Origin of the sequence: Wolbachia endosymbiont (group A) of Hedychridium roseum (assembly GCF_964028325.1) — a bacterium.
Taxonomy (GTDB): Bacteria; Pseudomonadota; Alphaproteobacteria; order Rickettsiales; family Anaplasmataceae; genus Wolbachia.
Genome location: NZ_OZ034755.1, coordinates 461,374 through 519,044, shown reverse-complemented (window position 1 = coordinate 519,044; position 57,671 = coordinate 461,374). Strand labels below are relative to the sequence as shown.

The window sequence follows — 57,671 nt, the reverse complement described above, 5'->3', positions numbered from 1 at the left end:
TATTGTTCCCACATTTACATGCGGCTTTCCAAATGCTTCCACTACTGCTGTCATAATTTAAACTTTTCTACCTAAAATACAAATACATCAATAAATAATATGTTGATTTTATAAAAATACAACAAAAAAAAGAGCGGATAGTGGGAATCGAACCCACGTCACTAGCTTGGAAGGCTAGAGCTCTACCATTGAGCTATACCCGCACAATGGAGGAGGTAGGATTCGAACCTACGTACGCAATGCGGACAGATTTACAGTCTGTTACCTTTAACCACTCGGTCACTCCTCCACAAAAATTTGTTAAGAGAACGCTATTTTAGTACCTTAACTCAAGCTTTTATTGTATTTAATACTAAACGCCTAAAATTAAAAAATCAAGCAATAAAACCTACCCTGATTAAAATCATGCAGATTTCATTTTATACAACACAATATTGCCAATAAAACGTCTAAATAAATAATGCGAATCATGCGTACCTGGCGCTTCTTCTGGATGATATTGCACAGAAAAGACTAAGTAATCCTTCATCATTATCCCCTCTACACTATTATCAAATAGAGAAATGTGAGTAATTTCAACATTACTTGGAAGAGAAGCTGAATCAACAACGAAACCATGGTTTTGGCTAGTGATCTCAACTTTTCCACTAATTACATCATAAACTGGATGGTTACTCCCTCGGTGACCAATATCCATCTTGATGGTCTTTGCTCCCAAAGTAATCGCAAGTAATTGATGACCCATGCATATGCCAAAAATTGGTATTTTAGATTTTATAATAATGTCTATCTCTGAAACTACACTTTCTCCTATTTCTTGCGGATCACCAGGACCATTTGAAAGCACTATACCATCTGGATTCATACTCAACACTTTTTGAGCAAAACCTGTGCTTGGTCTGATTAATTCAACTGTACAACCAAGTTCTATTAAGCGTGAAACTATACTGATTTTTACGCCAAAATCAACGATTACAACCCTATATTTTGCATTAAGGTCACTTTTAAAATTACTATGCAAGCTGACTTTATTGGTTATTTCTATCCCATTTACAGATTTGTATTCCTTCAATTTGTCCAACACATGCGTCTCGCTTGACGGGCATATCATTCCACTTTGAGATCCATGTTTTCTCAAATGTCTCGTTAAAGCTCTAGTATCAATTCCTGATATCCCAACCACGTTATTTTTCTCTAACCAATCATTTAAACTGATATATGAAGAAGGGTGGGACATAGAAGAAAGTTCACGCATAACCACACCACTTGCAAAAATTTTCTCTCCTTCATTATCTTTATGGTTTATTCCAATGTTACCAATATGAGGAAAAGTGAACGTTATAATTTGATCAGCAAAAGAAGGATCAGTTATAGTATGCTGATAACCGGTCATACCAGTGGTAAAACAGACCTCACCTATGCACTTGCCTTTTTTACCTACTGATTTTCCCCAAAAGCACTTGCCATCTTGTAAAATTAAAACTGCGTCCTGCACTTCATTATCTATTTAACTGATTCAAAACAGTATACAAGAATTTCAAATAATACGTAACTCTTTCTAAAATTCCAAATTTAACCACGAGGCGGCGAAGAACAACATGAAAAAAACTTTTAACGCGCCCTTTCATAAAATATGTTGACTATCTCCGTATTTTATATTAGGTATACTCCGGCAGTTATGAAATGGAGGTTTATTATATCAAATGAAATCCAACCTAAAAATAAGTTACTAATTGTAGGAGCTGGCTTACTATTCTTTGCGATGGTGTTCCCATCATTTTTTCTCTTAGCAAAAATAGCCATAGGATTAGCTATGATCGCAATTGCAACAATCGCGGTAAAAATTTTCTCAAAAACAATATCAAACGCTCTTGAAAAAGAAAAAGTAGATCAGAATCAGGCAGCACAACAAACAACACAAAGTAAAATTATAAACCTAGCTATTGGATTAACATTTATATTTGCAGGAGGATTATCAATGCTCATTATAGCAAAAACTGGCTTAATTGCAGCATGTGCAGCTATAACTGCTTTAGCTCTACACGAATATGTTAAAAATGAAAAAATAGGAAAAGAGATAAATGATAAATTCGATAAGGTAGCTGACGATACAATCAATTTTATTGTTAGCAATGTTGAAAAACTTATTCCAACAAAGCCGCCAGGCATAACAGCCTAAACTGTCTCCGTTCAGCAGAGTGGTTTAAGAAACAATAGATAGAAGGTTTTGAAAAGGGTTCAGCCTTCTTTTTATGTCCGCCTTGAGGAACTTCTTGTACAATTAGTTTCTCTTGAGAAAATGAATCTAACATTTTAACACTCCCTTTAACTCTTACATCATATATTGAAAAATAATTAACCTAACTTATAACTTGCACCTTTATCAGCTTGTTAGGTAGAATTATTAAAGAATTAGTTGAATAGGTATTATGATTCAATTCAACTCCATCCACAAGTTCTCCGCTTGTTACTCCAGTTGCAATAAACACTGATTCACCTCTTGTCATATCTTTTATGGTGTAGATTTTTTCTGGGTCATCAATATTTAAATTTTTTGCTCTTTCTCTTAACTGATCTGTGTCAAATATTAATCTTCCCTCCATCTGTCCACCGATTGAACTCAGCGCTGCAGCCGCAAGCACCCCTTCTGGTGCCCCTCCTATTCCGATATACATATCGTGATTGCCATTTACTAGTGAAACTACGGCCGCAACATCACCATCATCTATTAGTTTAACTTTTGCTCCTAACTCCCTGATTTTCACTATTAATTCATCATGCCTTTCACGATTAAGTATAGTTACTGTAAGATCATTTACTTTACATCCTTTTGCCTTGGCTAAATTGTCTAGATTCTTTTCAATGCTATTTTTTAGTGAGACTACACCCTCTGGGAGATTTTTTCCTACTGCTATCTTTTCCATATAAACATCAGGTGCATGTAAAAAATTACCTTTTTTCGTTGCAGCAAGAACGGACATTGCCCCTTGTTTATGGTGAGCGCAGATTGTGGTGCCCTCAAGTGGGTCAACAGCAATGTCGATTTCAGGACCATTTCCAGTGCCAACCTTCTCGCCAATATACAGCATTGGTGCTGAATCTCTCTCACCTTCACCAATTACGATAGTACCATTTATTTCCATTGAATTTAATACTGTACGCATTGCATCAACTGCAACCTGATCAGCCTTTTTTTCATCGCCGAAGCCTGCTAGTTTATATGCAGCAAGTGCTGCAGCTTCGGTCACTTTAACTAATTTATAGGCTAAATCTTCCATCATTTGCTTTAAGAACTATATTCAATATATATCATGCTACTTGAAACTGCAATATGTCTTGACTGGTTGTGGGAAAGTTGCTATAATAAACTAACATATAGTAGTAGGTTTAGTTATGGCATATAGTAATGATGATATTAGAGAGTTGTATCGAAAGATAGCTACAATTGTAAAATATGATGATAAGGGAATTGCTAGTCTTAAAGATTTGCAAAAGGAACCAAAGTGGAAAGAAGTTAATTTTCAAGATAAGTGTGAAGGAGACAATTTATTAGGAGACTTACTTCTAAAACATGCAACCGAACATAACAACCCACGCGTTAAGGATCTTTTTCTTAGAAATGGGTTCAAGATTCCTCAACAAGAACAGATAACTACAGAGGTAAATGAGGAAAGAGAACCTGATGTAGAAGAAAATGGAGCAGGCAGCAATGCAGCAGATTCTAATAACTCCAGAGGTAGTCAATTTGCTACGTCATACAACAAGATAAAGGAAATTGTAACTAATAACCCTAGTATAACTGCTCAGGAATTTGGTGAGAAGCTTAAAAAAGAGAAAATAGATATAAAAATAATAAACCAGGATGGTTGGACTTTGCTTTATTATGCTGTTCGTTCAGAAGGGCCTAGTATTACCGGCGATCGCAGTATATTCCTAAGAGTTGTTGGATTGCTCACAAATTCAGACATTAAAGTCAATGGTATTCAAGATACGGCTTATACTTTATTAGATCATGCCGCAATAAAAAAACAAGCTGACGTTGTAAAGATACTTTTGAATAGTGGCAAATTTAATGAAGAAGAAAAATTTAACGCTCTGCGTCTTGCTATTGTTCAAGGTAATGTCCAAGAAGTTGGGGTATTTTTAGGTTATGTAAATGATGAAAGCAGACGAGCAGCTGTAGAGTTGGCTATAAATAATAGACAAAAAGAAATTACTCAGGTGCTTTTAAACTTTATTGTACCAGAAACACCTAATGTAGAAAAAAACGGAGCAAAACCTTGCAGCAGTAATGGGAACATTGGTAGTAGACCTGTAAATACACCAAATGGCCAGCTAAATCATAATAACGAAAATAAAACGCCTGTATCAACAAGGACTGACCAAACTGCCACACCAAATAATGATAATAAAGCTAACGGCTTCGTAGATGCTCAATTTTCTGTGCCAAATGAAAAAGAAACTAAATATAAAGAAAGCAAGGAAAATTTTTATACCTCATTAACAAAAGATGTTGTTGGAGTTGTTGTTACAGGGTTATTCATTGCTGCTGCTGTGATGGTTCCATCTGTGGCTGGTGCGGTGGTTTGTGGTGTTATAGCTGCTTTGGTTGCAACATATATCGGATTACATGTAAAAAATTCTACATTACCAAGCTATAGAGAAATGGAAAAAAATAAAGTTGAACACGTGAGTTCAGGTATACAAAAGGGGTGATTTAAGAGAAATCTTTGCCAAGCAGGATGTCATCCCAGTGCCCTGACTACTTGGATCCAGAAAACTTAACTTTAAATAAGTGGCTGCATAATAAAGACTAGATTCCAGTGTCAGCTACTTGGATGACACCTCTCTTGGGCTCTTTTAACCATAAACATTTAAGAAATTTACCAAATGAAAAGAAAGGCAAAAGAAACCCCGGTTAATATCTATTTAAAAACATTGGCGTTTTTTTATGTTTTAAACGTCTAATAACCGCGACTCAGCTGCTTTTAAATGCAACTCACCTTAGTTTAAATGTTTAAGAAATTTACTAAGCAGAAAAAAAGGTAAAAGAAATCCCGTGTTAGCTAGTTGTCACTCTCTAATCCTGCAAATTGGCGTTCTATACTGTCTTAAACGCTTTATAAGCGCGTTTCAGCTTATATAGCTAGAAATGTTGTGAAGACATAAGGTGCGCATAGTACAAAAAATTAAAAATAAGACGCCAATTACGTAATACTGGACTCCTGATATAATGTTGAACATTTTTTTTCTGCATTTCCGCCAGGGCAAGTTCTTGAAATCGAAACACTATATGTATATTATCGTGATCAATTTCAACGCGTTTGACTAATGCTCTAATTATATTAAGCTTAGCCTCCCAATCTGCTTGACCAAGTTCTGATTCAACCACAGAGGCAAAACCTTTTATACTACTTATGATAAAATCTATTTCCCTCTGTAGTTCCTTTTCATCAACCACCTCTTCCTTCTGGTTTCTCATTGCTTTTAACTTCTTCTCTATTTCCTCAGCTTTTAGATCATATTCCTCCTGAGTTATGCGTTCTCGAACATAGACATAATTTAGTCTTTTGATACCTTGTTCTAATTTGCTTATTTCTTTTTCAATCTCATCATTTGGTTGCTTATTTTTATGTTCTAAAAGCATAAGTTGATGTGCTTTTGCAACTTTATCCGTGTCTTTCAATACCTTCTTCATTTCTTCCCATATAACTGGTTCTAGTATCTCCATGCGTATTGATTTGTTGCTACATACTCTAGTCCCGCCAAAACGGCTTGCATCTGTACCAGTACAACGATAGTAGCTCCTTCCTCCCTTAGCGTTTTTTGCTGCATAGTAGGCATATTTGCAACACTGACATACCATTAGTCCTTGTAATAGGTGCCTTCTTCCACTTCGTTGTATTCTTGATCTCTTTCTATTTTCATCAAGTTGTTTTTGTACTATATCGAATAATTCCTCTTCAATTATCCTTGGTATTGTTATTTTTATCCAATTCTCCTCATCAGTACGATAAACAGAATAGTTCCTTTTGCGCACTTTCCATCTTGCCCTCACTGCTTTTCTTATTGGCCCTACCTTCGACTTACCAAATGCCGCTTCTCCTTTGTATGCTTGATTTCTTAATATTCTATGGATTGTACATACGTTCCACACTCCCTTGCGGATAATGATCCCTCGTGTTTCAAGTTGCTTTATTGCTGCAGCTTTTTGCTCTTCAGTTATATTTGTTAACTGTAGCCTTTTATCCTCTCTTAGTTCTTTTGATAATATTTGCTGTTCTGTTTTTTGCTCTGCAGCTTGCATAAAACACCTTATCTTGACAATTAATGCCATTTATATTGAACAATTACATAATGTGCAAACATTTTTTTACATAATTTAATTTGTAGAAAGTTTTGCCTCAAATGCCTTTTAATTGACTCTCTTCTACAGGGTAGTCATAATGTATTATTTAATTAAAGAGAGAGGGTGATTATGGAGCCGCTACATGAAATACTGGAAGTATTAAATAATGATCAAGATTTAAACTCGAATAATATAGTTAAAAAGATAAAGAAAAAACTAGAAGAGAAAAGCAAACTAGATAGTGGATTTGAAGGAGCATTAGCAAAGGAAGAATATAATGTATGGAAAGAAAGTAAGTTTTCATTAGACTGCCAATTTACTACTAATATTGCTAGTTGGCAAGGTACATTACTGCATGTAGCTGCTAAACATGGCCATACGAACATAATAAAAATTCTGATAGAAAGTGGTGCAGATGTTGATGGCAAGCATAGCCATACTCCTTTACATGCAGCTGCTGAAAGTAATCAGCTAGAAGCAGCAAGGATTCTAATAAAAAACGGCGCAAATGTTCATACAAAAGATATCTGGGAATGTACTCCTTTACATTATGCTGCAGTTAGTGGTAGTGAATCTATAATACGGCTTCTCATACAAAATGGTGCAGATCCTTGGGTGAAGGATAAAAATAGTGAAACTCCAGTATATAGCTATGTATACGGGCGTGCATGGCTCCTTTCACCTCTTACTATTACCCACAAATATAAATGTTTGTTGCATAGCTCTTAATGGCATAACTTTTGCTTGAAATAACTGTTTATATGGTGCAATTTACAGCTTTTAGTTGCTAAAATTATAACTCTTAGTTTAATAATTTTAATCCAATAAGCTTTCAGGTTAATAAAATTAAATTATTTGAGTAAATACAATACTATGTTTTTATTTGTGGGTAATAGTAAGCTTTCACCTGGGTCTGGTGATGGGTGTTTAGCACAATTTGAAAAAGCACGCAATGGAGGCCTCTTTGTTCGTTATTCAACACTGTTACTAGGCGCTGTAGCAGCAATAACACTTTTCACAACTGGCAATATTACACCAGATGCACCACGTATAATAGGCGCAGCAGCTTTAGTTACAGTAGCAGCACTTGCAGCTGGTCGTATTACATATGAAGCGTTTAAACCCAGTACTAAAATGGCAAAAGTAGAATATGAGCGTTTTGTAGCAGCACAGCAATCACCACAGTAGTCTATTTCTAAATAAAAAAACTGTTACATTATATCTCATATTATGGTAAGCCTAGCATTAGGTGGTTCATATGAGGTAAAAATGAAAAACATTATCATCGCAGGCTCTGGTCCTGTTGGTTCATCTGTCCATCTCAGCCATAATTCTTGCACTTTTTTCCGAAACTCTGCATCTTTAGCTTTTGATTGCGGTTTTATTCCTGTTCCAACGCAATTACTCACTATCGTATCGATTATGTTTGCTGCATAGGAGTTCTTTCTTACCATATCACGAGACCGACTGCGTAAGTGTTCAAGGCTTTGGGAAAGTAAGCTATTTATACTTCCTGACTCTGGTTGAAAGTGCAATAATCTCCTTCCTGAACCTCCATGCTGAACCTTTAGACTTTGGTGGTTTGCGGAATAATTGCTTGAATGATTTTAGTAGCATTACTTTTCCTTATCTGAAACTTTCGATAATTCAGCTTCTAACTCTTCTATTGTTGGCAAAGCTGTTTTGATGTTTTCTGGTAGATTTTCAGTTATTCGATATTCCGCTAATCCTATTGGTTTATTTATGTCTTTGAGTGTATATTTAGCAAGTACATCGTCTTTAGATTTACATAAGATTAACCCTATAGAAGGTTGATCTGTCGAGTGCTTCAGTAAATCGTCAACTGCGGAAAGATAAAAATTCATTTTACCTGCATACTCTGGTTTAAAATCTTTATCTTTTAGTTCAATTACTATGAAGCAACGTAACTTTAAATGATAGAATAATAAATCAATATAAAAGTCTTTATTACCAACATCTAAATGAAATTGTCTACCAACAAATGCAAATCCCTCACCGAGTTCTAACAGAAATTTTTCCATATGCCCTACAAGTCCCTTTTCTACTTCTCTTTCGTGAGCATCCTTACCTATACTTAAAAAATCAAAAATATATGGATCTTTTAATGTGTAATGTGCTAGATCGGATTGTGGAGATGGTAATTTTTCTTCAAAGTTAGTAATAGCTTTCCCTTGACGTTTATGTAGACCAAGCTCTATCTGCATCACCATAATGTTACGTGACCAGCCATGTTCAATAGCTTCTTTTATGTAGAATAGCCTCGCTTCTTTGTCCTGAACTAAGTCCATTAGAAATACATTATGTCCCCACGGCAATTGGGCAACAAGTTGTTGCACAAATTCAATATCTTGATACTCCACTGCAAATTGACGCATATATTTCAAGTTTCTCGTGCTAAAACCTTTCATTTCCGGGAATTCAGCCTTTAAGTCTCTACTTAACTGCTCAATTACTTTAGATCCCCAACTCTGACTCTTTTGTTTTTCTAGAATCCGCGTTCCAATATAATGATAAAGCAGTAGCAGTTCTTTATTTACTGTTCTTGCTGCCTTATAACGACTAATAGCAATATGTTCTTTCAACTGCTCTAAAAATTCTGTATATTCTTTTCCTATAATTTTTGTCATAGTGTTCCTTTCAACGATTTTTATCATTATATGATCCCTTTATTCGTTGCAATAACAATCTTTCTCTTCGGCTTCACACCTGCAACTTTTAACTCTGCTTTGATTCGTTGCCTGAGCTCCAATAAATCCTTTATTTGAACTTCCCCGTACCGAACTACATGGTCACCATATGCAATTGAGACAACCCTTTCCCCGCTTTGCAGCTTCTTTATCGCTTCTTCAACTTGGGCTAAATATTCACTGCTGTACATTCTTCTCACCCAGCCATCTACTCTTTCTTACCTTTTTAGGCTTTTTAGTTTTTTCACCTACTAAACTCTCCCATTTACTCTCTGGCCATCTATCAATCCCCAGGGCAATAGACGCAGCTCTTGCGTAAACTCTGCAATCTAGTACTTCATTTCGGTCTCTTATCTTTTGCCACTCTTGTTTGGTATATCCTTTTACTACCTTGGTAATTAGTTGCTCTGCGGTTAGCTGTTTAAAATACTCAGGTGTATACTCTGGAAAATGACAATACCCCGGCGCCCCTTCTGTTAAAACATTAAGTAGCTGAAAAAGCTCTGACTTTAATATCGATACCCCAACTGGCCACAGCTTCATTCCTCTCTTTAGCTTTTGTCCGCTAACTGTTACATCAACTCTACTTGGGCTGCTAAGTGGCACTAGCGCTTTGTTTGCCCCTTTCACTGCCATTACTCTCCCAGAGCCCTGGTGACCTCTTACCCAGTTGTATACCTCTTGTGTTGCATACCCAGCATCTACCGCCATCATGCTTATCATGTATTCAAGACCATTTTCACCGATAAAATGATGATTTAATAATTCCGAAAGTTTTCCCCATACTTCTTCTCCTCCCGGATCTCCTTCAAATACTTGGTAGTCTATTGACCAACTTTCTCGATTTCTTCCCCATGCTACAATTTCTGCCTCTAAACGATCTTTTTGTACATCAACCCCTGCCGTTAACACTACTTTGCCACACTTGCATTGCCTTTACCGGTGATAAAACGTTTTATCGTCTTGACAGGTACACCTTGATAAGGTATATGATGCTTTTCACACCAAGCAGCTAAAACAGCAAAGAAACCACCATAACAATGCGCAGCATCAGTTCCAAGGTGTCTCCTTACCTCCTCAAAGTACACTGTAGAAATGTCTTTCAAGGAATTAAGCCAATTACTAAAACTTAAAAAGCACATGCCACCTCCGCTGAAACGGCTAGAGTGAAAACTCTCACTGCCACTTTGGATTACTCCATCTGTAAGAATTGCCCAGCCGGTTTGCTTGCCGAGGTCGAGTGTTAGGATTGACATAACTGGAAATTTTCATCTAGAGACAGCAAATATATGCATGTAATATATATACGTAAATTCTCAGAAATTCGTCCAAAAAATGTGAAAAAAAGTTAAAATAATTTTAAGGCAGCTAATTACGTTTTTTACAACAGAAGTCTTCGCTATTTGAGTTGTTTCCATTTTGGAAATAACTGTTTGTCGGGATTTTAAAGAGGTTACATGGGTTTTTGATAAAGGTGCTATTCTCTCTATCCAAATCACTAATAACGCTATAACAATCCTCTAAAACGTTTTAAAGAATTGGGTTGCAGTAGAGACAATTGAAATGGGCTATGTAAAACTGTATCTTTTTGGTTTTAATTTCAAGAACCTCCCTTCAGAAAGCCCTATATCTCTGCTTTTTTTGACTACTACAAAAGAAGCTTTTCTGTTGGAGACATAAATTTTGATCTTTGTCTCTATTTTGAACTATTGAGCGGTAGTTATCTGGTTCTTTACATTAAATAACTCAGATATATTATAGTGCATTTTTTATATTAACTAAATCTCTTAACCGGTCATTGTTAAATTCTGTAATCCAACTCTCGCCACTACTTATAGTTAGGTTTGCCAATTCCTTCTTGCTTTGAATCATCTCATCAATACGCTCTTCAAATGTACCTGTTGAAAGTAGCCTGTACACTATAACATTACGTTCTTGCCCGATACGATAGGCCCGATCTGTTGCTTGTGCTTCCACTGCTAGGTTCCACCATAAGTCATAATGTATTACATGATTTGCTGCTGTTAAATTAAGTCCTGTTCCTCCAGCTTTTAAAGACACTATAAGAATGTTGGACTGGAATAAGTTTTGAAAGTCATTAACCATTTCGTCTCGTGCTTTACGGGACAGTCCTCCATGTAAAAATGGCACTTTTGATTCAAACCTTTCTTCAAGCAATTTAGATATAATTTCACCCATTTCAGTGTATTGAGTAAATATCAATGATTTTTCTGCAACTTCACCAATACTAATCAATATTTCCTCAAGCATCTGCATTTTACCGGATTGTTCAATACTCGCACGCTTTTTCTTGCCAAACTGTGATGGATGGTTACAAATTTGCTTTAAAGCATTGATAAGTTTAAAGATTAGTCCCTTACGTTCAATTCCTTCACTTTTTTCTATTTTTCCCATATTCGCATCAACAACTTCTTGGTAAAGAGCCGCTTGCTCTGGAGTGAGAAAACAATAACAATTACTCTCAATTTTATCTGGTAAATCCTGAATAATGCTTTTATCGCTCTTAAGTTTACGTAACATAAAAGGGCTAGTTATTTTCATGAACCTTTCTAGGCAAGATTTATCTCTCTCTTTCTCAATTGGTATTGCAAAGTTGGTCTTAAACTGGGTAGCACTACCTAGGTAAGATTTATTGGTAAAATCAAAAATACTCCAATACTCTAGCAGTCTATTCTCAACAGGTGTACCACTCATAGCTATTCTACATTTTGCTTTTATAGCTTTAATTGCTCTGGTTTGGTCAGCGTCACGGTTCTTAATATTTTGTGCTTCATCAATTACGAGCAAAAACCATCCAACTTTGTCAAGTTCTCTCTTATCGCTACGTGCAATACCATAAGATGTTAGAGCCACATCATAATCACTTGCTAATTCTCGATTTTGTCCGTGATAGATGAAAAGCTTTAATTCTGGTGCAAAACGTTCCATCTCTCGTTGCCAATTACTTAATATGCTTGTTGGAGCTACTATCAAAACTCTATCCCGATTTAAAAATCCTGCATTTTTACAATATAGAATAGCTGCAATAACTTGTATAGTCTTACCAAGACCCATATCATCAGCAATTATGCTACCAAACCCACTTTCTATGTTCTGTACAAGCCAGCTAAATCCGCGTTCTTGATATGAGCGCAATTGTGCTGTCAGATTGTTTGGCGTAGTTACAGGTGTATAAGTGTTAAGTTTTTTAAACAAGCTTGTAAGCTGCTGGTCAAATGCTACTTTAGTTTCATCCAACTCACCTGTTAAAACAGCTTGCACGAGTTCTGCTCGATTGAGAGAATTAGGTAGCTTATCAAGTTTCTTTAGTAAACCTCCTACTTGTTTGTCATCTAGAAGTACATACTGATCCATAATACGCACAAGTTTACGAGAGTTTTTTAGTAGCCTCTTAAACTCTGAAATACTAAACTTCTTATCACCTATTGATACTCTCCAATCAAACTTTAATATGTCCTCAAACATCATGAAGATTTCGTGATTATCATCATCTTCTTCTTTTATTTCATCTTTAGTAGACAAGTTAAGACTTAATTGCGGTTTGAAGACTTTTTGCAAGGATTCTGGTAAAACAGCTACAATGCCAATCGTTCTTAATATCGGCAAAGTGTCTGTAAACACTGATGAGAAACGATCTAAGTATAGAAATAATGTACGATTACTGTTGATTGATTTTTCTAATTCTGGTATATGCTCAAGCAAAAATGCAAGGTCAGATAAAATACTCAGTCTTAATTCTTTATTTTGATTAGGAAGTGCCTTATCTAATTTCATCGGTGGCTCTGTACCGTCCAGAGATATCTGTACGTCAAGTTCAAATCTGTCGTAATGATCCCGTATAATTAAATGAAATTTGTATGGTTTACCTGCTAAGTAAAGGTGTGACAACCAGACATTAATTATTTGCGATTTTTCTTTGTCGATTAGTCCATGAAACTTTTGATACTTGCCAGTGAAAAACAGTCTAAAGATGTTCACATATTTATATTCATCAAGTGATACAGGAAAATTGTTTGTTATATATCCTAAAAGGATGAGAGAAGTAGCAACATTTACCTGTTCCTCTGGTTCTATAGCACGTCCCTTGTACTGCACCAATAGAGGCGGACAAATAGATGATATCTTGCTATGAATTTCCTTAACTGATTCATTAAACAACGCAGGAATCCATCTCATTATAATTTCTTCTCTTTTGTTTTGTAATACTTGTGGTATTAGCGCTGACTTTTCCATCAGCATATGTGCAAACTGTGAAATCATATGCATGAAGCGAAGTTCAGGATTAAGCCTGTGAAGTAACGAATTAGGAATGTCGTTTAAAAATTGTGCTACATTTTTTGGTAAATTTTTATCGGTTGCAAATAACTTACTTATACCATTGTTTACCTGAATCAGTTGATAACGATCATCAATAAATAGTTGAAATGTTTGCCAATGTTCGATATGCACCCATTTCTCAATAAACAGTTCTTCTTCTGTAAAAGACTGATTTCCTGTGGGATATCTTTGCCAATGCTTATAAGCTGTTTGCAAGGTATGGCAAAAGTTTTTCTCAAAAAAAAGCGGATTATTCGTCAAAATACTGCAAACACAATTAGCAAGGTCAGGAATAGTTGATAAGTCAATGTTATCTAAAATTACTTGATTGGAAGTTGCTTGATCGCATGGTTTAAATACATCATCAAGCGTTAAGATTTTTTGAACATCTCCTAATTTTCCATCCCAAAAATCATCAATGAATGCTAGTAAGTTACAATTACGAATATTAAAAGCCAATAAAGGATTTCTATCAATCTCTTTAGCAATAAGATAAATTACAGCAGCAATATGCTTACAAGGTACAGCCCAATCAGGACAATTGCATCTTGCATTTATTTCTTTCCGCTCTGAAGTAAACAATTTCGTACCAAGATCATTGAGCTTATCAAGCAAATTGATCGTTCTTACTTCTCTCCATTTTAAAGAAAACAATTTAGTGTAAAAATTATTGAGTTTATCAAACAAGCTGATTGTTTTTATTTCTTTCCATTTTGAGGGAAACAACTTAATGCCAGAATCATTGAGTTTATCAAGTAAGCTGCTCGGTAACCGTCTGTTTATTAACCGAGATAATATAGCTGGTGAAGTTTTTATAATTTGATGAATGGCATGCTTCTCTGAAGCATTGAATTCTCTTAGTATAACTTCAACTCTATATGATTGACCCGAACCATAAACTTTAGCTACGATTACATTACTATTAATTTTAATACCAGAGACTCTCCCATCATTGGCATAGGTTCTACCACGTTGTAATCGATTATCGCAGTCAACTCCACCAAGGCATTGAAGCCACTTCTTACTCCACCATGTTCTTCCATAAATAGTCATTTTATAAAATCGTATATTTCAATATAAATAAATTGAATATTAATCTTATAGATAATTTTTCTAAATATATCAAACCCACCTTAAACAACTATAGTGTTTCTTCAGAGCAAGCTACCAATTTTAGAACGGTTTAACATCAATTACTACTATAAAACGCCAACAGAAATAAGTTAAAATAAGCATTTGTTTGTTGCTATAGATCAAATTTACTTATGTTGAGCTGCATAAAAGTGCAACCAAGACTATACAAAAAGACTTAAAACTCTCAAAACCTTATGAATTTATATGTAACCAGTGCTCCTAATTTATTTACAATTCATCACTCTCTGTGACCATACAGAATTGGGGTTAAAAGGTTTGCTTGGCAAAATTAATGTTTAGTGGTATACTTAAGAAGTTATATTAATAGGGGTAATATATTGGTTATTCAAACTAATTCTTTAACATCAAGTACTGCAAGTTTGCCAACTGAAGATTCAAGTTGGGTTAATGTAAATCAAGAGGAAGCTGAAGTTAAGGAGCATCACCATTCTGAAGGTTCAGATATTGAAGTAGAAGATTTATTTGTTGTAGTTCCTGAAAGTTTAACTTTTGCTAAAATAATAAATATTCTAAATAATGCCATAGAGTATAATAATTATAAAGAATTAGATACGATTGTATGAAGCATTGAAGATTATGATGGTCAACCTGTTAAATTAGATAATGAAAATCTCAAAAATTTCTGTTTAAATCAACTTAACTTGGACTTAGAAAAGAGAAGCGATCACCGACATATATATTCAAATATACTGTCACAATATAGTTTTGATCAAGTAAAATGCAATTATAGTTATCCAGTAAAAGAGCTGGTACTTTTAGCAATTGCAGCTAATGACAAACTTGCAGAAAAATACCAGGACATACTTTTTGCTGAAGGAAATTTGAGTCTTTTACCTCTACTTATTGGCAGTCAAAAATATATTGCAGCTTTTATAGAGAGATTTCCTGACCTTTATATTGAATTAAAAGATCAAGTTGTACAACTTAACGAGCTCAACAAGATTGGCTTTTTCTCAATTATAGCGCTAAGAAAAGAGCAGAATTTATTGAACTCAGTTCTTGTAGAAGATGTCTTAGGAGATCTTAAAGCAGTATTGCAAGAAGGTAGCCCTGACTCTTTATATGGTGTACTTGAAACAGCATCTCTCGCTAAAAATAAAGACTTTATGAAGATAGTACTGGATTCACTTGAAAGATATATTGATGATCAGGCTAAAAAAGATCTATTAAAAAAGTGTATTGTTACTTTTTTAGAAACTGTAATAAGCCAGGAGCATGTTTCAATTGTTGAGTACTTGTGCAGAGAACGTATTGAAAAGAAAGGTTCAATAATTCAAGAAATCTATAAAGAAGCATTTGCAGATGAGAAAATTATTGAACAAATTAAAAACCAGGTTCTAAAAAATATTGATAGTGCAGGTAATGGACGTAAGGAAAAAAAACAAAAAATTTATGACCTAGTTTTGCAAGCCGCCTCATGTACTGGCAGTACAGATTTTATAATAAAAGTACTAGATTTAATTAAAAATGATTCCAAATTTTCAGGCGATACAGATAGGCAGACCTTCTTGCAAAATAGTCTAGTTACTATTTTAGATAATGTTATACGTGAAAAACATTCCTCAATTATTCAAAATGTGTACACAAATTTTATATTGAAACTCGCTGAAAATTCAGGAGTGGAGTTTTTAACCATCCAACAAAGATATCAAAACGCTTGTCATACTTTTATAAGTGTAGATAATAATGTTGCCGGTCAGTTTAATGAGGAACTTAATGAAGATGATTCAAATCTAGAACAAGATAAATTTGAAATAACTGATATTCAAGAAGAGCAAAGGCCAGGTATTTTAGGACCAAATAAAACTGAAATTGCAGGATTTAGCCAAGAGAAGTTATTAGAAATCATCAATTTTGTTAAGATAGGCTATTATGTTAGTGATTATAACCTTAATAGTCAAAAGTTTTCTGAGTTAGAGGAAAGATCTTATAAAGTTCCAGCTAAACTTAAGGAAGAAGGATATAAAATTGTTCAGTTTTATAACGTGAATGATGGTAAACAATATCGACATGCTGGTTACGTTTTTATAAAAGATAAGGAAATAACTATAGTTTACCGCGGTAGTCGTAATCTCTTTGACTATATTACAGATATTAGAATACCTTTAATTTGTGCACCTGGGCTTTTACCTGAAGGTGGAAAGATCCACTCAGGTTTTTATTCTTTATTTAAGGATTCTTGGGGCAGTGTTTATGAGATACTAAGAGGGTATGCTAATGATCAAAAGTTAGAAATTAAAGATTTTAAAATTAACCTTACAGGTCATAGTATGGGAGGTGCCATTGCCACCATAGCTGCTCTATGTTTAAGTGTAAGAGAGGGTGCAGAAGATTTGCATGTTGCAACTTTTGCTTCTCCAAGGGTTTTTGACCCTTCTGCTGCTAAGGTTTATGAAGAGCGCCTTGGAAAGAAAACTATTAGAGTAGTTAATCAATCAGATTTCATACCTTCATTACCATCTGGTTCTATGGGTTATAAGCACGTGGGTGAACAATTAAGGGCAACTAGTGATTCTTATGCCCATTCATTAGACATATATCGCAATCTTATTATAAATATTGAACCTGACCAATTTAAGTCTGATAATAGTGTATCTATATACTATTATCCTTCTTACCTTGTTACAGCATTCTATAATGTATTCACTGCACCAAGTTACCTCATTCCAAATACCCATTCAAATGGTGATGAGCAGTATTTTAAACAAGTAAAGAACAAACATAAAGATGCTTCACTTTCTGAAATGATGAAATATTCTGGATCTAGTAATGAACAGAAAGTAGTAATTTATGAGGATTCTGAACCTGGTGAAGACGGGTTTATAACCTTTGTGATGCCATCTTTACCTAGACATGAAAGAGGTGAAGGGTTAAAAGTTAACGTTCCTGATATTGCTTTTTTTGTTAACAGTAATTATTATCTCAGTGGAGACACTATTAGTCTGAGGCTATTGAAAACCTTAATTGATAACTATCCAGGAAGCTTGGCACTTATGAAGAAAGAGAAAAAGAGTAATAAACTTAATGGAGGTTCTTCTTCTACCGCAGCTATCTCAACGTTAACAATAGCTGAAGTTTCTTCAACGAATTCATCTTTAGGTGATCATAGCAATAATAATGTACAAATCGCAGTGCAGAGTGATGAGAATCAGCAAATGAATGCTGAAAAAGCTGGTAGCAGTAACACTCCAGGAATTCCTGAACAAATACTTGTAACAAGTAATGAAAAAGAGCTTGTAGCAAGTACAGGTTACGGTATGGGAGATGTCATTACCAAAACAGGAAATGCAGGAGATTTGCGTGTTGCAACTTTGGGTACTCAACAGGTTGTTCCTCATGGTGGTGCTAAAATTCTTAACAAGTTTTATAAAAAGAATGCTACTGGGCTTTCAGTCGAGTTTATTGCTGGTAATATTAGTGAGATAGTACAGAAGTTTCTTAACGCTGGGATATCACAAGTCGTAGTTTCTACCTCCACTGGTAGTTCCGTATCCTTGGGTTTTAATGATATTAGTAAAGCAAGTCAAGGAGGACTTCAAAAAATAGCAAAAGCACTTATGGACTTGTTTACAAGAGGTGAATCTAATAGTAGAACTGTCAATGCTATTACTAATTTTTCTACTGTTAAAACACCAGCCTTAGAACAAGAAAATAATACTCATGGCAACGATCAACAACCAAGTGATTCTGTTTCTAATATTCAAAGTGATGATGTAGAAGTCGGTAGCACTACTATAAATGATCAATCAACCTCTATTATCAGTAGCGATGGTGAGGATAAACAAATTCCTGTTCAACAAGCAATTCCTATAGTTCTCAAGAAATCAGAAGAACTTGCTGCACAAACTGCTCAAGATATATCAGTTGGAGATGATGTAGCAGCTTCCGTTATTAGTAATGATAATCATAGTGATTCAAGTGGAATTCAGTTACAAGCTACTGTTCAACAATTTATTAATAAAGATGGTACTGCACCATCTGTTCAACTAGCTGCACCTAAAAGTTTAGATAAGAATAGTGGTAAAAAAGATACACAACCAAAACTAATACCAACAGGGGTACCTTTAGTAGCTAGTAAAGACTCTAACCAAGTAAATAATGTTCAAGGTAACAGCAAACAACCTAGTTATCCAGACAAAAACAACCCTGCTCCACAAAATGCAAAAAGTAAGTTGCCTGTGATAGCTGCTGCTATGTTAGCAATAACCGGAGTTGCTACAGGGATAGCTATTGCAGTTTACTTGGAAATGCTAATGGTAGGAATAGCAGTTGGAGCTTGTTGTCTAGTTGCAGCTACAATCATATATTACTGTAACAGACCTTCAAATTTAGTTGAACCTCCAGCTAGTTGTAATAGGCCTTCAAGTTTACTTGAGGGTAGTAATGTTAAACCTCCAGCTAGTGCATCCATTGTATAATAAGTTGAAGAATAAATATAGTAGTTTACCATTTAATAATTAATTATCATCATGTTAATTATTGTAAAATAAGAACCAAAGCCTGATTTAAAATGCGTACTCGATAAATACTTCGGCGAAAGTACTCAGGTACTTTGCCTATTCTTTAATTGGTGGAGCAGAAAAGACTCAATTTGAAGTATTAAACAAGTTAAAAGAGCTAGGATTCTGTGTTAATGAGTATAAATTTTTAGCAAACAATGTGGACGAAATGCTGGGGTTTTATAACAGAATCTGTGATAATCGCCATGAATTAGGTTACGATGTCGACGGGGTAGTCTATAAAATTAATAACTTACAGTTGCAAGAACATCTTGAAAATACTAACAAGGCACCACGTGAATCTACAGCACACAAACTTCCTGCAACTCAAGGAAAAACCAAGATAAAGAAGATATCAGTACAAGTAGGCAAAACAGGTCAATTAACTCCAATCGCTGAATTAGTTCCGATAAATATAGGAGGGGTTCTCATTACTAGGGCAAATCTGTATAATAAAGATGAAATTAAGCGCAAAGACATAAGGGAAGGTGATATCGTAGTAGTAGAACGAGCTGGAGATGTTATTTCCCGCATTGTAGAAGTGGATAAAAAGTCTCGTTCTCGGAATACACCAAAGTTTATATTTCCTGATACTTGCCCGGAATGCGGAAGTGCAGTAGATATATTTAAAGATGAAGCTACAGCTAGATGTTCCGGAGAAAACGGTTGCCAAGCACAGCGAATAGGAAAGTTAAAATATTTTATGGAAGTTCTTGACATTAAAGGTTTTGGCAGTAACCAAGTGGAGTTCCTTTATGACCTTGGTTTGATAAGGAAAATATCTGACATTTTTGCTCTCGAAGAAAAACTCAAAAATTTCAACTTAAGTGAACAAGAGGGATGGGGTGAAAAATCAATATCTAATTTATTGAACTCAATCAACAGCAGAAGAACTGTAACGCTTGAAAAGTTTATAACTTCTTTGGGAATTAGACTTGTAGGACCACACGTAGCAAAAATACTAGCTAATCATTACAAATCTTATGATGGTTGGTATGAAGTTATGGCTCAATTACCTTATGATAGAGAAGCTCCTGATAAATTAATGAGCATAATAGGCATAGGCGAAGAAACTATAACTTCCTTGGAGGAATTTTTCTCTGATGAGGATAATATTGAAATGGTAAATGACCTTGCTGCTCAGTTAAATATTCTGCCTGTGGTTGCTAATACTAGCAATTCCATTTTTAATGGCAAAACAGTAGTTTTTACTGGAAAACTTTCAAAAATGGAAAGAAATGAAGCGCAAGCACTAATGGAATCTTTAGGCGCAATTGTGAGTTCAAATGTATCGCCTAAAACGGACTTCTTGGTTGTCGGTGAAAAACCTGGTCAAAGTATAAAAAAGCTTTAGAACTAGGTGTTAAAATTTTAACTGAGAAAGAATGGCTTTTTCATCATAAAAGAAACACTTAGACCAGTTCAGAATGGCCTTTATATGTATAACTTCAATTTTGGGGGCATAACTACTTAATTTCATCGCCAGGTTAGTCTCTTACACCAAAAATAAGTGTTTTTAGAGCTCTTTATAGCTCATGAATTCATTTGCAGGGGTTTTTAGGCGCTTTATGAGGGGGTTATAAAAAGATCTACAAAAAGGACCTCTAAGGTGCGTAGTAGTATTCTAAAGCCATCTATGGGAGACATTTTTTTCATCAACGCATTCAAAACTTAAAAAAATAAACTAAAAATAAAGAAGTTGAATATTTTTTCAGAATTATGTATAATTATTAATGCTTTTTAGGTACCCTTGCTATGGCTCTTTCGAAGTTTCTCGATCCAAAGAATGATGTCGCCTTTCGCCGTATCTTTGGTACTGAAAAGAATAAAGATATCCTCATTCACTTCCTCAATGATATTCTGGGTTTTGCTGGCAAAAATGCAATACAGGATATAGAGTTTTTAAGTACTATTCAAGACCCTGATATCGCCGCTAAAAAGCAAAGTATTGTTGATGTTCTCTGTAGAGATTCTACAGGTGCTCAATACATTTGCGAGATGGTGCGACCTGAAAGTCTTCGGTCATATTGTTTAAAGGGAGAGGAATTCCTTCAGAAAGAAACTGAAAGAATTCTAAAACTTATTAAACCAGATGTTTTGCCATATGAGTCTACGCATCAGTGCGAATCGGGTAACCGGTTGGTGCCGAGCGATGCGGACAATGAAACTCCCTCCTCTTGAAAAAAGAAGATGCGTAATCGTAAGAGGAGCATAAACTACAAGCATCATGTGGTTGGAGGGCTAGGCTAGTGGTATGGTGAACGTAAGTGAAGCTTCGTAAGTATCGTAAAAATTGAAGAGCTAAAGATGCTGATAAGCTCTGACCAAAAGGTAATGTGGATAAGTTACATTTTTCATCTCTAGATGTACGCAAATAATAACTCCACCGGTATAGAGAAGTCACCTAACCCACTGTTGTATGACAGAAGGAACAGGGTAAGCCTGTATTTCCGCCTATATGGCAAGCAAACCGCAAGGAACGCTGATGAAAATGCAGGTAAAGGAAAATGGAGAAAGCGAATGCCATTTTGTAACGAAATGGATAGAATTTGTAACATTAATTCGCGTGAAAACGAGCAGACTTCCATTTGGTCCCTCGTGACAAGAAACTTTGTCAACCACTTAAGGTAGGAAAGCAGATGATTACAAGTAAAACTGTAAGTGCACCTACCAACAGCTCCGAAGCATGGAACCAGTTGCCATGGAAGAAATGCCAAAAGGTTGTTATGAGGCTACAAAGGCGTATTGTTAAGGCTGTTCAAGAAGGAAGATGGAGTAAGGTAAAATCTTTACAACATCTCTTAACACGCTCTTTTAGTGGAAAAGCTTTAGCCATTAAAAGAGTAACTGAAAACCAAGGAAAAACACAGCAGGTGTAGATCGTCAACTATGGTCAACTTACAATGCTAAATTTCAAGGAATAAAGCAGTTAAAACAAAGAGGGTATAAACCTTCTCCGCTAAAACGAATTTATATCAGTAAATCTAATGGCAAAAGAAGACCTCTTGGAATACCCACGATAAAAGATAGAGCCATGCAAGCATTATATTTGTTTGCTCTGGAACCGATAGCTGAAACAATCAGTGATCGTCACTCTTATGGCTTTAGATCTAAAAGATCCTGCGCAGATGCTATTGTTGCTTGTCACTTATTACTGGCAAGGCGCAATCGACCACAATGGATACTAGAAGGTGATATCAAAGGGTGCTTTGACAACATTAACCATGAATGGCTTATGAAGCACATTCCTATGGAGAGAAAAATTCTCCATAGTTGGTTAAAGGCTGGTTTCCTAGAATCAAAAACCTTGTACCCCACAACTGCTGGTACCCCGCAAGGAGGTATAATCTCTCCAGTACTAGCTAACTTTACCTTAGATGGTCTTGAAAAATTATTAGAAAGTCGTTTTGGTAAACTAGGTAGCAAAAGAAGAGAAAAAATCAGAAGTGGAGTAAATTTAATCAGATACGCAGATGACTTTATCATCTCAGGAAACACATGTGAAGTACTGGAAGATGAAGTCAAGCCATTAGTATCATCCTTCCTTTGTGAGAGAGGTCTAGCTCTGTCAGAAGAAAAGACAAAGATTACATTTATTACAAAAGGGTTCGATTTTCTCGGTTGTAATGTACGTAGATACAGCAAGAAATTAATTATTACGCCTTCGAAGGAAAGTGTTAAGAGGTTTCTTAAAAAAGCGCGTGCATTAATAAAAGCAAATATAGGTAGTTCACAAGCTGTAGTAATTAAATCACTCAATCCTTACTAAGAGGATGGGGAAACTATTACCGTCATGTGTGTGCTAAAAAAGCGTTTAGTAAGATCGACAATGAAATTTGGCATAGTTTATGGAAATGGGCAAAGAAAAGACATCCCCGTAAAGGGTTACGTTGGATAAAGAATCGCTACTTCAAAGTAACGAATCATCGTCAATGGGTCTTTGCTACTTCTGTATGCAAGAACAAACCAAAGGAAATAAGGTTTATGAGCTTACTCAAACTAAGCGATATTCCTATTAGACGTCATATTAAAATCAGGGCGGATACAAATCCACTTGACTTAAAATGGAAAAAGTATTTTGATAAAAGAGTGAAACGAACAAGAATGTTAGCAAGCTCTTTCTCAAGAGAAGGTTCTCTACTGTTAGTGTCACCACTAAAGATGCTGTTTTCCGAGGAATCATGAAAGACAAGCCGGTTCGAGAAAAGAAGAACTTAGATAAGGGGCTCAAGCGCAGTGCTGGGAAACCTGCATGCTGCGTTTCTAAGGGAGGGAGTAGTAGTAATACTACTTCCTTACCTAACCAGGTCGCTAAAACTAAAGGCTTTGAAAAACGCGCCCAATACTATGCTGCCAAAGCCTATTCAAGACAGGCTGACAAGGGCGATCAATACCATGACCTTAAGGAAATTATCTTCATTGCTATAGCAGATTGTGTACTGTTTCCTAATAAATCTGAGTACAAATCAAAGCATACTATTCGAGATGAAGACACTAATGAACACGATCTAAAAGATTTTTATTTTATATTTATTGAATTGCCAAAATTTCCGAAAACAAAAGAAGATCAGTTAGAAAATATAGTTGAAAAATGGATATACTTCTTTAAATATGCAGATGAGACTAGTGAAGAAGAGCTGGAAAAAATAATAGGTAGTGATGTAATAATTAAAAAGGCCTATGAAGAGCTAAATAGATTCAATTGGTCAGAGAAAGAATTTATTGCCTACGAACAGGAAATAAAACGTATTCTTGATGAACAGGCTGTCCTCGCTCAAAAAATTGATGATGCTACTGAAAAAGGCATAAAAATCGGACATGAAAAAGGCAGAGCAGAAGGTAGGGAAGAGGGCAGAAAAGATAGGGATATTGAAGTCGCAAAAAACCTACTTAAGGCTGGCGTTTCCATTGATACCATCTCCCAAGCGACCGGTCTTCCTAAAGCTGAAATAAAACAACTTCAGGAAGAAAATACTTTTTAACCATTTTTGTTAAGCTCTTCACAAAAGAGGGATTTCATAGCCCTAAAACATGCTTTATGCCTTTAACTACTGATGTATCGCTTAAGAAGGTATCAGGCTTTTTAGATGGCTCCATTGCAACTACTTTCCTTGAAACACTAGATGTTGGCTGATCTGTAGTCTGCTTTTGTTGTAGAAATACAGTTTCCTTTTTAGCTAAAAACTCTTCTAGATGGCTTTTCACATGAACTAGAAACTCACCAGTTTGTTCAAACTCTGGACAAGCTTCTTTTGCAGATGAGTATAAGGTTTTTGATATTTCAGAGAATTTACCACTTCTTATTTGCCCGGCCACCTTTAAGAATACTTCTACAGGATTAAATTTTAGATTTGTAACTGGTATTCCTGACTCAATAGCAGCACCCTCTAATGCTTGTTCAAATTCTTTTGCAATAGGTAATGCATAAATTTGCGCTTCCTGTTCAGAAATACTCCTTATATCGTTAGAAATATACTTTTGGCCTGTAACTTTTCTTATAAATACATCTAATAAAAGAAGTGTACCATTTGTATCAATACCTTGAGCTGTAATAGCTTTAGAAGGTTGGGAATGCTTCATATCTATAGCTGGCTTAAAAGGAGAAGAGATAAACTGAGGAGGCCAACATTCATGCTCAAGCCCAGAATGGTGCAACACCTTTGCACTTTGCTGCTTCTTATGGTCACTTAGATACAGCCAAGTTTCTTGTGGAAAAAGGGGCTAATATTAATGTTGAAGATAATTATAAAAATACCCCTATGGGTTTAGCTATTGCACAAAACAAGCAAGATATTATAGAATTTTTTAATGTACTATTACCTACTCCTAACTCTAGTCTTGAAGGAGTTTCTACCTGTAGTGGCAATACTAGGTTGCAGAAGTGATTTTTGGGAGCTATTCAAAACCTCATACGCTCAAGGTAAGGAGAAATAGCAGGGAAATAAATATTGAGTTAATAATTTAGAGATTCTTCTTAAGAAATTATTTTCTTGATGATTATGATTTTTTGAATATACACTTTTATGTTGGATTCAAAGAAGACTCAACAATTAGCTGTTCTATATCTTCCACTTTCTCGAGCTTGGTGTTGGGGTTTATGATATTGTACAGCGCAAAGCTCATACACACCAATCCAACTACTCCCACAGCTACTGCTACTGTGACATCGATTTTCAAAACATAAAATACAACACCGCTCACCAATAACGCTGTGCCAACAATACCTGCTACGATTGCCTGTCTTTGCCGTGTTGAGGGTCACAGTGTTGCCAGATCCACTACATGGCTCAGCGAAAGATGGGCTGTCAGCTCTATCAACGGAAGTTGGCTCTACAGTAGTTGAATCATTTTGCACTTCTTCGCTGCTTTCACATATAGGTTGAAGATCTTCACTATTTATATTACATAATTTAGTGTCAGTTTCTGTAGCTTTATCAATTACGTGAGTAGCATCTTTATGCTCTATATTTATTACACTATATTTACATACTTCATGCACTTCCTTACTATTTTCATCTTTAGCTGTAGTAGTTTTGGCTGTTACAACAGTGGGCTTCTGGGTTGCTCTCTTATTAAAAAGTTCTCCGGAGAATTTTAAGATTTCTTCTACAGCCTCACTATTTTTACGTGCTTCAGCATAGGTAAATGGGGTGTAAGTCATTTCCTCGCCATTTGAATGTTTTATCGTTATTCTTTTTTTGACAATCTCTTTCAAGATACCATTTTCCTCAGAGATCTTTAACACTGCTCTAATCATGTCATTGTCTCTACGTGATATAGCATCTGTAAGTATTGTATGAATTTCTTTCCGACCATCTGAATGTTTTGTGGTCATCTCTTCATTCAGAACTTCCTTTAATAGTTTTTGTTTTTTGGCTTCTTCTAAAAGATCTTTTACAGCTTGATTATTTTTATGACTTATAGCATAATGTAGTAGTGATAATGTCTCCTCTCTACCCTGATACTTGTAAGTTATTTTTGCTAAAAGAATCGTGCTTACGTTATAGCTGGATTTTTTAAATATTCCATTTCTGAACCTTCCAGCAATACCTTTCCCTTCCTCTATTTCTCTTGCTAGCTTTTGAATATTCTTTCCATCTTTATTTGTTAACTCATATATATCACATACTAATGTCAGTTTTGACGTTTTCATAATGTTTTTCCCCTATTAAGATTTATTGATTTAGTTGTAGTAGTTGCAGTTGCTCGCTCCATAAATTTGGTGCTCTTTTTCAATCAAAGGTGTCTTGCTGCTTGAAATGTTTTCCTTGTAAAAATTTAGCTTATCTTTTACATTGAAACAGCATTAAGACGATTTGCCTTTTTTTGGATGTAGAAATTTTCTAGGAATTGTCTTCTTGAGTTCTATGGTATTTTGTTTAACATTGAAACAAGAGTCTGTTGTCGTTTAATCTGCACAGATTGAAGATAAATGAATACCTTCAATACCATGATAAGGGGGGCTGGCGGAGTTTGTCAAGTAGGTTTTTTCGTCTTTATTCCCAATAAAAGTTCGTTATTGGTTATGCAGGAAGTCTAATACTGTCGTAAAAGGAAGTTTTCTTGTGCGTGTGAAACTTTTTTTCCAACAAAATGGATCTTCTGAAAAGTTTTCGAGTATATTGTATTTTTAATTTGTAAAATAAGATTTTTCCCTTTTTGCATGTTTCACCTAAAAAGGACACATTTTAGACTTCTTTGTTGAAATAAAACAGAAACAAAAGTGCTGTTTATTGCAGCTTTTGGGTAATTTAATGGTAAAAATTTTAGAGAGAAATTTTACACACAATCGCAGACATTTTTCCTTAAGTTGACGCCATTGAGTGAACGGTTACCTTAATTAGAAGTCTAGCTTTAACTTTAAATGGACTACTCAACCGTGACAGACTTAGCTAAATTTCTTGGACAATCGGCATCTAACCCTTTTTTTGCTGCAGTATAGTAAGCAAGGAATTGCATAGCAACACTATAGATGATAGGAGAGATAAAATTATCAGTGTCTGGAAGTTGCACCACATCTGCGCAAACTCCCCTTAGGAATGGCGCTCCTTGCTTATCACTGAAGGCAATTACTTTGCCTTTTCTTGCAATAATCTCTTGTATATTAGATAGCGTTTTAAAGAATAAACTATCATAAGGGATAATTGCTATAACAAGCACAGTAGAGTCTATTAAAGCAATAGAACCGTGCTTCATTTCTCCCGCTGCAATACCAATTGTATTGATGTATGAAAGCTCTTTTATCTTCAATGCACCTTCCATTGCAACTCCGTATGAACTTCCTCTGCCAATTAAAATAACGTTATTGTGCTCTAATATACTACCTGATATATGTTGTATTTGCATCACATTCAAAACGTGCTCAACATACTCGGGAATAGAATTGATAGCACTGCTTAGCTGTTTTATTCTCTCTCCACCCAGTATACCTTTTATTTTTCCAAGCTCCACGGCAAAGCATGCTAAAGTTGCAAGTTGCGCAGAAAAGGTTTTTGTTGAAGCAACACCAATTTCTGGCCCAGCAAGAGTATGTAACACAATATCTGAGATCTTTTCAATGCTGCTGTTAAATGTGTTAGTTATACTAATGATTGTTTGCTTCTGTGATTTCGCATAACGCAGCGCTTCTATGGTATCTGCAGTTTCGCCAGATTGAGAGATGAATAACCCAATGCTGCCTTCTTCTAGCTTGACGTTGCTATACCTAAATTCTGATGAGATTTCTAGATATACTCGAACTTGAGCGACACTTTCCAGCCAATATTTTGCTATTAGCCCGGCAAAATAAGATGACCCGCATCCAACTATAGTAATGTAACTCCGCTCAGAAAACAATTTTTTGTTGACCTCTTTATATTGCTTGTAAAATTGATTTATTGTTTTGTTTAATGCACGCGGTTGCTCAAAAATCTCTTTTAACATGAAGCTAGGATACCCATTTTTGCTAATTAGAAAATCACTTGGACTACTATTTTCTATACTACGTTTAACTTGTGTACCATTGTTGTATATACTAACTCCACTAGATTTTATCACTGCAATGTCACCATCTTCCAAATACGATATTCTTTCCACAAATGCACTTAAAGCATTAGAGTCAGATGCAGCAAACACTGTGTTACAGTTATAGCCTATTGCTAAAGGCAAATTTCTCTTCGCAACAAATAAGGCATCTGGATATTCTGCAAATAATAAGACCAAGGCAAATGAGCCATGTAAGTTGTTTAAACACTTAAATAGAGAATCAACTGGCGACAATCCTTCATCAAGATATAAGGTTAGCATATTTGGTATGATCTCTGTGTCAGTATCAGTATGGAATAACATTCCCCTTTCTTCTAGACCCTTTTTTAGCAGATTGTAATTCTCAATTATGCCGTTATGAGCAACAACAACATTATTTGTATGAATGGGATGAGCATTTTTAAGGCCTGGAACTCCATGTGTAGCCCAGCGAGTATGTGCTATACCAACTGTACTGTGAGACATCTTGCTTTCATCAACAACTTCATACAATCTTTTAACTTTACCTTCTGATTTTTTGACTTCTATCTCGCCTTCGTTATTTATTATTGCTATACCTGAGGAATCATATCCCCTATATTCCAATTTTTGCAACCCAGTTAGTAAAGTTGGTATTACTGAATCACCGCTACTTACTACACCAAATATTCCGCACACAAATGGATCACCAAATGAACTTTCTTTTAAAGTTATGCAGCATTTTTGCCTTTATCATCTTTTCCCTTTTTACTTTCCTCTGGTGGTTGATTTTTATTCTTTTTATCACTCTTTTCGATTTTGCCTTTTTCAATTGGTTTAGCTGCCACTTTTTGAGTTTCTTTGTTTAAAACTTCAGATATAGCGGACTTTAGGACTTTCACCTCAACTTTTGGTGCTATTTCTATTATAAATTGTGCATTTGCCTCATCAACTTTATTAACTTCACCTATTATCCCGCCAGAAGTAATGACTGTATCACCACGTTTTATTTGATCTATAATTTTTCTATGTTCTTTTAGTTTTTTGTGGTTTGGGCGAATAATAAGAAAATAAAATACCACAAATATTAAAATCAATGGAATAAAACTAGCAAAAGATGCGCCGATACTTGATGCATTGCTAGTTGCATCTGCTGCAAAAACTTCAGAAATGAGCATATTTAATCCTAATTGTTAATGATAAAAACAAACCTATTTAAGTATTAATTACAATACCATGCCATGTCAAGTCTGGTGAAAACGTTTCTAAATACCGGCAATAATATTGCGGATTTTAGATTATGCTAAAACTACTATGGCGGGAGTGATGAGACTTGAACTCACGACCTCATGCGTGACAGGCATGCGCTCTAACCAACTGAGCTACACCCCCCCTAATTTCTTTTTAGCGTTTTCAGGCTTCGACTTTAAAGCTAATAAACATGTTGCCCTTTGTCAATATTTTTTGTTTGCGCTTTGCTGTCTTTTCTATTACTATGTAAATAATTTAATTTCACACATGGCTTGTACAAGTAGTCCCATTAGGGTTATGCCATGGAAGATAAACTATTTGGAGGAATGATATATGACAAATTTGCCTGAAGTCACTGTGCGTGATTTAGCCGAATCTGGTGTACATTTTGGTCACAAAATTAGTCGCTGGAACGCAAAAATGGCTCCATACATATATGGAGTGCATCAAGAAAATCGTATACATATAATTGACTTGCGAAAAACATTACCATTGCTACAGGTGGCCATGAAGGCTTTATATGACGTTGCATCTCAAGGTGGTCGCATTCTATTTGTTGGTACAAAGTTTCAAGCTTTTGATATTATTGCAAGTGAAGCGATTCGTTGTGGTCAATATTATGTGAATCATCGATGGCTTGGTGGTATGCTTACTAATTGGGGCACTGTTTCTTCTTCGATAAAAACCTTGATACAATATGAGAAAATATTAAATGACGAGGATAGCATTTTAACAAAGAAAGAATTGGGGAACATTGAAAAGAAAAAGCAAAAGCTTGATAAGGCGCTTGGTGGTATTAGAGAAATGGGAGCAATTCCTGATATCTTATTCATCATTGATACTAATAAAGAGCATATTGCGGTTAAGGAGGCTAAAAAGTTAGGAATTCCAATAGTTGCAATACTTGATACTAATTCTGATCCAGATGATATTACTTATCTAATACCTGGAAATGATGACTCAAGAAAATCAATAGAGCTCTATTGTAAATTAGCTACCGACTCTATATTAGCTGGAATAGAGTCTAGTCTAGCAAGATCTGGAGTTAAGATTGATAATATAAAAGGTGATGAGTTTATTCAAGAAAAAGAAGATAGTATTGTGCAAACTAAAAGGAAACGTAGTAAAGTTTACAAAGAAGAAGAAAGGGAGGTAGTAACAAATGAAGATGAATCCAGATAATATAAGGGAATTACGTGATAGGACAGGGCTTGGCTTAAGTGACTGTAAAAAAGCATTAGAAGAATGTGATGGTGACATCAAGAAAGCCGTTGATAAGTTGCGTACAATAGGTCTTGCTAAAGCTGACAAAAAATCTGATAGAGTAGCTTCAGATGGGCTCGTTGCTATGTGTTTGACTGAAAATTATGGTGCATTGGTTGAACTCAATTGCGAAACCGATTTTGTTGCAAGGAATGAGAAATTTATAGAGTTAGTTTCAAATTTAGCATCAATTGCTCATCAAGAACGCTGTATCAGCGTTGATGAGTTAAAAAATGCCAAGTATGAAAGCATTGGCACAGTGCAGGAAGCTATTATGAATGGTACGTCAGTTCTTGGTGAAAAGTTAGAGTTGAGCAAGCTTTGTTACCTAGAGACTAAGGATGGAGTTGTTGCTGGTTATGTACACGGTGATGTACGTGGTTTAGGTAAAACTGGCGCTTTAGTTGCATTGCAATCACCCGGTGATAAGGCAAAGTTACAGGAAATTGGAAAACAAATAGCGATGCACATAGTTGCTATGAAGCCTGAAGCTTTGTCTATAGATGATTTAGATCAAATGAAGTTGAAAAATGAACGTTCTATAATTGAAGAGCAAGTAAGGAGCTTAAATAAACCTGAAGAAGTAGCAAAAAAAATAGTAGATGGACGAATGGCTAAGTACTATGAAGAAGTTGTTTTACTAGAACAAAAGTTCATAAAAGATGATAAAATGAAGGTTTCTGATTTTATAAAATCAAGCGAGGTGAGTGCTATTAAATTATCTGATTACAAGTTACTTGTTTTGGGCAGTGCAAACTAAATGGCAAGAAATGTCTTCCTTAGCAGATAAAGTAAAATACTCTAGAGTGTTATTGAAGATCTCTGGTGAAGCTTTGATGGGGTCACAGTCTTTTGGCCATGATATGGGAATAATAAGCCAATTATGCAAAGATATAGCTGATGTTAACAGGCTTGGAGTTCAGGTATGTATTGTTGTTGGTGGTGGTAATATCTTTCGTGGCGCATCTGCGTCTTTAAGTGGCTGTGAAAGAGCAAGCAGTGATTATATTGGAATGCTTGCAACTATAATCAATGCTTTAATTTTACAAAACTTTTTAGAAAAAAATTTAGTAGCTTCTAGGGTATTATCTGCAATACCCATGGCCACTGTATGTGAACCTTACATAAGAAGGAAAGCTATTCGTCATTTAGAAAAAGGTAGAGTGGTAATTTTTGCAGCAGGCACAGGCAACCCATTTTTTACTACAGATACAGCTGCAGCCTTACGTGCTGTTGAAATGAATTGTGATGTTATTCTAAAGGGTACACAAGTAAATGGTGTATACTCCGCTGATCCGAAAAAAAATGAGGATGCTGTAATGTATGATAGGCTTTCTTACACGGATTTATTGACTCGTGATTTAAAAGTTATGGATGCATCAGCAATTTCACTTGCTCGTGAGAATTCTATTCCAATTATAGTTTTTTCTTTGAAGGGAGAAAAAATAGTCAATATTATTAAGGGTCAAGGTACTTATACTATAGTTTCAGATTGTAAACAGTAGGTAATTTATGTTAAATGAAATAAAAGCTAAAACAAAAGAAAGAATGCTAAAAACTATTCAGTCCTTTCATGATGATATTAAAGGCGTACGCACTGGTAGAGCTAGCGCATCGTTGCTTGATGGTATAGTTGTAAATATCTATGGTGGACATCAAAAGTTAAATCAGGTTGCAGGCGTTTCAGTTATAGATAACAAAACCCTATCAATTAAAGTTTGGGATATTAATGTTGTAGGTGAAGTGAAAAATGCTATATTAAATGCCAATTTGAATTTAAATCCTGTTGTTGAGGGCAATACCATACGTATAGCTCTTCCGGATTTAACACAAGAAACCCGTGAAAAATTAGTAAAATTATTGCATCAGTTTTCTGAAAATGCGCGGATTGCCATCAGAAATATACGCAGAGATGTTATGGAAGAAATAGAGAAAATGAAGGGAAATAAGGAGATCTCAGAAGATGATTTTCATGGTGCTAAGAAGGAAATACAAAATATTACTGATGATAATATAAAAAAGATTGATGGTGAATTGTCCATCAAAGAAAAGGATATATTGCATCACTAAGGTAATATGAAAGAAACCTTCAGTAGTGAAAAAGAAAAAATTATATGCAAAGGTGTCATGGAGGTAGTCGACACACAACTGTATGAACGTTGCAATATTGCACAGTATTATACAGTAAATGATGTCATTCCAGTGTCCTCTTTTTTGTCATCCCAGTGCCTTTTTTCCCTGTCATCCCAGTGCGTAACACTGGGATACATCTTATTTTCATCATGGACATTATATGCTCTAAGAATCTGTTATCCATTTCCCTCTTTCCTGTCATCCCAGTGCGTGACACTGGGATACATCTTATTTTCATCATGGACATTATATGCCCCAAGAATCTGTTGTTCATTGCATAATTTGCAAATATTTTTATACTTAGATCCCAGTGTCACGCACTGGGATGACAGGAAAAAGGGCTACTGGGATGACACCTTTCAAGTAGAGATTGCTACTAAATCACTATTTTTGTACAGTGATATGTTAAGCACTCAGATGATATCGGGTGGTTTAGGTGAACTTTAAATGTTGAATCAAGAATCTTTACCGAAACATTTAGCAATTATTATGGATGGTAATGGTAGATGGGCGAACAATCAAGGAAAGGTAAAAATTGATGGTTATAAAAAGGGCAGTGAAGTTGCATACGATATTGCCAAGTATTGTACGGACCTAACCATACCCTACTTAACTTTGTATGCATTCTCTATGGAGAATTGGCTTAGACCCAAAAACGAAACTGAATGTCTATTTGATTTATTTTACTCCGTTTTAACTAATGAAGATAAAGTCAATTTCATTTGCAGCTGTAACATTAAGTTGAATTTTATTGGCAATTTAAGTCTGTTATCCAGTAAAATATTGGATCAAATTAAAAAAGCAGAAGAAATGACACATAAGAACGATGGTTTATTACTCACTGTGGCAGTCAGTTACGGAGCAAAGCAAGAAATTACACAAGCTATAAGCAATATTATAAAAGAAAATATTGCTTATGTATCAGAAGAGGAATTTGAAAAATTTCTGTATACTAAAGATCTGCCAAAATTGGATTTATTAATTCGCACTGGCGGCGAAAAAAGATTAAGCAACTTTTTATTATGGCAAGCAGCTTATGCTGAATTGTATTTTTGTGATACTTTATGGCCTGATTTTTCTTGTCAAGATTTGAGTAAAGCATTAGAAGATTATACAAAAAGAGAGAAAAAATATGGTAGATAATAATTTTATAATTAGAATGTTGTCCTCAATAGTAATATTATTCATATTTTCCTTTGCTACATATTTCAGTGATTTATCGTTTTACCTATTGATTTTTTCAATAGCAGTTTTATCTTCTTTTGAATGGTATAATCTAACCCAAGGAAACAAAATTTTATACGTTTTCGCATTATTATTGATTGCATTACCAAGCGCCTCATTAATATATTTATATAACCTACCACAGGGAAAATACGCATTAGTATGGTTCGTCTTAACCATTTGGGGAATTGACATTACTGCCTACCTATTTGGTAAGAATTTTGGTGGAGCTAAAATTTGCCCAATTCTTAGCCCTGGAAAAACTTGGACAGGACTTCTTGGTGCGATTTTAGCTGGAGTAGTGTGCACAATTTTTGGATCAATATTTTTTGGTCTATTTTCAATTTTTTATTCTCCAATCATTGGCCTTGCAATCGCTATTCTAGCGCAACTTGGCGATTTCACTGAGTCGCTTGTTAAAAGAGCTTACGGTGTTAAAGATAGTGGAAGTATGATACCTGGCCATGGAGGAGTGCTCGATCGTATGGATAGTTTCATTTTTACTGCCCCTCTTCTTGCTATTTACATAAGCTAAGTCTGCAGAAGAAACAAAGTGCCATTAGAGGTCATCCCTAGTCAGCTCCCCAACCGCTTCTACAGTACAGTCATGGACAAACGTCTTTTCACAATAAGGGCAGGCTATTTCCTCTTCTTCTCCCATATCTAAATATATTAATGGATGGCCGGAACCCTCATTATTCTCGTCACCATGACAACAAACTTTTCTATTATTAACCCTCACTTTTGACATGCTACTCCTTTAGCTTATAACATTTTATATATTGAATATACCCATTCAGAAATAAAAAACAACAAGCACTATTCTCCATTTTTTATCCTATTCAGGTTAATCAATTCGTTTTGAACGCCTTTTGATACAAATTTGCTAACATCTTCTCCTAATCTTGCTATTTCCTTTACAAAACTTGATGAGATAAATTGAGTATCTTCAGAAGCAGGAAGAAATATGGTTTCGATTTCAGGAAGAAGTTTATAATTTACCCAACTCATTTGAAACTCGTAATCAAAATCCGATACTGCTCTTAATCCTCTAATAATAACAGAAGCATTCTGCTCTTTGGCAAACTTCACTAGCAACCCATTAAAAGATATAACATCTGCATCAATTCCTAGCCCTTTGATTTCACTTTCAGCCATGCTTGTGCGTAGCTTTGTGTCAAAGGCAACATGCTTATTAACGTTTTCTGCAACTCCTATTATTAATTTATCGACTAGTTTACACGCTCTTTTGATTATGTCAATATGCCCAAAAGTTATAGGGTCAAATGTGCCAGGGTAGATTCCTATTCTGTTATTAATGTTCATCCTTTATTTTTATATAAACTACTTTAAAAACTTTTGATAGACATAATAACATTTTTTATCTAAAAATGAAAGTATACAGTTGGCCTGATAGCTCAGTTGGTAGAGCAAAGGACTGAAAATCCTTGTGTCGCTGGTTCGATTCCTGCTCAGGCCACCTTCTCTTTCTTGGCAAATTTGCCTTTTTGTTATAAAATACTCTATATCGTAATATAAATATTAGAGAGGCAAGTTATGGTGTATAAATATTACAATAAAGTATTTAAGATCTTATTAATTATAGTTCTATTATTAAGCAATATTACTTATGCTGGCGTTAGTGAAAAACCGGCATCTCAACATGTAACCAGAAAAGAAGAACCAGCGTCAACTGCCTTGACGGCAGAAAATACAGTAAATAATGACATAGTTGTTGGTTTGTTGAAAACGGAAGAAGCACATGAGCTTGGGCTATCTCAAAATATCTACGAGATGTTTAATAACTTTGGGGTTAAGACTGTACTGATTGATTATAATAAGATAATTAGCCTTAAAAAAATTCAGACAGAGTCACTTAATCTCGCAAAACAAGATGAAACATTGGCAAAGAAGCTGACATTAGACCGAATAAAAATTGAAGTTGCAAAGTTTATTAAAGAGCACAAAATAAATAGAATATTTATTCCGGATAATTTACACTCAGCACCCACTCCTTGTCGCCAGCTTGTTACTGAAGCAATTGCAAAAATAGTGGATGATAACCCTGCAATTCATTTACTTGGCATATGTGAAGGCATAATGAATGCAAAGGGAATTGAAGTAGTGAGTGTTGTGAGTGATGAAGAGAAGCGAAGATCTCATTTAAAATCAGCATCTAATCCACATAAAGAGGATGCACCTCTCCAGCAGATAAAGATCGTTCCAAACAGTCGTTTAGCGGAATTAGTAGCTAAATTCTTAATACCTCATGAAAATGGCTGGTTTTCAACATATTTTCCAGATGCTCATTCAGGGGCAGTAAGTAATACACCAGAAAATAGAAGAAAATTGGAGTTACTTGGATATAAAGTTGCAGCATTTTCCAGTGATGGGGTAATAGAGGCTATTGAAGATAAGCACGGTAATATTTACTTTCAATGTCATCCAGAAGCTCTTGTTGTAAAATCAGATAAAAACCTCTATTTATCAAATCACAAGGAACGTCAAGTGTCTACACTAGTTGCTATAGCGATTATAAATGATTTTCTTTATCGTGCTTAATGGCTATAGCTTTAGATTTACCAACGATTTGATAAACGACAAATTCGTCATCCCGCTGCTTGTTAGCGGGATCTAGAGATACCGCGGCGGTATGACTTGCATTAGCTATAAAATAGTAGTTTATATAAATCCCATAGCATGCCGAATGAAGCTTTTTTTGAGAAAATTTGAATTTTCAACTGCAATCAAGCCAAGATTTCTTAGTGCTTTAGCGCAGAATATTCTGTTGGAGAACATCCTATTTAATCCATCAGTTGCAAGCGCCATTGTAAAATTATCAAAGTATCTGTTACGTGAAATTTTCTTTAATAAATAACTACTGCCAACATCAATACCAGATGCTTTTGCAGCAACTATGTGCTTTATAACACTTTCTACATCTCTAATTCCAAGATTAAGCCCTTGACCTGCAACTGGATGAATTGAATGTGCTGCATCGCCGATAAGCAAAACTCTACCCTTATATAACTTTTTTGCGAAAACAAAACTTAAAGGATAAAGTTTTCTTTCACCCTCTAATTTTATCTCTCCTAAATAAGAACCAAATCTTTTTTTGAGCTCTATAATAAATTCTTCTTCAGACAGATCCATTAGCATTTTTGAAATTCCAGATTTTTCTGTCCAAACTATCGAAGAAGTATAGCCACCCTTCATCGGTAGAATTGCAAATGGACCGCCAGGAAAAAAACGCTCTACAGCTAAGTTTTGGTGATGCAGTTCATGCTTTACATTAAATACTATGCTACTTTGTTTATAATCAAATTTCACTGTCGGTATAGAAAATAACTCTGGTAGTTTAGAGTTTTTGCCTTCAGCGCAGATAAGTAGCGATGATATTAATTCCTGGTTATTATCAAGAATAACTTCCACATATCCTGAATCACAAGCAATTGTTTTATAGGAATGTGGAGAGTATATATTTAGTTTATTCAGAAAATTATTGTTGATTGCATTCCATATAGTAGCATTGTTAATAACATAACCCATTGGTTCTTCACCAACCATTTTATGATTGTAATGCACAGTAACCGCATCTAATATGCATATATCAAGTATTGGCTCAGCTTCGCTTTCTATAAACTGCCAAATCCCTAATTTTTCCAATATTTTTTTCGAGCCTTGAGAAATAGCAAATGCTCGGTTGTCATCTACTACACGTGGTAGACTATTTTTTTCAATCACAGCTACAGACACAGAGTCACGACTGAGGCCAATTGCAGTAATAAGACCAAGTAACCCACCACCTGAAATGATTACATCATAATTCATTTTATTCACGCTAATTGTAAAATTATATTTTATCTATTTTGAAAATAGTTTAAACAAACTTTGTATACTATGAGTAAAAGACTTTAAGGTTTTCCTATATACAAATTAAGTCTCTTAGAACCTGTCTTGAAAATGGCTAAGCATAGAAGTAATCATATTAGATTTCTTGCATAACCCAAACTAAGTAGAAAAAAGGCAACTCCCCTGTCATCCCAGTAGCCCTCTTCTTGTCATCCCAGTGCGTGACACTGGGATCTCATTTTACTTTATAATGATGTCATGGAAGTAGCTGACACTGGAATTCAGAAAAAAGGATGATGTCATTCCAGTCTGGAATCCAGCCTTTCCATAATCATCAAAACGTTGTATTTTAACATAAAACAGCTATTTTTATACTTAATAAAATTCCTGGATCCCAGACTGGGATGACACCCTTCTGGTAGACAATGTTCGTACAGTTGTGGATTCATTCGCGGTATAAATTCCGCTAACTAGTAGCGGAATGACGGTTTTTCAAATTATAGGTAAACCTAATCCACTTTAGCTATAACATCTTTAGCAATGTCTTCATAAATCTCTGCCAAATCTTCACTTAGCATTAAAGGATTTCCACAATCAGAAGCATGACATATTTGTGGATCCAGAGGAATCCTGCCTAATAGTTTGATGCCCAGCTCCTCAGACATTCTTTTTGCGCCGTCTTTTCCAAATATGTATATTTCTGAGTCATTTTGAATGAAATAACTCATATTTTCCACAATGCCAATAATCGGTATACTGAGCTTTTTAAGCATATCATAAATTTTGCGAGCATCGATTAAAGAGAGCTCCTGTGGAGTTGAAACTATTATCGCCCCGGTTAAGTTAAAATTTTCCATAAGACTTAAATGCACATCGCCAGTTCCAGGTGGTGTATCAACTATCAAATACTCTATATCGGACCACTTTGTTCCCATGAGCAGATTATAAAGTGCTTTTGTGATCATAGGTCCGCGCCATATTGCTGCACGATCCTTGTCAACAAAATAGCCGATTGAAATAGTATGCAGTCCATACCTTTCTATAGGTATTGCTTTTCCACCCTGTATTTCTGGCTTTAATTTTTCAGTGCTAAGCATTTTAGGAATTGAAGGACCATATATATCTGCATCAACTAGCGCAACTTTATGTTTCAACTTTGCTAATGAGAGAGCAAGATTTAGCGCAACTGTGGACTTGCCCACACCGCCTTTACCAGAGGCCACAACGATTATATTTTTCACTCCTTCGATATGTAATTTAGCTTTTTGTTGCCCAGTTTGTTTTTGACAAGTAGCAACCACGATCACTTTTGTCACCCCCGGTATAGCTTTAACAGCTTGCTCACAATTTCTTCTTAATTCTTCGTTTGCTTGCGTGTTACCGGCAACTTCAAGCGCAAAACCAATGTCCCCGCCTTTAATAATGATTGAGGATATTATGCCAAGAGCGATCACATCTTTACCGCTTTTTTGCTCTATGACTTTTTTTAAGTTCTCTCTTACAATTTCTTCGTTGATCATTAGACCTCTTACATAGCAGATCCCAGTGCGGAACATTTGTTTCGGAAACAGTATGTTAAATGTTATAGCAGGTTTTGCCTAGAACACAAGCCAAGTACTGGTTCACTTTATGACAGTATCATGAAAGTAGCCTCTTTCTTGTCATCCAAGTAGCCCCTTCTCCTGTCATCCAAGTAGCTTGACACTGGTTTACTTTATGATGATGTCATGAAAGTAGCTGACACTGGTTCTTTTTTTCTAGATCCCAGTGTCACGCACTGGGATGACAAAAAAAGGAGCACTGGAATGACAGCAGTCCCACGTCATACCGCGATTCATTCGCGGTATCTCTTAACATAGATCCCGCTAACACGTAGTGGGATGACGGTTGTCGGTGAACCTAAGTTACTTTAGCTACAAACATTAAGAAATTTACCAAATGAAAAAAAAGGCAAAAGAAGCCCCGTGGTTATTATCCGCTTTAAAATATTGGCGTTTTTTATGTTTTAAACGCTTGACAAGCGAGATAGTACGCTGCTACGAAAATTACCTGCAAAAAGAAACCTCTACTCCTTATTCTTTGCCCTTCCTGCACGCTTACGTTCATTTGGATCAAGGAATTTCTTGCGTAAACGTATAGATTTTGGAGTTACTTCCACCAATTCATCATCATCTATATACGCTATCATATCCTCCAGTGTCATTATCTTTGGAGGAGTGAGTTTTATGGCTTCATCACTACCTGAAGCTCTTACGTTTGTTAATTGCTTACCTTTTAGCACGTTTATCTCCAAATCATTGTCACGGCTATGCTGGCCGACAATCATGCCACAATATACCTTATCCTGTGGCTTGATAAACATAATTCCCCTGTCTTGCAAATTGAAAATTGCATACGCCACAGCCTCACCCTTATCTGTAGAAATTAAAACTCCATTGCGCCTTCCAGAAATTGGACCTTTATGTGGAGCATAACTATGAAATAAACGGTTAATTATGCCTGTGCCCCGAGAATCAGTTAAAAACTCTCCTTGATAACCAATTAATCCTCTTGATGGCACTAAAAACGTTAATCTTGTCCTACCATTACCAGAAGGTCTCATGTCAGTCACTTCACCTTTTCGGAAGCTGAGTTTTTCCATGATGATTCCACTATATTCATCATCTACATCAATTACTACTTCCTCTATAGGTTCAAGTTTTTTGCCATCTTCTTCCTTAAATAGAACGCGAGGGCGTGATACTGAAAGCTCAAAACCTTCTCTCCTCATATTTTCAATTAACACTCCAAGCTGTAGCTCACCACGTCCACCTACTTCAAACGCTTCACCACTTGATGCCAAAGTTACGGTAATTGCAACATTTGTTTCTGCTTCTGCATATAAACGATCCTTTATAACGGTTGAGGTAAGCTTTGTTCCCTCTTGTCCGGCAAAAGGTGAATCATTAACACTCAGAGTAATCGCCATCGTCGGCGGATCAACTGGAGTTGAGCTTACTGCAGTTGTAACCTCTGGTACTGCTATAGTGTCAGAAACTGAAGCTTTCTCAAGTCCTGCAATTGCAATTATGTCTCCCGCCACAGCTTGTTCTACTGGAATACGTTTCAAGCCAGAAAATGAGAGCAACTTAGTTAATCTCCCTCGTTCAATTACTTTACCATCCAGATCAAGTACCTTAAGATCTGAATTGACTTTTGCAACGCCCTGATAAACCTTTCCTGTCAATATTCTGCCAAGAAACTTATCAGACTCAAGTAGAGTGACCAACATAGCAAAAGGGGCATTTTGATCATAAACAGAAGGTTTTATATAATCTATAACCGTTGAAAATAATGGGCTTAAATCTTTTCTTTCATCAGAAAGCTCCTTAGCACACCAACCATTTCTACCTGAAGCATACAACACTGGAAAATCTAGCTGCTCGTTGGTTGCATCAAGGTTAAAAAATAACTCATATATTTCATTTAATACTTCATCAATTCTGCTGTCTGGTCGGTCGACCTTATTGATTATCACAATTGGCTTCAAATTTGCTTTTAGTGCTTTTGACAACACAAATTTAGTTTGTGGCATGGGACCTTCCGCAGCGTCAACCAGCAGCAACACACCATCTGCCATGCACAATACCCTTTCTACTTCTCCACCAAAGTCTGCGTGCCCTGGCGTATCAATAATATTGATTTTTTCATCACCCCACATTATTGATGTGCATTTTGCAAGTATTGTAATTCTGCGCTCACGTTCTTGGTCGCCACTGTCCATAACTCGCTCTTGAACTTCTTGATTCTCACGGAACGTGCCACTTTGTTTTAACATGTTATCAAGCAAAGTAGTTTTACCGTGGTCAACGTGTGCGATTATTGCTATATTACGGATCGATTTAAATTCGTTCATTTTCTATCATTTCAAAATTAATTTAGTAATAAGTATACATAAAATACACTTGGAGTAAATAACTAAAGCTGTGTATAAGTGCTGTGTTTCCAAGATATTATAGGATTACTTTGTTAAATATTCTCTACTCCCAGGTTTTGTTATGGGTAGTTGTTTTAATTCACTTGGAAGTTCTTCCTCGCTGTAGTTTTGGATGTTCAGTTCAATCAAAGATATGACAGGAAAAGGCAGTTTCGTTTCACTATTCCTCTTTATTAGAGAAGCTTCAGCAATGACTTTACCTCCCTCCCCTTCTGCACATTTCACTGCTTCAAGTGAAGATTTGCCTGTGGTTATCACATCCTCGATAAGTAATATTTTCTCACCCTTTTTGATCTTAAATCCACGGCGTAATTCAAACTTGCCATTAACGCGCTCGCAAAACATTGTCTTTATTCCAAGCTGCCTGCCAATCTCATAACCTACAACTATTCCGCCAATTGCAGGAGATAATATTAAATCTATGGAGCTATTTAATTCTTTTTTTATTTTATCTGCCAGTAATGCGCAAACTTTCATGGCTCTGCTTGGATTTTCAAAAATTTTAGCGCATTGTATATATGTATTGCTATGCAATCCAGAAGATAAAACAAAATGCCCATGCAAAATTGCTTCTGCTTCTTTAAATTCTTTTATTATTAGGTTGTTTTCGTCTAATATCATTTTTTAAGTTTCACTATTACATTCTTTATTAATTATCTGAGTGATACAAATATCAGACCACACGTTTATTGCAGTTTCAAACATATCGATGATTGTATAAATAGGCAAAATCAGTCCCATAATATGCAGAGGAACATTCATCGACATGAGATAACTGGTTGCCATAAAATAGCACCCCATCGGCACTCCAGCGTTACCAATTGCTGCACTAGTTGCTAAAAAAATCCATATAAACATTTCGCTTAAGGAAAATGCGCATCCATTCATCTCTGCAACAAACATTACAGTGATTAGTATAAATGCAGCACATGCATTCATATTAATTGTTGTGCATATTGGTAAAATAAAGGACGACAATTTCTTTGGCACCTTTAGCTTATTTTGCACACAGTCTATAGTTGTTGGCAATGTTGCACTGGATGATTTAGAAAAAAACGCAAGTGTGAGTGCCGGCATAACCCCTTTCAGCGTTTGAATTGGTGATATGCCTTTATACCACATAAGTAGCGGTAAAATCAGAAATGCCTGCACAAAATTTGCAGACATTATGCAAACAAAATACCATAAAAGACTGTAGAACTCGCTACCACCTTTTAATTCGTGCAAAAAACATGTAATAAAAGACCACACAGCAAGTGGAACAAGCTTTAGTAACCCCTGAGCAATTTTAAGTAACGTATCGAAAAGTGCAGAGAATATTTGATGTAATATGTCCTGCTTTTCTTTTGAAAGTGAAACAATAGCTCCACCCATCAAAAAAGCGATCAATATGCTACCAATAACGTTATTTTCAAGAAAAACTTGCACAAAATTCGAAGGAATGAGTGATTTTAAGTATGAAAAGTAACTGTAATTGTTATTATCCAAACTTCCTATCGTGTTACATATGAAATTTTTTTTCACTGGGTCTATTAGCAGGTAAAACAATAATGCAACAAACGCAGCTATAATAGTTGTAAGCAGCGTATAAAATAGTGTTTTCTTAACTAAGGTTTTAATTTCGATTGAGTCTTTAAGTCCTGAAATTGTGGAAACTATTGATAGAAAAACTAAAGGTAAACTTATTAATTTCAACAAACTAACAAATATGTCACTAAACAGCTTTGCTATTTCAAATATAATCTCACTGTTTAAATAGTAAGCAACTATTGCAAACAGTATAGAAAAGAGTATTGCAAACTTGTGCATTGAAAATAAAACTTCAAAGTAACATTATACAACAATTTTGCTGTTTTGGAATCAGATTGATAGACAAAATAACTTTACAAATTAGGAAAAGATAAGAGGATGCGTTTATTCGGAGACAGTAGACTTCTTGCATAACCCAAACTAAGTAGAAAAAGGTATCATCCGAGTAGTTGACACTGGTTCCTTTATGACGGCAGTGCCCAGATACTGGAATCCAGCCTTTCTGCAATCTCATCGAAAACGTTTTTCTATGCTAGTTTGCTTGTGAGCAAGCAAACTTTCCTGGATCCCAATGTCTGGGCACTGGGATGACACCCTACTTAACCGTCATACCGCGATTCATTCGCGGTATCTCTTAACATAGATCCCGCTAACAAGCAGCGGGATGACGATTGTCGTTTAGCCATAAATATTAAGAAATTTACCGAATAAAAAAAAGGCAAAAGAGGCCCCATGGTTAACTAGTTATTTATATGTACTTCAAAATATTGGCGTTTTTTTTCTAAACGCTTAATAACCGCGATTCAGCCGCTTTTAAATGCGACTAACCTAAATTACAAACATTAAGAAATTTACTAAGTGGAAAAAAAGGCAAAGAAACCCTAAGGTAGCTAGTATTCAAATTCTCCCTTGTCTATTTGACGTCTTTTGCTGTCTTAAACGCTTTATAAGCGCGTTTCGGCTTGTATAGGTAGAAACCTAAAAGTTTTATAAAAACATGAGGTGCACATAGTGCAAAAAATTAAGCATGATTTACGCCAAATACATTAAGTTTTTTTGTTATTAATCCACTGCAGAGATTGCGAAGGTAAATAATTAGCTTCAGTTTCATGATAAGGGAGCTGGCGGAGTTTGTCAAGGAAGTTTTTCGTTTCTATTCCCAATAAAAGTTTATTATATGGTTATGCAAGAAGTCTAGTGGAATTGGCTAATATTTCTTAATTTAAATTCAGGTGCACTTAGCCCATTCTGGTGATAACAAATTGGAACAGATAAGGTATGATAACTAACTTTTCTGTGAGTATATAGTTTTGCCAGACACAACAGTACGTACCACGTGCCCTTTTACTTTGCGCCCATCGAAAGGGGAATTCTTTGATTTACTAGCAAAGTTGTCAGTTTTAATTTCCCATTCATGATTGAGGTCAACTAAAATTAAGTCTGCAGCAAGGTTTTTTTGTATACGACCACGTGATACGTGTATTATATCTGCAGGCTTATATGTCAATTTTGCAAGCACATCAAGTAGACCCATTTGCCCACTGTGGTAAAGTTCAAGTGAAAGGGGCAGCATTGTTTCAAGGCCAACAATACCAAATGCAGCATTTTCAAGTGGAAGATCTTTAGAATTACGATCATGCGGAGCGTGATCGGTTGCAATGCAATCAATCACACCTGTCTTTAAACCTTCAACCATAGCTAAACGATCTTCTTCAGTGCGAAGTGGCGGGTTCATTTTTGCAATTGCTCCATGTTGTTTTACTATATTTTCAGTCAAAGTGAAGTGATGAGGGGTTACTTCACATGTAACATTTAATCCCAAATCTTTCGCACGTTTAATAGCATCAAGTGAATCTTTTGAAGAGACATGTAGAATATGGTAGTGCACATTTTCCATATCTTTCATGAGCAGTATATCACGATTTACCATAACCGATTCTGACGCACTCAAGATTCCCTTTACTCCCAATTCTTCAGAAATTTTACCTTCGTTGATTGCACCACCTGCTGATAAATTTAAATCTTCTGCATGTTGAGCAATAGGAACACCCAGCATACTTGAATAAAGCAGCGCCTGTCTCATAATCATTGGGTTCATAACTGGCATGCCATCATCAGTGAACCCAACCGCACCTGCTTCCTTTAAAAGTGCCATTTCAGTCAACTTTTCTTCCGAAGTGGTAATTTTAGCGTAAAATTCAACGTTTACATGTGAAGTTTCAAGTGCTCTATATTTCAAATATTTAGCCAAAACAACGCTATCAATTGCTGGAACAGTGTTCGGCTGACAAACTACAGTTGTAACGCCTCCCGCAGCTGCAGATTTGCTGCCTGTATATATAGTTTCTTTATGTTCTTGGCCTGGTTCACGAAAATGTACGTGAATGTCAATAAGGCCTGGCATTAGAACAAGCCCTTTACAGTCTATTGTTTCATCGACCCCACTTGTTGAAAATAATGATTCACCAAAGTCAACAATTTTATCCCCTTCAGTCAATAATGAACCTTTTATATCAAGCTTAGTTTCGGGATCGATAACACGAGCATTAATATATGCAATTTTATAGCCTTCCTTTTGCCCTGTTTGCAGCAAATTCCAAGTTTGAGTCATTATATTTGAGTATCGATTATAAAATAAATCTAAAGTTTTTTTAACAAAATACAACCAAATAAAAACGCAGACTAAAGTTGCGAGAGCTGTCTTGAATTAAAATTGTCCCAAAAATTTGGCTCTTATAACCGAGTTACTTCAGTTTTAACGTTAATATGAAAAACTCTTAGCTCTGTTGAAGGATTTTCCAGTTGAATATCTAGCTCATTCTGTATGTTCGATAAACAAATCAAAGCTGAGTCAAAATTTTCATCACACTGCTTCGCTTCATGCATACCATCGATTATTTCCTCTAATTCTTCCACATCATCCATTTCTTGCGGCGCACTTTTTAATATCGCTTTTATTTGGTTTAAATTTTGACGAATTTTCTCCTGATATCCAGCAATTCTCTCTTGATATATATATCAATTATTTTTTGACATGCGTTGCCTCTAAATGGATGTTCTTTTTTCTCTTTTATGTAAGAACTTTGAAAGTCTTTACAGTTAAGGATTGCTTCTCTATGTTTTTTTATGTCATTAATTGCACTGACTATCGACTTATCTATTTTCTTCAAATTTTCTTCCCGTCCTTCTCTTTTAATTATACTTTTGGATTCATTTTTCATTTGGTTCATTTTGTCATACAGGTTTCTGCATTCTTTGTAAGATACCATTGGTTGTAATATTCCTTCTTCTACACCTTTATTGTAAAAATTCTTCAACTCATTACTTGATAGTATTGTTATAGCATCTTCCCTTTTGCCTTGTGATTTAGGATACTTTTTATTCAATGAACTAACATGATTTAACAAGAAATCTTTAACTAGCTCTTCCTTTTTAACTTCAGCTAATTTTTCTAGTGTTTCTATATATTTCAGAACTTCCGCAAAGAGCTGTCCACCAGATGGAGCAAATCCTTGAAGTGGTTTACTCTGAGCTTTATAAAAATCGGTTTGTAAAAAATCTTCAGCTTGTTTTTTTATTACTGAAAGTTCATTGAAGGCTTTTTCTGGATTGATTTTTCTCAAAATACCAACAGTTTTTCTAATCGCTTTTTCTCTCTTTTTATTATCTTGCTTTTCATTTAATATCAGATGTTCAGTTTTGGTAAAAGCATTACCTTGATCACTCTTTGCAATGTTACAAACGATGTTTTTTACAACTTTTTCAGTTGCTGCATAATCTATTTCTTTTGCAAAGCAGTCAACAAATGATTGCCAAACTTTTTTATTAATAAGCTTACTTGTCTTATTTTCAAAATCTTCTCTACTTTTGAATCCTAAATAGTATAGAGATTTTTTTCAACTATTGGTTCGGCATGTTGTTTTGCCACTTTACCTTTTATATTGAATGGAAATTTACTAATCTTAGTTGTACCCACAATGTTACCTCAATATTAACGCTATCTATAAAAGTATAAAGATTTAATATTTAATTTTTAATTAATACTAGCACAGCTAACTACGGGGGCATTATGCTAGCATCAATAGCAAGCGTCAATTAACACTTTAACTTCTAACTTGTCATCAGTAATATTGTTTATATAAAAACTATAATTTTTTATGCCTGAACTTGGGAATATATTGCTACTCATAGCCTGCTTATTGTCTTTGACATATTTGTTTTTACCGCTTAGTTCTTGTCGGTTTATTACCACTGCCATATTTTTTTGTGTATCAACATCAATGGCTATTTTGATCTACTGCCACATTACAAATGATTTCTCACTCGAAAACGTATATTACCACTCACACACAACAAAACCTTTGATCTATAAGATTTGTGGAGTTTGGGGAAATAAAGAAGGGTCTATGTTGCTTTGGACATTAGTGCTTACCTTTTACCTATTTCTGATGGGTATTTTTACTGATAACGACAGTAAATTGAAGAAAGTATCCTTGATCACCCAAGGCTTGATTTGCTTTTGTTTTTTACTGTTCACTTTACTTGAATCCAGCCCCTTCACTAAAATGCCAAGCGTTGAAAAAGATGGATTGGGTTTTAATCCGATATTGCAAGATATAGGCCTTGCTATTCATCCACCGATATTATATTTGGGGTACCTTGGATTTAGCGTTCCTTTTTCGCTCTCTATAGCTGGATTAATTGCAAATACTGAAGGAAATGTTTGGGCTAAAATTGTCAGGCCTTGGGTACTTATTTCTTGGTCGCTGCTCACTTTGGGCATCAGCTTGGGTAGCTGGTGGGCATATCGCGAACTTGGGTGGGGTGGATTTTGGTTTTGGGATCCAGTGGAAAACGTTTCTTTGATACCGTGGCTAATTGCAGTGGCGCTGACACATTTGTTGCTCGTTGTACGAAATTTCAATACTTTAAGGAATTTCGCTATTTTACTTACGCTTACAACTTTTATATTGAGTGTAACTGGAACATTTCTAGTCCGCTCAGGAATACTCACCTCAGTGCACACGTTTGCAGATGACTCAAGGTATGGACTGTATATATTAGCTCTACTTGGTGTAATTACAGTCAGTAGCTTAGTAATATTTGTAGTGTTTACGAGAAAAAATCGCACATCTTTCCAGTGCTCGACATTGGAATCCAGAAAGAAATCTGCTACTCAAGTGACAGAGGGTAGAAGATTCTTTTCACGCCTTACGATGATGCTGATGAACAATTTATTATTTATTACTGCCTTTTTCATCGTGTTCGTTGGCACTTTATACCCTACAGTGCTTGAGTATTTAACCGGTGAATTAATTTCAGTTGGAGCACCATATTACAATTCTTTATTTAATCCTATTGCACTGGCTATTCTAGTGCTCACCATGATCGGGCAATACTGCCGTTGGCAGGGAAATAGTCTATTGCCAATATTTCGTGAATACAGATTTTCATTCTGTAGTGCTGCAGCTATTTTGCCGTTTATCTTTCACATGGAGCTAATAATTGTGCTATCAATTACTATCTCCATAGCATTATTAATCTTTGTTTTAGAAGCATATAGTAAAAGAATTTGTTTATTTAAGGTAGCATTTGGTGAATCAATTTTATTAGCAAGAAAAGTTTCTAAATCCTACTATGCAATGATGGCAGCTCATGCTGGAGTGGCAATTTTAGTGCTTGGTATAGCTTATTCAGTTGGTTGGCAGGAGAAAAAAGAAAATTACTTAAAAATAGGGGATAGCATAACAGTCAATAAATTTAAAGTTACTTTACGAAATATTGAGCTAATAAAAGAAAAAAATTTCCATGCAGTGAGAGGTACAATGGATATCAGGAATTTGCTGAATAATAAGATATTGGGTGAGATAACCCCTGAATATAGATTTTACCTTGTGGAAGGTCAGAAAAATGTTGAAAGCAGTATCTACCACAATTTGCTTTCTGATATTTATGTTGTAATCGGTGAGATTGATAAGAGTAAGAGCAAAATCGCAGCTAAAGTGCACTATAAACCTGGAATGTCTATAATCTGGCTTGGATCCTTCCTCATCGCTTTTGGTTCGCTCCTTGCTGCTTTTCCTTTATTGAGAAGATTTTAATAGGACTCCTTTATACTATAACGAAAAAACTTCCTTGACAAACTCCGCCAGCGCCCTTATCATGGTATTGAAGGTATTCAGTTATCTTCATCTGTGCAGATTAAACAGCAAGAAAACAACATAGTTGGCGTCTTATTTTTAATTTTTTGCACTATGTGCACCTTATGTCTTCACAATATTTCTAGGTTTTTACCTACACAAGCTGAAACGCGCTTATAAGTCGTTTAAGACAGTATAGTACGCCAATTTGCAGGATTAGAGAGTGACAACTAGCTAACGCGGGGTTTCTTTTGCCTTTTTTTCTGCTTAGTGAATTTCTTAAACATTTATAGCTTAAGTTAGTTGCACTTAAAAGCAGCTAAATTGCAGTGTTTAAGACTTAAAAAACGCCAAATACTGAAAATAGACAATGACTAGGGCTTCTTTTGCCTTTTTTTTGTTTGGTAAATTCCTTAATATTTATAGCTAAACGACAACCGTCATCCCGCTGCTTGTTAGCGGGATCTAGAGATACCGCGGCGGTATGACGGTTCGTGGCGGTATGACGGTTCGCGGTGGCATCTCGTCATCCCGCTACGTGTTAGCGGCTAAGAGATACCGCGAATGAATCGCGGTATGACGGTTCGTGGCGGTATGACGGTTCGCGGTGGCATCTCGTCATCCCGCTGCTTGTTAGCGGCTAAGAGATACCGCGAATGAATCGCGGTATGACGGTTCGTGGCGGTATGACGGTTCGCGGCGGTATAGTAATTCGTCATCCCGCTACTTGTTAGCGGGATCTATCCGCGGCGGTATGACGTAGGACCGCTGTCATTCCAGTCTGGAATCTAGTTCTTATTGTACATTTACTTAGTGTAGAGTTAAGTTTCCTGGATCCAAGTAGTCTGGGCACTGGGACGACACCCTTTTGGATGGAAACCTCAGCTACTTTCATGACACCATTCTTTCTTCTGGATCCCAGTGTCAAGCACTGGGATGACATCATAGGGGTACTAGCCTGACAACCGTCATCCCGCTGCTTGTTAGTGGGATCTAGAGATACCGCAGCGGTATGACGTAGGACTGCTGTGATACCATTATAGAGTGAATCAGTGTCAGCTACTCGGATGACAGAGAAGTCCAATCACAGAATAAACTAGTGAATTTTTTGAAAAGTATATAAAATTCAAGTGATTATTTTAAGTAAATAGCATGGCACTTAGACTCATTCCAGATAACCTCAATATCAAGTTTAGTAAATATAGGGATTTGACTGCACTCGTTAGCATTATTTTTATCATCTTTTCAATGCTCACTGTTGTGCTGCGTGGAGTGAACTTAGGCATAGACTTTGCAGGCGGAATTTTGATAGAGATAAAATCTTCAGATGAGAATCACTCTATTCTCGATGCATTAAAAGAAAATGGTTTTACAGTGCAGAGTTCAAAAGCGGGTGATAATTTAGTCATGCGTTTTAAAGATGAAGGAGATGAAGATAAAATCAAAAAGATAAAAAGCATACTAGAAGAAAAGCTAGGTAGCTCAATAAGCTATCGTAAAATAGACTATGTTGGCCCACAAATAAGCTCAACACAAATATTTGAAGGAATGTTATCCATGTTGATCGCAATTGTTGGAATATTTTTTTACGTTTGGTTTAGATTTAATTGGCAATGTGGATTCAGTGGAATAACAGCACTGATTCATGACGTGATTTTAACTGTTGGTTTTATTAGCCTAACTGGCATTGAGTTTAATATTTCATCAGTTGCAGCTCTCCTCACTGTCATTGGTTATTCAATCAATAACTCAGTAATTATATACGATCGGATTCGAGAGTATTGCAAGAGTGGTAAAAGTGGGCGGATGAGTGAGATAGTAGATGCAAGTATCAACGCTACATTATTTCGCACTATATTAACCTCGGGTACAACCCTTCTTGCTGCTCTTCCTTTGACATTAATCTGCACAGATGCAGTGAGAGACTTCAGCTTGATCATTTTTTTTGGTATTTTGATTGGCACTTGTTCTGCAATATTTATTTCTGCTCCTATATTAACCTACAGAGCTTTGATAAGTAGATTGTAGAAGTGTTTAGTCGCGGTATAATATCAACTTATTATCTCTTATAGTGAAATGAAAATACCTTAAAAAGCTCATTCCAAGTAGTGAATGAGACATAGAATGAGTGTTAACGCTCGCCTGTACATCATTAACTAAAAAATTCCCTATTTTAACCTGAGGGATGTGAACAACACCAGCTTTTATTTGACCTTTAGCAGTTTCATATATTTTAAAATCCTGAACGTTTTGTAAGTTAATACCAACATGTAATGCGTCTTTTTGTGATAGAACAATATCGGTTGCTCCGGTATCAAGCAAAAACGTTACATTGCGATCATTGACCTGAGCCTGAATATAAAAGTGTCCATCGTATGATTTCGTAAATTCGATACTTCCACTATTCTGAATTCTCCCTTTATATGGTAAAAAAGTACTGAGAAATCTGTCGCTTAGTTTGTCCCTTTGTGAATCAATAAGCATTGAAGTGGCAGCTATTATTAGTAACCAAATAACTAGATTTTTCACCGCGTTCATATTGTTAAAATTTGAAGCTATTAAAATAAATTTTAAAGATTAGCGTTAAAAGTTATTATTAAAAATAAGTAAATTTCATTGTTTTAGTACAATATTTAATATACACTTTAAGAAGATATGTTTGATTTAATTTCATGTCAGAAGCAAAAAGTTTAATTTTAGCAGCTATCCTTTCCATGTTGATCATGGTATCTTGGCGCATTATTTATGATAATTTTTTTAGTGCAAACCACAACCAGCCATTGATTGAAAATATTGAACATATCGAATCTTTTAACGACCTTGCTCCTATAATACACCAAAATCGTTCTGAAATTATTAATTCCACTCGAGAACAGAGGGTTAGTTTAACCAATAACATGATTAAAGGATCAATTTCTTTGAAAGGTGCAAGGTTTGATGACTTAATCTTAACTAACTACCACTTAGAACCGAGTTCTTCTTCTCCACAAGTGGTGTTACTGTCACCTGCAGAATCAAAAGATGTATATTTCGCAGAATTTGGGTGGCTCGATCCGAATGAAAAGATTAAAGTTCCAGATTCTAAGGCAGTCTGGCAAGCAGATAAACTCAATCAAAAAGAGGTCAATTTATTTTGGGATAATGAAAATGGCATTTTATTTAGAATGAAAATTAGCCTTGACGATAACTACATGTTTAAAGTTGAGCAAATTATTGAAAACAATACAAAAGATAATGTAGTTTTGGTTCCTTATGGTAGAATTAACCGTAAACGTGACAATATCAACGAATCTTATTGGATATCCCATGAAGGAGTACTGGGTGCATTTGATAATAAACTAGAGGAGTGGACATATAAGGATATTTCCAAAAAACATTTAATAAAAGCAAGCACGAGTGAAAAAAATTGGTTTGGTTTTGCTGATAAATACTGGCTTACAGCCATCATACCTGAGAAATCCGATAAAATAAATGTAAGCATTAAGCATACTAACGCTAATGATATTGATAAATTTCAAGTAGATTTTGTCAAACCTTATAAGAGCATACTTCCTGGCGCAAGTGTTTCTAATGTGAATTATTTTTTTGCTGGAGCAAAAAAGTTGAATTTACTGGATTCTTATAAGGATACTCTCAATATACCTTTGTTTGATAAAGCTGTAGATTTTGGTGTTCTTTATTTTATAACCAAGCCAGTGTTTTTACTGCTTGAATATTTTAACTTCGTTTTAAAAAATTTTGGCTTAGCAATATTATTGCTGACTTTAGTAATCAAACTTTTGATGCTTCCCTTATCTAATAGATCATATATTTCGATGTTCAAGGTGAAAAGCCTGCAGCCTGAATTAACTCGTATAAAAGAGTTGTATAAAAATGACAGCTTAAAGCAGCACAAAGAGACAATTGCGTTGTTCAAGAGAAACAATGTAAACCCAATGTCGAGCATTTTTCCCATGCTAATACAAATACCGGTATTTTTTGCTCTATATAAAGTATTATTTGTTACTATAGAGATGAGACATGCTCCTTTTTTTTTATGGATTAAGGATCTTTCAGCTCCTGACCCAACGAACATCTTTACATTATTTGGGTTGTTTAATTATAACTTTCCTATTTCTATAGGCATTTTACCTATAATTTTCGGTGCCACCATGATAATTCAGCAGAAGCTAAGTGAGAAAGATCAAACCAATAAAGATGATATTCAAGTAAATGTTATGAAGTTTTTACCTTACATTTCTGTCTTTATTTTTTCTTCTTTTCCTGCCGGCCTGGTAATATATTGGATATTTAGTAATATTATAACTTTAATTCAACAATCATTAATAAAGTTGTTTTTAACGAAAAAAGTGGTAGTAAATGTCGAAAATACTAATAGTTAATTCAATTTATTATGCTGAAATAGCAAACCTTTTGCTTGAAGGTGCAGTCGATAGATTAAAAGAAAGTCATGCAAGCTATGACATAATTGAAGTTCCTGGTGCATTTGAGATACCAGCTACAATTCTCTTTGCAGTAAAAAGCAAGAATGCTAATTATGACGGTTATTTAGCTCTTGGGTGCGTGATTCGCGGTGAAACTGATCATTATCAATACGTTTGTAAAGGGGTAATCGAAGGTTTAAATGAGGTTGTTATGCATTATGCAACACCCTTTGGTATGGGCGTAATTACCGCTGACAGCAAAGATAAAGCACTAGTTAGAGCTGACAAAAACAAAAAGAACGTTGGTGGCCATGCAGCCTCAACTGTTTTGCATATGATAGATTTACACAATAAATTAAAATAATGGAGGAAAAATCAGTAGATAAAAAGTGGCGCATAAAAAGAAGTACGGCAAGATTTCTTGCTGTACAAATTGCTTATTCAAATATTTTCGTAGGTTACAACAAAAGCACTTTTAAACTGGAAAATTGTGAGCTTAAGAACTACATAAGTAAGTTGAAAGATATATTTGAATGTGAAGAATTTGAACATCAGTTCTTAGAAAACTTGTTATATAAGGTTATAAAAAGCAGTGAAGAATATGATAAAATAATAGAGTCTTATTTACATCCAAGCTGGTCCCTCTCACGTTTAAATCTTATAAGCTTATCTATCTTGCGTGTTGCAATATGTGAGTTAGCTAATTGTGATACGCCAGTTCCAGTTGTCATTAATGAATATACTAACATTGCATCTGATTTACTTGATAAACCAAGCGAAATTGGTTTTATTAATGGGTTATTGGATAAGGCAAAAGATGCAGTTAAATTAAATAAAAATCCTTAGCAGCTTCTCACAACTATATAAAAGTTAAGGCAATTTCCATAATAAATTTAAGTAACTGACACTAAAAAATAAAGAGGCAGACTTAATCTACATCTTTTATACTTAGCTGTCTAGCTTTTTGCTTTTTCTTCAGAAGCAACTTGTTCAACAATAAGTGAGCCTAAATAAGTGTTAACCTCTTTAGCATCATCTTTGTCTAAACCTAATGTTTTATTCCACTCTGTTTTATTTACTGCCTCGAACTCACCTTCTTTGTTTTTCACTTCTAGTGAACTTATACTTAATAATAAAGTATTGCCTGCTGAACTGAAAGACCCAACAATAATACGGTAGTTCTTGCCTTCTAAGCTGAAGTCTATATAACATTTACCTTTCATCTTATCTTTTTCATCTTTAACTTGGTTATTCTTTTTTATTTCCTCATACACCTCTTTTGTTACTAGCAATGCTGCTTGTTTATCATCAACAACAATCTTCGGAGCTTTCAACTCAGATATTTCGTTATTTTTGCTGATGGCATATACTGCTAAACAAATCAGTGCAACAGCAACAAATGCTAAAACACCCATTCCAAGTGGTGTAGCTGCAAAAGCTGCAAGTGGAGCTAGCATGGAAGTTGAAGACACCCAATATGGTGCTGAAAGTGCTACTGCTGCGCCTATGACATACAAAGAAGTAAGTGCAACAAGTGCAGTGTTTGTTTTGTGGAACTGACCTCGATGATTTTTGAAAGTTAGCATAAACGACCTCATTTAATAAAATATTAATATGCTTAAATTGTATATAAAAGAACTGTCATAGTCAAGCTTTTTCGCAAATTACCTGCCACTTGAGCCAAAGCCCCCTGCATTGCGACCGGTTTCTTCTGTGCAGAATTCTTCTCTGTCATCCCAAATTACCTGAGATACAGGAGAAATAAGGATTTGTACAATTCTATCTCCTCTTTTTATCTCATACGACTGATTACTTAGATTAATTAGGCAAATCTTCACCTCACCTCGATAATCAGAGTCTATAGTGCCCGGAGAATTTAAGACAGTGATTCCATGTTTTGCAGCAAGACCAGAACGTGGGCGGATTTGCCCCTCAAAACCGTTTGGTATTGCAATCACAATTCCAGTTGGAACAAGTAATCTCTCAAGTGGATTTAAAACAGCAGAGTCATTCAATGCAGCATAAAGATCCATACCAGCACTCTGCGTAGTTGCATAACATGGAAGAGACAAGTCTTCTCCGTGTGATAATCTCTTTATTTCTACTTTAATTTTACTTCTTTGCACTCCAATTTACCAACTATGAAGATTCAATTATAGCATGTAAATTGTATCTGCAAAAGTAATAAATGTTACATCGTAAATGATGTCATTCTAGTGCGTGACGCTAGGCCATAAAATAAGTTTTTCGTTTCTATATGCGCTACCTTAAGACTTTAATTATACAACGTCTTAACGCACTTAACCCCATCGACATATAAATTTGCATGACTTTTTTGAGTATTAAGCAATGCAAGTCCAATGTTGTCTACACTAGAGCGCAGTTCCCCTATTTCCTCATTATTTTCATTTGTCACTTTAGTGCCAATATCTGGAAGTGCGTTATCCCCCTCAACAAGATAAAGTTTTCTTCTGAATATTTCTTGTCTGCTCATTCGATTTACGACTTCCTGACCTACGTAACACCCCTTATTAAAGCTTATACCGTTTGCCTTATCGATTAAATATTGCAATGGGAACGATGAATTTTGTACCATATCTTTTGCTCCATCTGGGACAAGGTTTTTAATTCTAACTTTTTCATACTGAATAAAATCTCCAACCGGTTCTTTTATTTCATCTTTATGTATGATCCTCATTCCTAGCAGCTTGTGCCTTGGATCTTGAAAAATAACTTGTGACTTACTACTACACTCCGCCAACTTAGTATCAAACAAAACTCCAACCTTATATAGTGCACTAATGTCTTTAATTTTCACTCTCAAATAAGTTTTAAGTAAATCTAGTTTCTCGATTATTTGCTGTAAGTGCACATTTTCGCACTCTAAGAAAATATATCTACCATATTCAATAAGAAAAAAATCATATAGGTATTTTCCCTGAGGGCTAAGCAATAAAGAGTAAATAGCTTTTTGGCTATCTAGCTTATTAATATCATTGGTTATAATGCCCTGCAGAAAATCTCTAGTGTCAGGCCCATATAGCACTATCACACCACGACTTAAGAATGGTATATAACTCATGAAATCTCTATAAATAAACCTAAATTTTATTATATAACATTAGGCTCTTTTAGAAACTGCTTTTGGCGTGCATATTTTATATGGTGTGCATATTTTACAAGCTCCAGCCCTTGAAATCTAACTTACGAGTATATATATAAAGTTATAGGTTAATTTGTTGAGAGGAAAAGCAAATGTCAAGTATAAGTTTAAATGTATTGGATGATAGCGTGCTGATCAAGCCTATTAGCGAGGAAAAGCAGGGTGGAATTATGCTTCCATCAAGTGCTGAAAAGAAACCTACTAAAGGTGAAATTGTAGCAACTGGTGAAGGTTCACGCAACTCAAATGGCGAACGCATAGCTTTAACTGTAAAGGCTGGTGATAAAGTGTTCTATCGTCAATGGGCTGGTACAGAAATAGAACATAATGATGAAAAGCTTATCGTGATGAAAGAGTCCGATATACTTGCTGTCATTAAATAGCAGTCTTTATTTTACTAAATTGAAACAAAGCGCAACATGGCGCATTGTAAATGGTTTTATTATAGTTTTCTAAGTTTTTTATTAACAAGAGGTGATAAAAATGACTAATGTAGTAGTATCAGGTGAGCAGTTACAAGAAGCCTTTCGTGAAGTCGCAGCAATAGTGGATTCAACGGTAGCAATAACTGCGGGACCTAGAGGAAAAACAGTAGGGATTAATAAGCCCTATGGAGCACCAGAAATTACAAAAGATGGTTATAAGGTGATGAAGGGTATCAAGCCTGAAAAACCACTAAATGCT

The 57,671-nt window shown here is 35.4% G+C and carries 54 protein-coding genes, 4 tRNA genes and 6 pseudogenes (2 of these 64 only partly in view); 29 read left to right on the top strand and 35 right to left on the bottom strand.

Going from position 1 to position 57,671, the window contains the following annotated elements; all coding sequences use genetic code 11:
- From tuf to carA, 4 genes are all read right to left on the bottom strand, one after another.
- Positions 1-54, bottom strand: the 5' portion of a protein-coding gene (gene tuf, locus ABWU23_RS02410; RefSeq protein WP_353270736.1) for an elongation factor Tu. Its footprint begins 1,119 nt before the window's first position; the window shows 54 of its 1,173 coding nt (coding positions 1-54); its start codon is at positions 52-54; its stop codon lies off the left edge, out of view.
- A gap of 78 nt (positions 55-132) precedes the next feature.
- Positions 133-203, bottom strand: a tRNA-Gly gene (locus ABWU23_RS02405).
- A 4-nt stretch (positions 204-207) separates the two neighbouring features.
- Positions 208-289 (bottom strand) — tRNA-Tyr (locus ABWU23_RS02400).
- A 114-nt stretch (positions 290-403) separates the two neighbouring features.
- Entirely contained in the window at positions 404-1,495 is a 1,092-nt protein-coding gene (gene carA / locus ABWU23_RS02395; RefSeq protein ID WP_253309091.1) for a glutamine-hydrolyzing carbamoyl-phosphate synthase small subunit, read from the bottom strand.
- Between the two features lie 183 nt (positions 1,496-1,678).
- Between carA and ABWU23_RS02390 the strand changes: the two genes are divergently transcribed.
- Positions 1,679-2,179: a hypothetical protein gene (locus ABWU23_RS02390; RefSeq protein ID WP_253309092.1), complete on the top strand. Its 501-nt coding sequence runs from the start codon at positions 1,679-1,681 to the stop codon at positions 2,177-2,179.
- A gap of 181 nt (positions 2,180-2,360) precedes the next feature.
- Here ABWU23_RS02390 and glpX read toward each other — a convergent pair whose 3' ends face one another.
- The gene (glpX, locus tag ABWU23_RS02385; protein ID WP_253309936.1) at positions 2,361-3,278 is read right to left on the bottom strand and encodes a class II fructose-bisphosphatase; all 918 of its coding nucleotides are present in this window, start codon (positions 3,276-3,278) and stop codon (positions 2,361-2,363) included.
- Positions 3,279-3,393: 115 nt separating this feature from the next.
- Between glpX and ABWU23_RS02380 the strand changes: the two genes are divergently transcribed.
- A complete protein-coding gene (locus tag ABWU23_RS02380) occupies positions 3,394-4,716 on the top strand; it encodes an ankyrin repeat domain-containing protein (RefSeq protein WP_353270735.1) in 1,323 nt (440 codons plus the stop codon).
- Between the two features lie 430 nt (positions 4,717-5,146).
- Here the strand turns inward: ABWU23_RS02380 and ABWU23_RS02375 are convergent, their stop codons facing one another.
- Together ABWU23_RS02375 and ABWU23_RS07245 are read right to left on the bottom strand one after the other, a co-directional pair.
- Entirely contained in the window at positions 5,147-5,905 is a 759-nt protein-coding gene (locus tag ABWU23_RS02375) for a recombinase zinc beta ribbon domain-containing protein (protein WP_410530053.1), read from the bottom strand.
- A 27-nt stretch (positions 5,906-5,932) separates the two neighbouring features.
- A pseudogene (locus ABWU23_RS07245) lies at positions 5,933-6,229 on the bottom strand (recombinase family protein); the annotation flags it as partial.
- Positions 6,230-6,478: 249 nt separating this feature from the next.
- On the opposite strand from ABWU23_RS07245, the gene ABWU23_RS02370 reads away from it, so the two are divergent.
- Both ABWU23_RS02370 and ABWU23_RS02365 read left to right on the top strand, forming a co-directional pair.
- Positions 6,479-7,078 (top strand): ankyrin repeat domain-containing protein, encoded by a 600-nt coding sequence (locus ABWU23_RS02370; RefSeq protein ID WP_264688273.1) that lies wholly within the window; start codon positions 6,479-6,481, stop codon positions 7,076-7,078.
- A 126-nt stretch (positions 7,079-7,204) separates the two neighbouring features.
- Positions 7,205-7,537 (top strand): hypothetical protein, encoded by a 333-nt coding sequence (locus tag ABWU23_RS02365; RefSeq protein WP_253309096.1) that lies wholly within the window; start codon positions 7,205-7,207, stop codon positions 7,535-7,537.
- Between the two features lie 119 nt (positions 7,538-7,656).
- Here the strand turns inward: ABWU23_RS02365 and ABWU23_RS02360 are convergent.
- From ABWU23_RS02360 to ABWU23_RS02335, 6 genes and pseudogenes are all read right to left on the bottom strand, one after another.
- A pseudogene (locus ABWU23_RS02360) lies at positions 7,657-7,966 on the bottom strand (phage portal protein); the annotation flags it as partial.
- The gene (locus ABWU23_RS02355; RefSeq protein ID WP_253309097.1) at positions 7,966-8,997 is read right to left on the bottom strand and encodes a YhcG family protein; all 1,032 of its coding nucleotides are present in this window, start codon (positions 8,995-8,997) and stop codon (positions 7,966-7,968) included. The pseudogene ABWU23_RS02360 and the gene ABWU23_RS02355, both read right to left, overlap by 1 nt.
- 26 nt (positions 8,998-9,023) lie before the next feature.
- The gene (locus ABWU23_RS02350; RefSeq protein WP_253309098.1) at positions 9,024-9,248 is read right to left on the bottom strand and encodes a gpW family protein; all 225 of its coding nucleotides are present in this window, start codon (positions 9,246-9,248) and stop codon (positions 9,024-9,026) included.
- Positions 9,235-9,975, bottom strand: a pseudogene (locus ABWU23_RS02345) (terminase gpA endonuclease subunit); the annotation flags it as partial. The gene ABWU23_RS02350 and the pseudogene ABWU23_RS02345, both read right to left, overlap by 14 nt.
- A gap of 5 nt (positions 9,976-9,980) precedes the next feature.
- Positions 9,981-10,313: pseudogene (locus tag ABWU23_RS02340) on the bottom strand (Holliday junction resolvase); the annotation flags it as partial.
- Between the two features lie 499 nt (positions 10,314-10,812).
- The gene (locus ABWU23_RS02335; protein WP_353270733.1) at positions 10,813-14,448 is read right to left on the bottom strand and encodes a DEAD/DEAH box helicase; all 3,636 of its coding nucleotides are present in this window, start codon (positions 14,446-14,448) and stop codon (positions 10,813-10,815) included.
- A gap of 419 nt (positions 14,449-14,867) precedes the next feature.
- On the opposite strand from ABWU23_RS02335, the gene ABWU23_RS02330 reads away from it, so the two are divergent.
- The 9 genes and pseudogenes from ABWU23_RS02330 to ABWU23_RS02290 all read left to right on the top strand — a co-directional run bounded on the left by ABWU23_RS02330 (position 14,868) and on the right by ABWU23_RS02290 (position 24,031).
- Positions 14,868-15,113: a hypothetical protein gene (locus ABWU23_RS02330; RefSeq protein WP_353270732.1), complete on the top strand. Its 246-nt coding sequence runs from the start codon at positions 14,868-14,870 to the stop codon at positions 15,111-15,113.
- 78 nt (positions 15,114-15,191) lie between these two features.
- Positions 15,192-18,968, top strand: a complete 3,777-nt coding sequence (locus tag ABWU23_RS02325) for a lipase family protein (protein WP_353270731.1) — start codon at positions 15,192-15,194, stop codon at positions 18,966-18,968.
- A gap of 103 nt (positions 18,969-19,071) precedes the next feature.
- Positions 19,072-20,403 (top strand): NAD-dependent DNA ligase LigA, encoded by a 1,332-nt coding sequence (gene ligA, locus ABWU23_RS02320; protein ID WP_353271034.1) that lies wholly within the window; start codon positions 19,072-19,074, stop codon positions 20,401-20,403.
- Positions 20,404-20,804: 401 nt separating this feature from the next.
- Positions 20,805-21,050, top strand: a pseudogene (locus tag ABWU23_RS02315) (PD-(D/E)XK nuclease family transposase); the annotation flags it as partial.
- 457 nt (positions 21,051-21,507) lie between these two features.
- Positions 21,508-21,651: a hypothetical protein gene (locus ABWU23_RS02310; RefSeq protein ID WP_265016318.1), complete on the top strand. Its 144-nt coding sequence runs from the start codon at positions 21,508-21,510 to the stop codon at positions 21,649-21,651.
- A 37-nt stretch (positions 21,652-21,688) separates the two neighbouring features.
- Positions 21,689-21,928, top strand: a complete 240-nt coding sequence (locus ABWU23_RS02305) for a reverse transcriptase N-terminal domain-containing protein (protein ID WP_253309103.1) — start codon at positions 21,689-21,691, stop codon at positions 21,926-21,928.
- 41 nt (positions 21,929-21,969) lie between these two features.
- Positions 21,970-22,818: a group II intron reverse transcriptase/maturase gene (ltrA, locus tag ABWU23_RS02300; protein ID WP_353271033.1), complete on the top strand. Its 849-nt coding sequence runs from the start codon at positions 21,970-21,972 to the stop codon at positions 22,816-22,818.
- Between the two features lie 26 nt (positions 22,819-22,844).
- Positions 22,845-23,234: a group II intron maturase-specific domain-containing protein gene (locus ABWU23_RS02295; protein ID WP_353270730.1), complete on the top strand. Its 390-nt coding sequence runs from the start codon at positions 22,845-22,847 to the stop codon at positions 23,232-23,234.
- Positions 23,231-24,031: an Rpn family recombination-promoting nuclease/putative transposase gene (locus ABWU23_RS02290; protein ID WP_265016317.1), complete on the top strand. Its 801-nt coding sequence runs from the start codon at positions 23,231-23,233 to the stop codon at positions 24,029-24,031. The genes ABWU23_RS02295 and ABWU23_RS02290 overlap by 4 nt, the downstream gene beginning before the upstream one ends.
- Before the next feature lie 34 nt (positions 24,032-24,065).
- On the opposite strand, the gene ABWU23_RS02285 is transcribed toward ABWU23_RS02290, so the two are convergent.
- Positions 24,066-24,704: a latrotoxin-related protein gene (locus ABWU23_RS02285; protein WP_353270729.1), complete on the bottom strand. Its 639-nt coding sequence runs from the start codon at positions 24,702-24,704 to the stop codon at positions 24,066-24,068.
- A gap of 5 nt (positions 24,705-24,709) precedes the next feature.
- On the opposite strand from ABWU23_RS02285, the gene ABWU23_RS02280 reads away from it, so the two are divergent.
- Positions 24,710-24,934, top strand: coding sequence for an ankyrin repeat domain-containing protein (locus tag ABWU23_RS02280; protein ID WP_253309672.1), 225 nt, complete (start codon positions 24,710-24,712; stop codon positions 24,932-24,934).
- Between the two features lie 158 nt (positions 24,935-25,092).
- Here ABWU23_RS02280 and ABWU23_RS02275 read toward each other — a convergent pair whose 3' ends face one another.
- The 5 genes and pseudogenes from ABWU23_RS02275 to ABWU23_RS02260 form a co-directional block, all read right to left on the bottom strand.
- Entirely contained in the window at positions 25,093-26,202 is a 1,110-nt protein-coding gene (locus tag ABWU23_RS02275; protein ID WP_353270728.1) for a hypothetical protein, read from the bottom strand.
- A 375-nt stretch (positions 26,203-26,577) separates the two neighbouring features.
- Positions 26,578-26,714: pseudogene (locus ABWU23_RS07240) on the bottom strand (IS4 family transposase); the annotation flags it as partial.
- Positions 26,715-26,918: 204 nt separating this feature from the next.
- A complete protein-coding gene (gene glmS / locus ABWU23_RS02270) occupies positions 26,919-28,730 on the bottom strand; it encodes a glutamine--fructose-6-phosphate transaminase (isomerizing) (RefSeq protein ID WP_253309670.1) in 1,812 nt (603 codons plus the stop codon).
- 32 nt (positions 28,731-28,762) lie between these two features.
- A complete protein-coding gene (yajC, locus tag ABWU23_RS02265; protein WP_253302548.1) occupies positions 28,763-29,209 on the bottom strand; it encodes a preprotein translocase subunit YajC in 447 nt (148 codons plus the stop codon).
- Between the two features lie 137 nt (positions 29,210-29,346).
- Positions 29,347-29,423, bottom strand: a tRNA-Asp gene (locus tag ABWU23_RS02260).
- A 192-nt stretch (positions 29,424-29,615) separates the two neighbouring features.
- Here ABWU23_RS02260 and rpsB point away from each other — a divergent pair.
- The 4 genes from rpsB to frr are packed head-to-tail and all read left to right on the top strand — an operon-like array spanning position 29,616 to position 32,615.
- The gene (rpsB, locus tag ABWU23_RS02255) at positions 29,616-30,464 is read left to right on the top strand and encodes a 30S ribosomal protein S2 (RefSeq protein WP_253309669.1); all 849 of its coding nucleotides are present in this window, start codon (positions 29,616-29,618) and stop codon (positions 30,462-30,464) included.
- Positions 30,445-31,305: a translation elongation factor Ts gene (gene tsf / locus ABWU23_RS02250; protein ID WP_264732175.1), complete on the top strand. Its 861-nt coding sequence runs from the start codon at positions 30,445-30,447 to the stop codon at positions 31,303-31,305. The genes rpsB and tsf overlap by 20 nt, the downstream gene beginning before the upstream one ends.
- A gap of 10 nt (positions 31,306-31,315) precedes the next feature.
- The gene (gene pyrH / locus ABWU23_RS02245; protein ID WP_182182811.1) at positions 31,316-32,050 is read left to right on the top strand and encodes a UMP kinase; all 735 of its coding nucleotides are present in this window, start codon (positions 31,316-31,318) and stop codon (positions 32,048-32,050) included.
- Positions 32,051-32,057: 7 nt separating this feature from the next.
- Positions 32,058-32,615 carry a ribosome recycling factor gene (frr, locus tag ABWU23_RS02240; protein WP_164224746.1) on the top strand — a complete coding sequence of 186 codons (558 nt, stop codon included), beginning with the start codon at positions 32,058-32,060 and terminating at the stop codon, positions 32,613-32,615.
- A 124-nt stretch (positions 32,616-32,739) separates the two neighbouring features.
- Here the strand turns inward: frr and ABWU23_RS02235 are convergent, their stop codons facing one another.
- Entirely contained in the window at positions 32,740-32,952 is a 213-nt protein-coding gene (locus ABWU23_RS02235) for a hypothetical protein (protein WP_265016780.1), read from the bottom strand.
- 173 nt (positions 32,953-33,125) lie between these two features.
- On the opposite strand from ABWU23_RS02235, the gene uppS reads away from it, so the two are divergent.
- Both uppS and ABWU23_RS02225 read left to right on the top strand, forming a co-directional pair.
- Positions 33,126-33,821 (top strand): polyprenyl diphosphate synthase, encoded by a 696-nt coding sequence (gene uppS, locus ABWU23_RS02230; RefSeq protein WP_353270727.1) that lies wholly within the window; start codon positions 33,126-33,128, stop codon positions 33,819-33,821.
- A complete protein-coding gene (locus ABWU23_RS02225) occupies positions 33,811-34,437 on the top strand; it encodes a phosphatidate cytidylyltransferase (protein WP_253309667.1) in 627 nt (208 codons plus the stop codon). The genes uppS and ABWU23_RS02225 overlap by 11 nt, the downstream gene beginning before the upstream one ends.
- Before the next feature lie 24 nt (positions 34,438-34,461).
- On the opposite strand, the gene ABWU23_RS02220 is transcribed toward ABWU23_RS02225, so the two are convergent.
- Both ABWU23_RS02220 and coaD read right to left on the bottom strand, forming a co-directional pair.
- Complete coding sequence (locus ABWU23_RS02220) at positions 34,462-34,653, bottom strand: zinc-finger domain-containing protein (RefSeq protein ID WP_253309666.1); 192 nt, start codon at positions 34,651-34,653, stop codon at positions 34,462-34,464.
- A gap of 68 nt (positions 34,654-34,721) precedes the next feature.
- On the bottom strand, positions 34,722-35,228 hold the full coding sequence (gene coaD, locus ABWU23_RS02215; RefSeq protein ID WP_253309665.1) for a pantetheine-phosphate adenylyltransferase: 507 nt from the start codon (positions 35,226-35,228) through the stop codon (positions 34,722-34,724).
- Between the two features lie 81 nt (positions 35,229-35,309).
- Between coaD and ABWU23_RS02210 the strand changes: the two genes are divergently transcribed.
- Together ABWU23_RS02210 and ABWU23_RS02205 are read left to right on the top strand one after the other, a co-directional pair.
- Positions 35,310-35,382 (top strand) — tRNA-Phe (locus ABWU23_RS02210).
- A gap of 80 nt (positions 35,383-35,462) precedes the next feature.
- Positions 35,463-36,464 carry a gamma-glutamyl-gamma-aminobutyrate hydrolase family protein gene (locus ABWU23_RS02205; protein WP_353271032.1) on the top strand — a complete coding sequence of 334 codons (1,002 nt, stop codon included), beginning with the start codon at positions 35,463-35,465 and terminating at the stop codon, positions 36,462-36,464.
- Between the two features lie 120 nt (positions 36,465-36,584).
- Here ABWU23_RS02205 and ubiH read toward each other — a convergent pair whose 3' ends face one another.
- The 9 genes from ubiH to ABWU23_RS02160 form a co-directional block, all read right to left on the bottom strand.
- A complete protein-coding gene (gene ubiH / locus ABWU23_RS02200) occupies positions 36,585-37,733 on the bottom strand; it encodes a 2-octaprenyl-6-methoxyphenyl hydroxylase (RefSeq protein WP_353270726.1) in 1,149 nt (382 codons plus the stop codon).
- A gap of 530 nt (positions 37,734-38,263) precedes the next feature.
- Entirely contained in the window at positions 38,264-39,274 is a 1,011-nt protein-coding gene (locus ABWU23_RS02195) for an Mrp/NBP35 family ATP-binding protein (RefSeq protein WP_253309664.1), read from the bottom strand.
- A 545-nt stretch (positions 39,275-39,819) separates the two neighbouring features.
- Positions 39,820-41,649 carry a translational GTPase TypA gene (gene typA / locus ABWU23_RS02190; protein ID WP_353270725.1) on the bottom strand — a complete coding sequence of 610 codons (1,830 nt, stop codon included), beginning with the start codon at positions 41,647-41,649 and terminating at the stop codon, positions 39,820-39,822.
- Positions 41,650-41,754: 105 nt separating this feature from the next.
- Entirely contained in the window at positions 41,755-42,351 is a 597-nt protein-coding gene (gene pyrE, locus ABWU23_RS02185) for an orotate phosphoribosyltransferase (RefSeq protein WP_253309661.1), read from the bottom strand.
- Positions 42,352-42,354: 3 nt separating this feature from the next.
- Complete coding sequence (locus tag ABWU23_RS02180; protein WP_264732084.1) at positions 42,355-43,539, bottom strand: dicarboxylate/amino acid:cation symporter; 1,185 nt, start codon at positions 43,537-43,539, stop codon at positions 42,355-42,357.
- Between the two features lie 1,006 nt (positions 43,540-44,545).
- The gene (locus ABWU23_RS02175; RefSeq protein WP_264688260.1) at positions 44,546-45,871 is read right to left on the bottom strand and encodes a dihydroorotase; all 1,326 of its coding nucleotides are present in this window, start codon (positions 45,869-45,871) and stop codon (positions 44,546-44,548) included.
- Positions 45,872-45,993: 122 nt separating this feature from the next.
- The gene (locus tag ABWU23_RS02170; RefSeq protein ID WP_264732080.1) at positions 45,994-46,185 is read right to left on the bottom strand and encodes a hypothetical protein; all 192 of its coding nucleotides are present in this window, start codon (positions 46,183-46,185) and stop codon (positions 45,994-45,996) included.
- Between the two features lie 38 nt (positions 46,186-46,223).
- The gene (locus ABWU23_RS02165; protein ID WP_353270724.1) at positions 46,224-46,883 is read right to left on the bottom strand and encodes a hypothetical protein; all 660 of its coding nucleotides are present in this window, start codon (positions 46,881-46,883) and stop codon (positions 46,224-46,226) included.
- Positions 46,884-47,338: 455 nt separating this feature from the next.
- Positions 47,339-47,518, bottom strand: coding sequence for a hypothetical protein (locus ABWU23_RS02160; protein ID WP_253302580.1), 180 nt, complete (start codon positions 47,516-47,518; stop codon positions 47,339-47,341).
- 22 nt (positions 47,519-47,540) lie between these two features.
- On the opposite strand from ABWU23_RS02160, the gene ABWU23_RS02155 reads away from it, so the two are divergent.
- Positions 47,541-49,361, top strand: coding sequence for a heme lyase CcmF/NrfE family subunit (locus ABWU23_RS02155; RefSeq protein ID WP_253309656.1), 1,821 nt, complete (start codon positions 47,541-47,543; stop codon positions 49,359-49,361).
- Between the two features lie 1,191 nt (positions 49,362-50,552).
- Entirely contained in the window at positions 50,553-51,428 is an 876-nt protein-coding gene (gene secF / locus ABWU23_RS02150) for a protein translocase subunit SecF (RefSeq protein WP_265044950.1), read from the top strand.
- A 6-nt stretch (positions 51,429-51,434) separates the two neighbouring features.
- Here secF and ABWU23_RS02145 read toward each other — a convergent pair whose 3' ends face one another.
- Complete coding sequence (locus tag ABWU23_RS02145) at positions 51,435-51,938, bottom strand: TIGR02281 family clan AA aspartic protease (protein WP_353270723.1); 504 nt, start codon at positions 51,936-51,938, stop codon at positions 51,435-51,437.
- Between the two features lie 134 nt (positions 51,939-52,072).
- On the opposite strand from ABWU23_RS02145, the gene yidC reads away from it, so the two are divergent.
- Genes yidC through nusB form a run of 3 tightly spaced genes read left to right on the top strand, consistent with a single transcriptional unit; the run spans position 52,073 to position 54,670 of the window.
- Entirely contained in the window at positions 52,073-53,782 is a 1,710-nt protein-coding gene (yidC, locus tag ABWU23_RS02140) for a membrane protein insertase YidC (RefSeq protein ID WP_264688255.1), read from the top strand.
- Positions 53,760-54,188, top strand: a complete 429-nt coding sequence (locus ABWU23_RS02135) for a 6,7-dimethyl-8-ribityllumazine synthase (protein WP_353270722.1) — start codon at positions 53,760-53,762, stop codon at positions 54,186-54,188. The genes yidC and ABWU23_RS02135 overlap by 23 nt, the downstream gene beginning before the upstream one ends.
- A complete protein-coding gene (nusB, locus tag ABWU23_RS02130) occupies positions 54,188-54,670 on the top strand; it encodes a transcription antitermination factor NusB (protein WP_353270721.1) in 483 nt (160 codons plus the stop codon). The genes ABWU23_RS02135 and nusB overlap by 1 nt, the downstream gene beginning before the upstream one ends.
- 110 nt (positions 54,671-54,780) lie before the next feature.
- Here nusB and ABWU23_RS02125 read toward each other — a convergent pair whose 3' ends face one another.
- The 3 genes from ABWU23_RS02125 to ABWU23_RS02115 all read right to left on the bottom strand — a co-directional run bounded on the left by ABWU23_RS02125 (position 54,781) and on the right by ABWU23_RS02115 (position 56,906).
- Positions 54,781-55,410 carry a hypothetical protein gene (locus ABWU23_RS02125; protein ID WP_264688253.1) on the bottom strand — a complete coding sequence of 210 codons (630 nt, stop codon included), beginning with the start codon at positions 55,408-55,410 and terminating at the stop codon, positions 54,781-54,783.
- 78 nt (positions 55,411-55,488) lie between these two features.
- Complete coding sequence (gene dut, locus ABWU23_RS02120; RefSeq protein ID WP_353270720.1) at positions 55,489-55,950, bottom strand: dUTP diphosphatase; 462 nt, start codon at positions 55,948-55,950, stop codon at positions 55,489-55,491.
- A 149-nt stretch (positions 55,951-56,099) separates the two neighbouring features.
- Positions 56,100-56,906, bottom strand: coding sequence for a YgfZ/GcvT domain-containing protein (locus tag ABWU23_RS02115; RefSeq protein ID WP_253309649.1), 807 nt, complete (start codon positions 56,904-56,906; stop codon positions 56,100-56,102).
- A gap of 173 nt (positions 56,907-57,079) precedes the next feature.
- Between ABWU23_RS02115 and ABWU23_RS02110 the strand changes: the two genes are divergently transcribed.
- Positions 57,080-57,370, top strand: coding sequence for a co-chaperone GroES (locus tag ABWU23_RS02110; RefSeq protein ID WP_373457551.1), 291 nt, complete (start codon positions 57,080-57,082; stop codon positions 57,368-57,370).
- Between the two features lie 100 nt (positions 57,371-57,470).
- Positions 57,471-57,671, top strand: partial view of a chaperonin GroEL gene (gene groL / locus ABWU23_RS02105; protein ID WP_264688251.1) — the beginning only. It continues 1,449 nt past the right edge of the window; 201 of the gene's 1,650 nt are visible here — the first part of the coding sequence; the start codon lies at positions 57,471-57,473; the stop codon falls past the right edge of the window.

What these genes read in the sequence shown, in the direction of transcription:
- ABWU23_RS02390 (WP_253309092.1), top strand. Translation starts at nt 1,679, where the DNA reads ATGAAATGGAGGTTTATTATATCAAATGAAATCCAACCTAAAAATAAG.
- glpX (WP_253309936.1), bottom strand. Translation starts at nt 3,278, where the DNA reads ATGGAAGATTTAGCCTATAAATTAGTTAAAGTGACCGAAGCTGCAGCA.
- ABWU23_RS02380 (WP_353270735.1), top strand. Translation starts at nt 3,394, where the DNA reads ATGGCATATAGTAATGATGATATTAGAGAGTTGTATCGAAAGATAGCT.
- ABWU23_RS02370 (WP_264688273.1), top strand. Translation starts at nt 6,479, where the DNA reads ATGGAGCCGCTACATGAAATACTGGAAGTATTAAATAATGATCAAGAT.
- ABWU23_RS02355 (WP_253309097.1), bottom strand. Translation starts at nt 8,997, where the DNA reads ATGACAAAAATTATAGGAAAAGAATATACAGAATTTTTAGAGCAGTTG.
- ABWU23_RS02350 (WP_253309098.1), bottom strand. Translation starts at nt 9,248, where the DNA reads ATGTACAGCAGTGAATATTTAGCCCAAGTTGAAGAAGCGATAAAGAAG.
- ABWU23_RS02335 (WP_353270733.1), bottom strand. Translation starts at nt 14,448, where the DNA reads ATGACTATTTATGGAAGAACATGGTGGAGTAAGAAGTGGCTTCAATGC.
- ABWU23_RS02310 (WP_265016318.1), top strand. Translation starts at nt 21,508, where the DNA reads ATGGCAAGCAAACCGCAAGGAACGCTGATGAAAATGCAGGTAAAGGAA.
- ABWU23_RS02305 (WP_253309103.1), top strand. Translation starts at nt 21,689, where the DNA reads ATGATTACAAGTAAAACTGTAAGTGCACCTACCAACAGCTCCGAAGCA.
- ABWU23_RS02290 (WP_265016317.1), top strand. Translation starts at nt 23,231, where the DNA reads ATGAAAGACAAGCCGGTTCGAGAAAAGAAGAACTTAGATAAGGGGCTC.
- ABWU23_RS02275 (WP_353270728.1), bottom strand. Translation starts at nt 26,202, where the DNA reads ATGAAAACGTCAAAACTGACATTAGTATGTGATATATATGAGTTAACA.
- yajC (WP_253302548.1), bottom strand. Translation starts at nt 29,209, where the DNA reads ATGCTCATTTCTGAAGTTTTTGCAGCAGATGCAACTAGCAATGCATCA.
- rpsB (WP_253309669.1), top strand. Translation starts at nt 29,616, where the DNA reads ATGACAAATTTGCCTGAAGTCACTGTGCGTGATTTAGCCGAATCTGGT.
- tsf (WP_264732175.1), top strand. Translation starts at nt 30,445, where the DNA reads ATGAAGATGAATCCAGATAATATAAGGGAATTACGTGATAGGACAGGG.
- pyrH (WP_182182811.1), top strand. Translation starts at nt 31,316, where the DNA reads ATGTCTTCCTTAGCAGATAAAGTAAAATACTCTAGAGTGTTATTGAAG.
- frr (WP_164224746.1), top strand. Translation starts at nt 32,058, where the DNA reads ATGTTAAATGAAATAAAAGCTAAAACAAAAGAAAGAATGCTAAAAACT.
- ABWU23_RS02235 (WP_265016780.1), bottom strand. Translation starts at nt 32,952, where the DNA reads ATGAACAACAGATTCTTGGGGCATATAATGTCCATGATGAAAATAAGA.
- uppS (WP_353270727.1), top strand. Translation starts at nt 33,126, where the DNA reads ATGTTGAATCAAGAATCTTTACCGAAACATTTAGCAATTATTATGGAT.
- ABWU23_RS02225 (WP_253309667.1), top strand. Translation starts at nt 33,811, where the DNA reads ATGGTAGATAATAATTTTATAATTAGAATGTTGTCCTCAATAGTAATA.
- ABWU23_RS02220 (WP_253309666.1), bottom strand. Translation starts at nt 34,653, where the DNA reads ATGTCAAAAGTGAGGGTTAATAATAGAAAAGTTTGTTGTCATGGTGAC.
- coaD (WP_253309665.1), bottom strand. Translation starts at nt 35,228, where the DNA reads ATGAACATTAATAACAGAATAGGAATCTACCCTGGCACATTTGACCCT.
- ubiH (WP_353270726.1), bottom strand. Translation starts at nt 37,733, where the DNA reads ATGAATTATGATGTAATCATTTCAGGTGGTGGGTTACTTGGTCTTATT.
- ABWU23_RS02195 (WP_253309664.1), bottom strand. Translation starts at nt 39,274, where the DNA reads ATGATCAACGAAGAAATTGTAAGAGAGAACTTAAAAAAAGTCATAGAG.
- typA (WP_353270725.1), bottom strand. Translation starts at nt 41,649, where the DNA reads ATGAACGAATTTAAATCGATCCGTAATATAGCAATAATCGCACACGTT.
- pyrE (WP_253309661.1), bottom strand. Translation starts at nt 42,351, where the DNA reads ATGATATTAGACGAAAACAACCTAATAATAAAAGAATTTAAAGAAGCA.
- ABWU23_RS02180 (WP_264732084.1), bottom strand. Translation starts at nt 43,539, where the DNA reads ATGCACAAGTTTGCAATACTCTTTTCTATACTGTTTGCAATAGTTGCT.
- ABWU23_RS02175 (WP_264688260.1), bottom strand. Translation starts at nt 45,871, where the DNA reads ATGACTCAAACTTGGAATTTGCTGCAAACAGGGCAAAAGGAAGGCTAT.
- ABWU23_RS02170 (WP_264732080.1), bottom strand. Translation starts at nt 46,185, where the DNA reads ATGGATGATGTGGAAGAATTAGAGGAAATAATCGATGGTATGCATGAA.
- ABWU23_RS02160 (WP_253302580.1), bottom strand. Translation starts at nt 47,518, where the DNA reads ATGGCAGTGGTAATAAACCGACAAGAACTAAGCGGTAAAAACAAATAT.
- ABWU23_RS02155 (WP_253309656.1), top strand. Translation starts at nt 47,541, where the DNA reads ATGGCTATTTTGATCTACTGCCACATTACAAATGATTTCTCACTCGAA.
- secF (WP_265044950.1), top strand. Translation starts at nt 50,553, where the DNA reads ATGGCACTTAGACTCATTCCAGATAACCTCAATATCAAGTTTAGTAAA.
- ABWU23_RS02145 (WP_353270723.1), bottom strand. Translation starts at nt 51,938, where the DNA reads ATGAACGCGGTGAAAAATCTAGTTATTTGGTTACTAATAATAGCTGCC.
- yidC (WP_264688255.1), top strand. Translation starts at nt 52,073, where the DNA reads ATGTCAGAAGCAAAAAGTTTAATTTTAGCAGCTATCCTTTCCATGTTG.
- ABWU23_RS02135 (WP_353270722.1), top strand. Translation starts at nt 53,760, where the DNA reads ATGTCGAAAATACTAATAGTTAATTCAATTTATTATGCTGAAATAGCA.
- nusB (WP_353270721.1), top strand. Translation starts at nt 54,188, where the DNA reads ATGGAGGAAAAATCAGTAGATAAAAAGTGGCGCATAAAAAGAAGTACG.
- ABWU23_RS02125 (WP_264688253.1), bottom strand. Translation starts at nt 55,410, where the DNA reads ATGCTAACTTTCAAAAATCATCGAGGTCAGTTCCACAAAACAAACACT.
- ABWU23_RS02115 (WP_253309649.1), bottom strand. Translation starts at nt 56,906, where the DNA reads ATGAGTTATATACCATTCTTAAGTCGTGGTGTGATAGTGCTATATGGG.
- ABWU23_RS02110 (WP_373457551.1), top strand. Translation starts at nt 57,080, where the DNA reads ATGTCAAGTATAAGTTTAAATGTATTGGATGATAGCGTGCTGATCAAG.